Below are 57671 nucleotides of genomic sequence, written 5' to 3' on the forward strand. Positions count from 1 at the left end.
CGAACCAGAACAATCCCATGGAATCCCGAAAGGTCAGCACCGCTTTCCTGGTTCCGTTGATAAAAAAGTTGAGGCATAAGATCATGACAACGGAGCGTTCAAACAGATACTGTCTGCCAAAAGCCAGCTCCACAAACGGATTGAGCAATTCGTACAGGCAGATCGCCGCAAACCCGTAAAGCCACTGCCCGATAAAAAAGGCCGTCTCAAAAATCTCGCGGATTTTGCCCTGGTCCTCCGTTGCTCCCAGATTGCCCACACTCGCTGTAATTCCCGCAAAGACCTGGTCCAACACCTGGCGGACGGAACCGATCAGAAGATAATAATTGGAATATATTCCGACACTGACCACGCCGACAAACGCGGAGATCAGTAAATTATCGGTATTATTTACAACGACCGTCCCAAGCTTGTGCATCATCATGGCGCGGATATTCCGAAACAGTCCCGTCCGCTCCTCTGCTGGAAGACGTTCCTTCTCTTTTTCCTTTAAATACGGGAAAAGCTTTTCCGCCTTTCGCGAGATACACACATTTGACAGAACCGTGCACATCAGATACATCAACAAAAACAGAATAAAGTTTCCCGTAGTAAGCAGCACAACAATCTGCAGCAGATCCTGCAGCACCAAAAAGCCGGTCTGATAGATGAGCACCACATAATTCATCTGATGCGCCTCAATCAGCGTCCTCTTGTACACCAGCAGATACGACAGCACAGAGTTGGCGAGATAGAGAAGGTAAATAAACGTCAGATGCTCCACCTCGGGTCTGTTTTTCATGAGCACGTCCATAAACGGAATCAGCGCCAGTCCCAGCACGCCCACACACACCGCGGTTCCACGGTAAAATGTCTGGTAAAGCTTCATCAGCTGCTGCTGCTTCTTGATGTTGCCCTCCGCGATCGGCCGGTACAAGGCGTAAGTGATTGCCGTGCCTGCGCCAAGCTCGGTCAACGAAAGCACGTTTAAAATATCGGTGAACAGACCGTTGATTCCGACATAGTTTTCACTCAGCGTATGCGTAAAAATCACACGCGTCACAAATCCCATCAGAATCGCCGTCATTCTGGAGATGACCGCCACGGTTGTATTCATTGCCGAATATTCTGTTCTGCTCTTTGTTTCCATGGCGTCTCCTCTCTGTCTTAGTGCTTTTCCCCTGCTCCGTCCGTTTCAAAGGAACTCTTTTTCGGAAAAGCTTTTAAAAATGCTTCGTTTAATTCCCTCTTGACCCTGTCATACGCCTCCACCTTCTGGGAATCATTGATGCAGACAGCCGGGCTTTTTTTCTTCTCAATCACATGAAGCAGCGATGTATTCTGATCCGAGAGATCATAATACCTGCAGAACCGGCAGGCATTGACAGGATAAAAATTACCCTCCAGCTTCTGCCATTCTCTGAGCAGATACTGACTCACATCCTCCCTGCTGCGGAATCTGTGGCTGCACACCTCCGACAAAAGCGCTCCCTCCCGCTGCCAGAGCGCCTCGTAGGTGTTCTTTAGAAGCGGCGACGGACCGTGCACCGTATAAAATCCGGTAAACCGCGGGAACATGCGCTCGAGCAGGTTATACCCGAAATATAAGAGCGGATACCCCGGATGCCAGTAGGCTCCCGGCTGCTGCTTCATGTTTTCCCGCTTGTCAAAATACCTCGCAAGCACCATCGCATTGTTCAGATAGATATACGGCATGACGGCATCCTCCCGGTTTGCCACGACCGGCTGTAAGGCAAGCATGTCAAGCGGCTTTCCGTCCCGGAAAAACTGTCCGGGGCTTACCTGCCGCAACAGAAACATATCGTCGTTAAAATAGACAAACTGTTCCGACAATCCGGGGATGCGGTGAAAATTGAGCTCGATTGTGTGGGAATTAAACGTCGGCAGAAATTCTCCCGGAATATAATCCTCGTGGCGCACAATCTCAAGCTTCGGATGATTCCCATTCAGCCACTTCGGCACATGTCCCCATGTGACAAAATAGATCTTGTGCACCCACGGGGCATTCTGTTCCACACTGCGGAACCAGAACCGCAGGCAGTCCCAATCACGGTAGCGCACATCCCTGGTATCGCAGGCAACGCCGGACTTCTCTCTCTCTCCGGTCTCTTCTACCGCTGTTTTCTCCCCCATCTTCCCATATCGATCCCGCTCTCTCTGCCATGCCGGATCCCCGCCGTCAACCCAGGCAATCACAAAATCAATCTGTGTTTCCTTTTTCTCTTCCATGCAATCCTCCCTGCACCATCCATCTGCCGATCAAGAGCCGGCTTCCCGCGCCTTCATTCGCAAACGGCAGCGGTTTTCCGTCTTTCTTCCGCACCATGGAAAGGTAGAGTTTCTCCTCTTTTCCTTCCCCGTCGTCTTCTCCCGCCGCAATTTCAACCTTTGCCACGTCCGTCTGACCGCCCTTTAATCCGCAGATCTCATAAGGAACCTTCTGCACCTTCTGCTCTTTGCCTTCATCACACTCCCGGATCAGAAGCAGATCCGTTTTCTGGCATACGGCGGAAAATCCTTCATTTTTCAGTGTCACCCAAAGGCTTCCCTTTTTCCACTCTGCACAAAGCACGCAGATCCGGTAACCGAGGCGGCTGCCGATCTCCTCATACAGCGATTTTCCGGACGGGAGACGGCATGCCTTCCACTCTGCCATCCGCGCCGGGTCATAGATGCTGTTTAAATAGGTCACCTGCATCTTTTGAAGTTCCTCTAAGACTGCCTCCGCGGACAGCTTTATTCCCGCCAGCGCCTCCCCTCCGCACAGAATATTTTCATCCTGTCCGCTCAGATAAGCCTGCTCATCTGCCGCACACCACGGTTCTTCCCAGTCTGCCGCCTCCCTCGGCACATCCCCGAACGTCCCCATATGGTCGGCTCCGGCAAACATGGCATCATCGTATAGTCCCAGTCCGCGCACCGGCCTATTTCCCGCCAGCATGCGCAGATGCACCGGCTTTCGCACCGAGAGTGTCAGCGCATGGTGCGTCGCCTCCTGCCAGGTCTGCGCCAGCAGGCAGATCTGATCCGGGCGCAGAAACCGGGAGGTATGCATCTCTCCCCAGCTTCCCACAAACACGCCCTGCACGGTCAGAATGGCATCCGCATACCGTTCCGCAAAACTACCGAGCGCCTGCATGTGTCTCTGCACCACAAAAATGCGCTGCGGCTCGCGCTCCATCCCCTTTCCCTCCGTATCGTAACAGACGCGCAGGATCATCTCTTTTTTCCGCTCTTGAAAGGCACGAAAAATCTGCTCCGCAAAGTCCAGTGCAAGAGTGTCCAGTTCACGCGAGGCGTAATCGCGGATGTCCAGCCGGACCAGAGCAAGTGTCTCCCCGGGATAATCCGGCAGCCAGTCTAAGGATACTTTCTCCGGTCTCCCCAGCCGGAACGTGTAGATGTGATACCACCCACGCCCCGGAGCAATATAGGGCTTCTGCTGTCTTTTTAAATTTTCTGCGTAAAAAGAACGCTTACTCCTTTTTGTCCATGAAAACATCCCGCTCTCCTGCCCCCGCATCAATTCCAAGCACCTTGATCCGAAATACCACGCCGATGATGGAGAAGACCATGCGGAACATATAGACCACCGGTTTGAGTCCGGAGTGCATGCTGGTGCCACAGCTTCTCGCATGCATGACAGCAGGGATCTCATCTATGCGGAATCCGAGCAGCTGCATCTGAATGATCATATTGGCATCCGGATACTTGTCGTCAAAGTGCTTATACTTCGAGTAATATAAAAATGCCCTGCGGTTAAGTCCCTGCAGACCGGTCGTCGGATCGGCAATCTTTCGTCCGGTACTGATCTTTATCATCCAGCGGAAGAATCCGTATGCCAGTTTCTTCGTAGCGGAGACCGAATACTCTGCACTTCCCTCCATAAAACGCGAACAAAGCACGATATCCGGGCAGCGTCCGTCCGCATCCTGCTGTTTTAGTCTCTGATAGATCACCGGTATGTTGCACACATCATGCTGTCCGTCCGCATCCATCTGGATCACATAGGAATATTTGCGGCGGATCGCGTATTTATATCCAAGCTGCAGGGCGCTCCCGTACCCCAGATTAAAGACATGGGATACCAGCGTATGTCCGTGTGCCTTTACGACCCAGTTCGTAGAGTCCGAGGACGCGTCATTCATGACCAGAATATCCGCAATCTCCGCGATCTCCGGGCGTTCCAGCTCCTCCAGCACCCGCTCTATATTTTTCTCCTCATTGTATGCCGGAATGATAATCAGCAGTTCTTTTTGTTTCTTCTCTACCATCGTATCTTCCTTATTCTTTCTCGGAAAGCAGCTGCTCCAACAGCCGTTCCTCGTTCTCGTAATTTACAGGACGCTTTAACGCCGCCTGCGCGTACGCCCTGCGCCGGTCCGGATTCCGGATCAGGAAGCCCACAGCTTCCTTTACCGCCGCAGCGTCAAGCGCGCACAAAATCCCGTCCTCCCCGTCTGTAATCTGCTCTCTGTTACATTCGGAAGCAACGATCGCACAGCCAAGCGTCTGCGCCTCCTGTATCGCAATGCTTTTCCCCTCATATCCGGTCGCATGCACATAGATATCCGTCTGCCGGTAGTACGGATAGGGATTCTCAACCGCTCCAAGCAGCAGGAAATCCTCCTTTAATCCGCACGACGCAATGTGCTGCTCTAATTCCCTGCGGCTGCTTCCCTCGCCCAGCACATACCACCGGACTGGGTATCCCTCCGCCTTTAACTGCCGCATCGCTTCGATCGCAACCGGATATGCCTTCTGCGGGGTGAGTCTTCCCACCGTAAGCAGGCGGATTCCGTCGAAATCATCCGTAAATCCTCCCGGCTGCCCGGACATCTTCCGGATTTTTTCACAGTCGATCCGATTGTGATAGATCCTGGTGCGTGCACTGCACTCCGGATACACGGCGAGAAACGCCCGCTTTACCTGTTCCCCGATCGGAAATACGGCATCATATTGCAGGTAGCAGTCGCGGTCCAGTTCCCTGCTGTATCCCGCCTTCTGATAGTCGATATGAATAAACGCCGCCTTTTTTTTCGTCCTGACGTGGTCTGCCACATAGTATGCAGAACCGCCCTCCAGGAATGCAACTGCAAGATCATATTCCTCCGGGAAGCGTCTAGCGCCATCCGAGATTGCCCGCCACAGCAGCTTGTCCGGCATCAGCCGTCCCTCTTTGCGCATTGCCCGCGCGACCCTCCAGTGATAGCGCCACAGCCGGATCAGGTTGGCTCTGTGAAGCAGACATTTTACAACGGTCATGCCCATATAGATTCTTCCCTTTGGTTCGAGCACCGAGACCGGGGCATACCTTGGATTGACAAGCCGCACCCCCTCTGGTATCTGCTGCACCAGTTCTCCCTGGTTCATCAGGACAAAGAGCGAGAGCTCATATCTGGGCTGCCCGTCCTCCCCCCTCTCGGCAGCAAGCTGCGCAAGCAGTTCCAACAGTGCCGTCTCCGCTCCGGCGCGGCTTAATGTATTAATCACGAACAATATCTTTTTTTTCATCTGTCAAAATCCCCAGCCTGTGCAATATTCTCTCATTTTCCTGATTGAGCAGGGAAACCTGCATGGCAAGCTCCTGATTTTTCATGGAAAGAACCGACACCACCTTGCTTAACTTAAACAGCAGGATCAAAAGCAGCAGGCAGACTGCCAGAAGAAGCACCACCAGGTATTCCTCCTCCCTTGCCCCCGGCACGGAGACCACGCCCGTTAAAATCAGCGCCACCGAGACAAATGCCCACAGAAGTCCAATCGTATCGGTCAGTTTTTGTCTCACATACGCATTGATGTCCCCCAAAAGGAACAACACTCCCGCTGCCGTCAGAAAAATCCGCAGAATTAAAATCACATTCATATACTAACGCTCCTTCTGTTTCTTTGTATATACCATACTCTCCGGCATCCGCTCTCTCTTCACCGTAAACAGCTGTCCGCCGCAGAAGATATGTTCATCCATATGGCGCTCCATGAACCTGAGTCTGAAATAGGCAATGGTAAAGCCGGTAAAGCTGCCCGCCACCAGCCCCATGCCGTACCACAGGTCACTCCCGCCGGCAGAAAGCACGCTTCCCGCCCACGTCACCAGACAAAAGCCGAGGGTTGCCAAAAGCGCCCCTGTCAGATCGTTAAAGTAGTACAGAAAAATAATTTCTGCATACAGAATAAATAATATAAAATATCCGGCGGCAAGACAAGGATAGATCTGCATCACTCTTCCCGAGAACCCGTACTGCGGAAGCACCACCACGCAGAGCAGATACACTGCCGTCGAGATGATAAACTGTATGCGCACCAGATTCATAAGCTCTGCAGAAAGCTGCCGGAACATTCTGTCTTTTGTATTTTTGATATCTTCCCATCTTCCTCCGATGACCGCTTCCGAATACGCCTTGTAACGTGTGTGGAAATGCATCTCTACCCGCGTGATAAAAATGATGGTCGACGACAGATTCGTAAACATCGCCAGACAGGTCGCCAGATCATACGTCGGAGCAAAGACAAACGTATCCGCCACGCGCATCTGTAAATCCGTATTCCAGAACACAAAATTGTGAATATACAGACCGAGGGTATACAAAAAATTGATCACCACCAGCTTCCAGTACCTGCCAAAATACGAAAAAACTCTTCTGTACCGGTTGCTGTTCCTCTTAAAATAGCGCTTCACCGTGGCATATTCCAACACCGCCGTAAGAAAGAATCCGATCGTGAGGGAAAGCAGCATACTGTAGACAATCTCCCTGCCGCATACTTTTACAAAAAAGAGGGCGCAGGCGAGTGCCGCCGCCATCCCGGTCAAAAAGTACAGCGATATCTTCTGATAATCCTTACAGATGGAAAGGTAAAGCATCGAGTAGAACACGAGAACCAGTGCGATATAACCGCAAAATCCGGTAAACACAAAAATCAGATTGACATGTTCCACAAGATGTTCCCATGCGCAAAACGGAATTCCGAGAAGACTTGCCAGCAGAATGTTTAAAAGCAGCCCCACATCGTAACAGGGCAGAATATCCTCATAGCGCTCCTCATAGATGACATCCGACATATAGCGGGACAACACCGCATTAAAAGGCGCCGCCGTCAGAAGCGAAAAGATAAAGATGTAAAGCAGCGTTCCGGAAAACAGTCCTCTCCTCGCATATCCCACATTCTCATATCCCAGGAGCTGACTCATGAGCATGACCGTTCCGATCACGACAAACATCGGTGCGACCGTCACGACCGCACTGTAGCCGAATCCGGTCAGATATGCAAGAATCGTTTTTTTCTCATATATTTTCTGGAGCTTGATTCCTATTCCTGCCACAGTCTCTCTCCCTTCTACCAGTCTATGTTCTCAAACGTTTCATAAATCTTCCGGTACGTCTGCTGCATATCCGAAATCTTGTACTTTGCCATCACACGGCGGTAACCGTTTTCTCCCATCTGTTTTCTGCGGACCGGATGTCTGGCAAGATTCACCATGGCATCCGCGATCTCCTTCACGTTCATGATGTGCGTCAGAATTCCCGCCTCGCCAAAATCATCGTCCTCGCCGTACAACAGTCCGCGGCAGTTTCCGACATCGGTTGCTATCGCAGGAAGCTTCGCCGCATAGCCCTCCAGAACCGTTAACGGCTGCCCCTCGCTGATACTGGTCAGAATGGTAAAATCCAGTCCGCCGAGATATTCCGTCACATTCACCCTTCCGGTAAACACCACATCCGGCAGTTCCATCAGCTCCACCAGATCAAAACATTCTCTCGCGTATTCCTCGTCTTCTTCCGTCGGCCCCATGATCCATAATTTTAAGTTAGGCACATCGCGCTTTGCATACGCAAACGCCCGGATCATGGTCTTGACATCCTTGATCGGCGTCACGCGGAGTACCGCACCGATGTGCACCATATCCGGCTCCATCGCTTCCGGACGCTTCAAGCCGGTAAACCGCGCCGGATCAATCCCATTCGGGGTAATGCTCGTCTTATCCGCAGGACATCCCAGTTCGATCTGAAGCTCTCTCGCGTGCGCGTAAAGGCTTGTCACCAGATCCGCCCTGTCATAGGCAAGCTTCGACATTTTCTTGAACTGCTCAATCCAGATATTTTTATAGATGCCGGACACCCAGTCCGCACGGATCAGTTCTTCCTCGCGCTCCCTGGTGTAGATTCCATGCTCCGAGATCAGAAGCCTGCAGCCAAACCTGCGCTTTGCCATGCTGCCCAGCACGCCCGCATATCCCGTCGCCACACAGTGATACACATCCGCCCTCGGCAGCCGCATGCCAAGTGTCAGAAACAGCGGAAGATACATGGAGCGCATCGTCCAGAGGAAATCAGAAAACACCGCCCCCGCATACCGCACCGTATAACATTCCTGCACCGCCCGGAAAAAATCCTCCCCCATGAGAAGTTCATTCAAAGAGAATTCCTTCTCCCCGAAAAAGGAGAACAGGGTATCCCAGTCTACATTCTGGTTCATCAACAGGCTCCGCAGTGCGGCGTACTCCCGCTCATTTAACTTCAGTCTGGCTGCTCTTTTAAGTTCTTTTGGCCGCCAGTCTGCATCCTCCAGATACAGTTCGTGCACTTCCACCACATTCTCCGGGAGATCGTAGACAAACTTTCCGCGCAGCGAACGGTTCGCCACAATCGCCAGCACGACAAACTGGTACTCCGGAAATATTTTTATCATACTGTGTATCCAGCTCGATACACCCCCGACAACATAGGGATAGCATCCCTCTGCCACAATACATATTCTCATGTGCCGTCACCACGCTTTCCGCCGTCCTGATACTGCCATGTTTCCCCGGTCTGCACTTCCACGGAGACCTCATCTTCCTCTGCAAGAATCAGGTAGACGCCGTCTTCTATCTCTTCAAAGATTCCGCCCGCAACTTCTGTGACTTTCTCTCCGTGCAGGCGCAGCAGAAACCATGCCGCATCCTCCCGGTGCTCTAAGGAAAGCGTAATCACATTGCCCGCGCGCTGCTGCTTATAGTCAAGTGCCAGAAATCTGCGGATGCGCACATCACTCTCTGTCAGGGTGGTTGCGTCAAACGCTTCATACGCTTTCCAGTAGGTGCCCAGGTTTGCTGCGATCTTCTTGGACATTTTCTCCCAGGAATCCTCGTCCCCTTCCGGATAAGTCACGCTATAGAAGTCGAGTGTGATGTTGGAATAGCCGAGCGCCGTCTCCATGCATTTCACTTTAAAATCATCCAGAAACGTATGCCGGATTCCGGAACTCGTCGACGGCTGCAGTGTGACGTTCTCATTGAGATACCCCACCGCCTGCCCGCTGGCGCCGGATCCGAGCGCAACCGTCCGGATTTCCGCTGGAAGGGCACTCTTCTCCCCGATGCTCTTTACTCCGTCCGCGTAGAGGGATAAAAACCGGTAGGACGGCGCATAGGTCTGCCAGAACGTCTGATCCTGCTTTATTTTTTCTGAGAGCGGGATCCCTTCCATGCTGTCTGCGGACAGTCCCGCCTCCGCGTGCTCCTCCTTCAGACGTTTCAGATAGTAGGTGACGTTCTCTCCATCCGGCTCTTCCTCATCCGTATACGTAAACTGCGGCGTCATCATGCAGGTCATCTTTGCCCCCGTCCGGGAGGCAATGGAGGTCAGCGACGGCCACACAATTTCCTGATACACTGCCTGTGCGGACTGACTGTAGCGCTTCTGCATCTCCTCCTCGTTCTCGGAGACGAACGTCGGCAGATCTGCAATCACAAGATTCTGTGCGTTGATTACCGGGTAGATATCGTAATCGTATGTCTCCCCCATCATGGCGTCCAGTATTCCAACAGCGCTTATGTCTGCAAGATAATCCCCGTTCACACAGAAAATCTTTGCCGTATCCACGCTGTTTCTCCAGAGAATGGCAGGCAGAAGGCTGTTTTTTGCCGCCTCTTCCTCCATTCCCGCATACTGTGCCCGTATTTCGTTATCCACCGTCTGTTCGATCGTCTCATCGGACAGCGTGCCGACCATATAGGTCTTGGTTCCCGCGCCGGTCGTATACCAGGGAACAGAAGGGTTCATGTCCTGACGCTCCTCCTCCCCGAGTTCCGTGACCTCATAGATCTCTTCCCCGCCGAGCAGAAAGCCGGAAAACAGATGCATGCCCGCAAGCGGTATCTCATCCGCAATCACCGCGCGGATTCCGAGAAGCTCTCTTAAATCCCGGTACTCCCTTATCACAGAGCTCTGCGGCAGGGTTGCAAAAATCACAGTCACACCCATTTGTGCCTCTCTGCGAAGAACCGCCACCTCTTCTTCCGACGTCACCTTGCTGCCGTCCACCACCAGCACCTGCAGTGCATCATCCTGCAGGCTGTCAAGCAGTGCGAGGGAGCTGCTGCAAAAAAACGTCCGCTTGCGGTAGCTGCACCATGTCTTTACCACGGATTCCTCCGCTCCCCCTGCTTCGCCCACATAGATCACCTCGCAGGCGTCGGCAGATGTCTGTTCCGCCAGAAATGCATCCGACCGTTGAAAGGATGTTGTGGTATCGTCTGCATATTCGTTGCTCTCATATTCACTTAACTGTTCTTTCATGACGCCTGTAAACTGAAACATAAAAAGCAGAATCACAAACATCATTGCAATCGTCAGATAATTTCTGCGTGATACCATGTCATTTCCTTCCTGCCGGACTAACTGAACGTCCGGATCAGCTCTAACGTCTCCCTGTCAATGACGATATTGGACGCTTTCAGCCGATCCAGTTCCCGGAAAAATTCGGTTTTCTTCTCCTGCGTAAAATACATTTTCAAATAGCAGGTGTACGTGGAAAGCGCATCCGGATATAATTCCCGGCTCCGGTTGCACCAGTAGCGCATCCGCCCGAATTCCTTTAAGCGGAGCAGCAGTTCACACAGCCATTCGATGTATTGCGCCGTGAGCTTTCGGTAATCCTTTTCATAAAGAAGTTCACACGCCTCCTCAAACATATCCACGAATGTCCGCTGTTCGGTCTCGTGAAAAACATTCTGTTTTAAGACGACGTACATGTACTCGATCAGAAGGCAGGCATCATCCCCCGCCTCCCTGCCGTCCTTTTGCATCTGCCGGTAAAGCTCCTGGGCATGCTGCCTGAAATCATTGAGCACATCCCGAAGCACCGACGCCGCATAGTGGGAGGTCTCAGTATCCTCACTGTCAAGTGCCAGCGCCAGCGATCCGAGAGAGTCCGTGACGTCTCCCCTGACCACGTTCATGATCAGCGTGCGCAGGCTGTCCCGGTCGGAAATCGCCAGTGCCTCCTCGATCGGCACCACATTCCGCTCCTGCTCCTCGTCCGCCATAAAGTGCGTTCTGACACGCTCCTTGCTGAAAATAACATCTTCCAGATCCGCCGACTGTCCGAATAAAAGATGCCGCGCAAGCTCTCCCGCCACAAAGAAAACAGGACCGATCACAGGCGCAAAAAACATAACCGCCGCGCGGATTCTTCCGCCGGTGCGCTTTCCGGGCTCTTCTCTCCAGTGCCGCTCATTCCACAGGACATACGCCGCCGTGACGCACAGATTCAGTACCACAAGCAGCAGAAAATACGTTTCGATCCTGCTCATAGTTCCATCTCCTCTTTCATCCTGCACGGGAAACCTGCGCTCCTAAAACGCTCCACAACCATTCCCGCATCCTCTGCGCTCGTGTTAGCAAGCAGTGCGTACATCTTTCCGTCGGAGAGTTCTCCAAGGTAATCACTCTGGCGCATCATGCCGGAAAGCACGCCCGCGGCTTCCTCCCTGGAGATCTCCCCCTCCTCAAAGACAACAAGCGCGCACTCCGTCAGTTTCTTCTCTCTCGCGTTAAGATAAGCCTTCACCAGAGAAGCAAACGCATCCGCCTCCAAAATTCTGGTGCCGTGGATATAGCGTTGCTGTTCTAACGCCGAGAGATAACGGTTCGCACGTACAACCGCGTTCTGGATCAGATAGCCGATCACAGTGAGCATATTCGCCTGTCCGAGCGTCATTCTCTCCCATGGGATTCCCCACACCATCAGAATCAGCTGCATCTCATCCTCCGAATAAATGGCATCCGCCATCAGCGGATAGCGCTCATCCATGGTTTTGTTGATGAACACTTTTTTCTCCCGCAGCTTTTCATAGAGTTCTTCCATCTGCACATAGTGAATGGAATTTCCGAGCATGCGTGCCTTCGGCGAAGTTGCCGAGAACAGACGCGCATAGGAGTGGTTTGCCACCGTATAGATTGCGACATCCTGACTGTCCATCAGCTTTGCCAGCACCTCCGCGGCATAGAACAGCACTTCGCTCGGCTCGTACTTGTCCAGGCTGGACGTGATCTCATACAGCTTTCCGAAGCTGTCGTTCTGGTTGACGATCTGATTTGACAGAATCTCCTTGATGCGCACGTTGCTGCCGTTGACATCCGAGATGTCCTCCACCTGTCTGGAGAGGAAATCCACCTCATGGCGCTCCTCCTCCTCCACCGCATGCAGCCGGTCGCGCATATAGCCGATCACAAGTCCCAGAATCAGCAACTGTGCAATCCATATGTACGTGTTGACATCCAGCACCACATCAAAACCGCTCCGCTGATACATCTGCACCGCAAGATACCCCGCCACCGCAAGAATCGAGGAGAATGTCGCCTGCTGCTGCCCGTAGGTAATGGCGAACAGCAGCACATACAGAAGGTAAAAATCAATGTTCTGGAAATACGCGCTCCCCGCCATCCAGTTATTTAACAGGAAAAACGGAAGGAAACAAAGCAGATTCTCCGCGAACGGAATCATCGCTCTTACGGCCTCTCTCGACCGCTCTCCGAACCGGCTCCATCCCTTTTTTCTGCTCTGTGTCCGCACAAAAGAAGATGCGTGCTGCCGGATGTACGCCGCCTCCCTGCCAATCTCGGTCTCCGGCTTATGTACAATGCGTATCCCAAACTCCTCCGCAAATCTCTGGTTGGACAAAACCGGCTCCATCCGCTCTCTTCCGGTGTCCTCTACGACTTTCACACCTTCCAGTTCCGCCGCCACAAACTCCGCTGCGCTTCGAACGGAAATCGTCTCTCCGGAAGAAATCTGATAGACGCCGTACGTCATCTTTTTTGCCGTAATCACCGCATACAAAAATTCGACGGCATCCGAATAGTGTAACAGCGCCACACGGTTGTGGGGATTTACCCGGATCTCACCGGTTTCCAGCCCCTCCACACTCATGCGGGCGCAGATATCACGCGCTTCCGCCCCGGTAAGCGGTTCCCCGTAGAGATGATCCAGCCGCAGCACGATCGTCTCATAGCCCATGTTAAAGTAACTGCGGCAGAGTTCCTCTCCCGCCGCAATCGCCTGCGCGCGTACCGTATAAGCCGCACAGTTTTCCTCGCACGAAATGTCCTGTGTATACTCTCCCCCGAAGACTTCCTCCGACGAGAGATACAAAAAGCGTCCCACATTACCAGCCGTCTCATTCATCAGCAGCTGAAACAGGCCTGAAGTGTACGCCGACGCCGTGCTGCTCCCCTTCCCCCAGAGAAAGCCTGTATCATAGGCGCCCATAAAGACTGTCACATCCGGACGCACTCCCTCAAGCACCTCTCTGATGCACGGATTGTCGTATGCAAAATGATACGTCTCAAATATCTTTTTGGACGTTCTGACCGATTTGTCTTCTGCCGTCAGCAAAAACACACGGTGCCCTTCTTTGTCCAGTTTGTCCGTCAAAAGCTGAAGGAAGCGGCATTTGCTTCCCACCAATAATATATTCATCGTTTACAAGATCCCCTGTAGTTCCATTTGTCTGATAAACTGCATCACATCTGTCCGCATATCGTCTGCGATCCCCCCGTACATAGTGGCAAGCTCCTCCGCGATTTTATCCGCCGTGTTTCCTGCCATATACTGCCTGAAGATATAAGCCCCGCTCTCATTTAACATGAGCGGCGGCCGATACGTTTCTCCATCCTGCTCCATATCTAACAGCCAGTATTTTCCTGCCGCGCACCTGAGCTGATACCTGTTTTTCTGCATCTGCCATCCTCCGAAAAATCATCGTATAATTATAGCACATCTGACGCTCAAAAGGAACCGGTTATCCGAAAATGAGGACATACTCTTCTTCGGCTTTGCGCCTCCTGAAAAATATGTCCTCATCGTTAATGCATCTTATATTCCAGACGTATCCGGTCGGTAATCAGTGCGATAAACTCCGAATTCGTCGGTTTTCCTTTTCCGTTGTGGATGGTATACCCGAACATCTCATCAATGGTATCCATCTTGCCTCTGCTCCACGCCACCTCGATCGCATGCCGGATTGCCCGCTCCACACGGCTGGAGGTTGTCTGGTACTTCTTCGCGATCGTGGGATAAAGAATTTTCGTGATCGAGTTGAGCATATCCATGTCATTGACGGACATGACAATCGCATCCCGCAGATACTGATACCCTTTGATATGCGCCGGAACTCCGATCTCGTGAATAATATCGGTGACATCCGCTTCCAGGTTGCGCTCCTTTGTCTCCTCCGCCTTCTCATAGGCATTGACCTTGCGCACTTCCGCACCGCGTCCCGCCGCAGGTCTTCTCACATTCTTGATGCGGCTTAACACGATATCATTGTCAAACGGCTTCATAATGTAATAATCTGCGCCGCGCGCAAACGCATCTTCCGTGATTTTCTCCTGACCGATCGCGCTGATCATAATAAACGCCGGATGTTTTTTTATGGAGGTGTCCTGACTCACGCGGTCTAAAACCCCCAATCCGTCAAGCTTCGGCATCACAATGTCGAGCAGCACGACATCCGGTTCTTTCGCCTTTATCACATGGTATGCTTCCTCGCCGTCGCGGGCGACTCCTACAACATTCAGTTCGTCATCACTTTCGATAATATCCCCTAATAATCGCAGCATTCTCTCATTATCATCTGCTATTGCAACATTCAGTTTTTCCATTTTAGCCCCTCCTGTGACAAAACTCTTTGCTTACTGATGATACTGATTCCAACGCAAGAAAATTTGTCGAAGCTAGTCGTCAACTGAAGTATATGCATCATTCGCGTATGATATAATATGCGTTTCTGCTGTTTCTCTTCACATAGTAAAGCGCCTTGTCCGCGTGCTCAATCAGACGCGCTCCGCTCTCTGTGCCCTCCGGCACAAAGCAGGCATACCCCTGGGAGATGGTAAGATTCGGCTGCACAACCGAGTGCTCGTTTGCGATTCCCGCCTCCGCAATCTTCTGCAGGATCGCCTCCGCGATCCCCTCGATCCGGTTCTCCATCCCTGCCGGAAACAACATCACGAACTCATCCCCGCCAAACCGGTAGACATGTCCGCAGTCCATCACTGCCTCCTTCAGAATATCCGCCACCACCTTCAGGCAGCGGTCTCCCTGAATATGTCCGTAGGTATCGTTCAGCTGCTTAAAGCAGTCGATGTCCAAAACGCCGACCGTGATCCGCTCACCGCCCGCATCCCTTATGATGTGCACCGCCTCACGCTCAAGAGAATAGCGGTTCCCCAGTCCGGTCAGCGCATCCGTCACAGACATGGTCTCCACGCGCTTACGCTCCGCCTCTTTTTCCCGCAGCTGGACCTTGATGTCGATCGCTGTTGCACGATCCTTCACATCGATTGCTTTCTGGCGCTTATACAGATCCGCATGTGCCACACACAGTTCCACATAGCGCTCTTCGTTCCCCACAGTCTGATAGTAGTCCATCCACAATTCTGTCAGAAAAAGCCGGAAAAAGACGGTATTCTGATCGATCGTATAGGTCTCGACCGCAGATATGGTCTGCTTCCAGTATTCATACTCTTTCATGTCGCGGAACAACTGACACAGATCCTTCATATCGCTCAGATAATCCGATGCATTGCTGTCTTTTTCACCGCTCGCCAGAAGATCCTCCATGTGCTCATACACATAGTCTCCCTTTTCCATCTGCCAGAGCAGCCTACATTTGAAGATCAGTACCGTATAATGATACATCTCCTCCACTTCCTCGTCAAGCTGCCGCTCTGCCTGCTCTAAATATTTGTAGGAAAGCTCGTACAGATTCAGTTCGTAGTAGGAGACCGCCAGATTCAGGTAGGTAATCAGAGTCCAGGAACGGTAGCGCTCCTCCTTTATGCAGGTCGGATTCTGCAGTTCCCGCGCCGACTTTAAGAAATAATCGATCGCCTTCTCATGTTCTCCCAGTTCCTGGTACCTGGAACCGATATTGTTATAAAAGAGTGCCGTGATGTTATTTAGCTGGTAATCTATCGCACACTCAAGTCCCTCAACCAGATAATCCACCGCCATCGTCTCGTTCCCCGTGGCACCGTAGATCACACCGAGCATATTGAGCGCTGTGGCGTATTTTAGCATATCATCACACTTCTTGTAGAGATGAAGCGCATTCTGTACGAGCATCGCCGCTTCCTCCAGCTTGTGGTCAAAGAATCTGGCTCTGCCCTCTTCGTAGTATTCATCTGCCAGTTTTTGTATATGTTCCTGCTGTTCCATTCCGTCTTCCGTCCTTAAAGCCAACAATACTGACTGTAGTATACCATAAGTACCAGACGTTGTAAAAGTTTTTGTCGTGCAATCACAACATTTTCTCAATAAAGATTCCGTAACCCATCGACGCATCCGACACAAACACATGCGTCACCGCCCCGATCATCTTTCCGTTCTGGATAATCGGACTGCCGCTCATCCCCTGTACGATTCCTCCGGTCAGGCCTAAAAGCCGCTCATCCGTGACTTTAAAAAGGATTCCCTTGTTTTCCTCATCCCCACTGTAATCAAGACTCTCTATCTCGATCTCATACTCCGCGCGCTCCCCGGACACCTCCGAGATGATGTAGGCTTTTCCAAGCGCAATGTCCTGCTTATAAGCCACCTCGTAGACTTCTCCTTCCAGTTCTCCCGCCGTATCATTTAACATGCCGCGGATGCCAAGCGGCGAGTTCTCCGTAATGCTTCCCATGCAATGCGATTTCCCGTAGTCAATGATCCCCGCAAGTTCGCCCGGGACGCCGTTCTTCCCCTTCTGGATGCTGACGATTTTCGTCTCGTAAATATATCCTTCCGACAGGCTCATCTGCACGCCGGTGTCGCCGTCGCTCACCGCATGTCCGAGTGCGCCAAAGCTGCCGTCCTGCCTGTAGTAGGTCAGTGTTCCGACCCCGGCAAGATCATCCCGCACCCAGATTCCAAGGCGGTATTTTCCCGTCTCGCCTTTGACCGGATTCATGGATACTTCCACATACTCCCCCTTCCGCATCACTCCGATGATCTCACGTCCGCTGCCGTAGCTGTCAATCTTGTCCATCAGCTCCTCTTTCCCGCACACCGTCTCCCCGTTCACGCTCACAATATAATCCCCGCTCTGCACCAGATTCTGCGCCGGGCTGCACTCATTGCCCCACGCATCCGCAATCTTTGCAGTGCCGAGCACCAGGATTCCGTCCGTCTTCACATAGATACCGATCGCCTCGCCGCCCGCAGTCACCTCCTGTCTGTCGACCATCATCACCTTCACGTCTTTTACCGGGAAAATGCCGAACAGCTTGCAGGTAACGGTATAAAAAGGGGCCTCCGCCATGGCATCCTCCTGCCCGTTTAAGCGGTAGAACACTTCCTCGCTGTCGTCCTTTAACGTCACGCTCACCGGAACGCCAAACCGGTAATCCGCCTTTTCCCCGAACGGAACGTAGATCTCATCCGGCAGTGCCCGCTCAAACGTCTTTACGGCAAACAGCGTCAAAAACAAAAAAACAACCCACGTGATCTGCTGTATCAAAAAATAAAATTTATGTCTCATATCTGCCCCCATACCATTTTCTGTAACCCAAAGGCCGCCACACAACAAAAAAAGAAGATACCATGGTATCTCATACCTGTGGTATCTTCTTTTATTATGTGAATATTTTTACTTTTCAAACCCCGATTTTTTTGCTTTTTGCAAGCGCGCGCATCTCTCTCGCACTCTCTTTTACCGTCTCCGTGATCTCCACGCCTCCAAGCATACGGGAAAGCTCCTGTATGCTCTCCTCCTCCGACAGTCTGCGGATCGTGGAGACTGTCGTCTGATTCTGTACGGATTTCTGGATCAGGTAATGGGAATCCGCCATCGCCGCAATCTGTGGAAGATGTGTGATACAGATAATCTGATGTGACCGTCCCAGCACATTCATCTTCTCGGAAACCATCTGCGCCGTCCGTCCGCTGATTCCGCTGTCAATCTCATCGAAAATCAGCGTCTCCACCGCATCCTCATCCGCTAACACCGTCTTGATGGCAAGCATGATACGCGAAAGTTCTCCTCCCGACGCTACTTTTCCGAGCGGTTTTAACGGCTCGCCCGGGTTCGTGGAAATCAAAAATTCCGCATCGTCGAATCCGTTCGCCGTATACTCTGCCATGCGCTCAAAATTCATCGTAAAACGCACATCAAGGAAATTCAGATCCAGTAGCGCCTGCGTGACCGCCGCGGTAAGCCGCTCTGCCGCCTCCTTACGCATTGCGGACACCTCGCTGCTCTGCTTCTCTAAGACTTTTTTGGTCCGCGCAATCTCTTCCTTAAGACCGGCAAGATACGTGTCATAGTCCTTAAGCTGCATCAGGCGTTCCTGCTTCTCTTCTAATGCCAGAAGCACGTCCGGGATCGTGCTGCCGTATTTGGATTTCAGATGATTTACCTCATCGAGACGCTTCTCCACCTGGTAGAACGTCTCCTCATCGTACTCCATATTCTCGACATAATCGGCAAGTTCCCGGTTGAAATCGCTTAACAGCCCGTCGATCTCAAGCAGCTCACGCTCGAGTTCGGCAAGTTTCTCATCGTATCCGGAGACTGACGAGAGTTCGCGCACCGCCCTTCCGGTCAGTTCCGACGCACAGTCCGATTCGCCGCCGGTATTGCTGTATGCACCGTTTACGGCATTCACAATCTTCTGTCCGTTGGAAAACCGGCGGTACTCATTCTCCAGTTCCTCGTCCTCGCCTTCCCGAAGTCCTGCCTCCTCGATCTCACGGATCTCGTACTCCAGGAACGAAATCTCCCGCTCGCGCTCTGCGCCGTCTATGCCGGCATTTTTCTCTTCCTCCACCAGCTTTTTGTAGCTGCGGTAAGTCTCTGCGAGCGCCTTCTTTTTCTCTGTCAGCGTCTCTCCCACATAGGCATCCAGAATCTCCAAATGTCTGCGCTTTGAGAGAAGCGACTGATGCTCATGCTGACCGTGAATGTCAATTAAAATCGCCGCGATCTCGCGCACCGCGGATGCCGGCATACTCTGACCGTTGACGCGCGCCGTTCCCCTTCCGCCTACGATTCTGCGGCTTAGGATCACCTGGTCATCTTCCGGATAGACCTCGAGCGCCTCCAGCTTTTGCCGTTCCTGCCCGTTCTCCACCGTAAATACCAGTTCTACCAGCGCCGGAGCAAACTCCCCGGTCTGCGGATCTTCTCTCAACATTTCCTTTTGCACTTTTTCACCCAGCGCCAGATTGATCGAACCGATGATGATGGACTTACCCGCACCGGTCTCTCCCGAGAGGATATTGAGTCCCCGGGTAAAATCCACCTCCGCCTCGTCAATCAGCGCCAGATTTTTCACATGCAGACTTTGTAACATAGAATCTCCTTCTACTCTCCCCAAAAGAATCCCGTCTAGTCTTCCACAAGCTTTTTCAAGCGATTCATCACCGCAACGGTATCATCCACACTGCGGATCGCGCACATGATGGTGTCATCCCCCGCAATGCAGCCCACGATCTCGTGCATATGCATGGCATCTAACGCAGCCGCCACCGCCATCGCCATACCCGAGACAGTCTTAATGACCAGAATATTCTGCGCCATATCCATGGATACAAATCCGTCGTGGAACACGCGTACATATTTCTGCGACAGATTTTCGTCCGTCTCCTGCAGCGCAACGTATTTCTGCCTGCCGTTGCTCATTGCAACCTTGGTGAGCTTTAGTTCCCGGATGTCCCTGGAAACCGTCGCCTGTGTTACCTGATAGCCCTCACGCTCCAGATAATCCGACAGTTCTTCCTGTGTTTCAATGTCATTTCTCTTGATCAGTTCCAGCATTTTCGCCTGTCGTTTGGTTTTCATTCTGCCCTCCGTTTCCCGCTTATGTGTATACCTGCATCTTTTTGCTTAGGATCTCGAGAAAGCTCTTGTTGCTCAGCTTTAAGATCCTTGTCGTGTCCGAAGCCTTCCGGATACTGAACTTATCTCCCACCACAAGTCTTGCGGCGGTATCCCCGTCAAAGCTGACCTCCAGCGTCTCATCCTTCTGTGAGCGCCTTCTGCCGATCTCAACAACCACTTCGTCCTCCGCACCGATCACAATACTGCGTGAATTGAGATTATGCGCATTGATCGGCGTAATTAAAATCATCTGTGCCTTCGGATCCACGATCGGTCCGCCTGCCGACATATTGTAGCCGGTAGAACCGGTCGGCGTCGACACAATGATTCCGTCCGCCCGAAACGTATGCAGATACTCCCCGTTCACATAGACGATCAGGCTGACTACCGACAACTCCCCCGTGCGGTGAATCACGATATCATTCAGGGCAACCCCGTATTCTTCCCGCACTCCGCCAAGGATGCCTGCGCCGGTGAGCATCATGCGCTTCTCCACCATACAGTCATCCGCCATCAGACGGTCAACCGCGTCAAACACGTTGCTCTCCTCGAGTTCACACAGATAACCGACCGTACCAAGGTTCACGCCGATCAACGGAATCCTGCTGTCCACTAGCCTGGATGCCGCGCGGATCAGCGTTCCGTCGCCGCCTAACACCATGACGCAGTCCGTCGCTGGATCCATCTTATCCAAAGCAGGCGCCGCCTCGCTTTTGCTCTCCCCGTCACTGTAAAAGCAGTCACATTCTCCGCCCTTTTTGCGGATATACGCCGCAAGTTCTCCGGTGAGTCTGCCGTTCTCGTCCTTATATGTATTTGTGATGATCAAAAAATGTCTCATAAGCTTCCCCACATCCGGCAGACACCCGGTCATTCACAGACGTCCGGTTACTTGTCTAACTCGCCGTGCGCTGCATCCACGACCGCCTTAATGTCGACTGCCGCATCCACGCCGCCCGTCTCATCCTTCCGGATGTACACCAGATACTCGATGTTTCCTTCCGGTCCCTTGATGGGCGAATATTCCAGATTCTTTACAAAAAATCCGTTCTGTGACGCGAATTCAATGATCCGCTCTACCACTTCCTCATGAACAGCCTTGTCACGCACAACACCCTTTTTCCCGACTTTTTCCCGTCCGGCTTCAAACTGGGGCTTGATGAGACAGACCATCTCGCCGCCGTCTCTTAAGAGCTCCCGTGCCGGGATTAAAACCTTGGTAAGGGAAATAAACGACACATCCACCGACGCAAAATCCAGCACGTCATCGATATCCGCCGGGGTCACATAGCGGATATTGGTCTTCTCCATGCAGACCACGCGCGGATCCTGGCGCAGCTTCCATGCGAACTGACCATAGCCGACGTCCACGGAATACACCTTGACGGCTCCGTTTTGCAGCATGCAGTCGGTAAATCCACCGGTGGAAGCTCCAATATCCATGCAGACCTTACCCTCCAGCGTGATTCCGAAATGCGTCATGGCTTTTTCAAGCTTTAATCCGCCGCGGCTCACGTATTTGAGCGTATTCCCCTTTACGGTGATCTCGGCCTCCGTGTCAAATGTAGCCCCCGCCTTATCTTCCCGCTGGTTCTCCACAAAGACATTGCCTTCCATAATCATGGTCTTTGCCTTCTCCCTCGACGGAGCCAGTCCTCTGTTTACAAGCAAAACATCTAATCGTTCTTTCAAAAGTCATTCCTTTCCGCACCGCTTTCCTGTGCGTGCAGTTCTTCATATGCCTCTATGGTGCGCTCCGTGATCGTCTCCGCATCGATTCCGACTTCCCTGCGCAGAATCTCCACATTGCCATGTTCCACGTACTCATCCGGAATCGCGATGGCAAGCACTCTCACAGAGAGATTGTGCTCCTCATAAAAACGCATGACCTGTTCGCCCATGCCGCCGCTGATCACATTCTCCTCCATCGTAACGATAAGGTCGTGATGCCTTGCTGCGGACAGGAGCGCATCCTCATCCAGCGGCTTTGCAAACCGCGCATTGATTAAGCTGCTCTCATAGCCGAGCGCCTTCAGCCGCTCATGCACCGCCTCCGCCGTCTTCACCATCGCACCAAGTGCAAACAGCGCGATCTTCCCCGACCGGTAGATCCACTCACTCTTGCCGCAGGCGATCGGCGCCCGGTACTCTCTTAATCCGTCATACGCCTCTCCTCTCGGATATCTTATCGCAATCGGCGCGGAAAAATCAACTGCATATTTAATCATATCCGACAGTTCCCATTTATTCTTCGGCGCCATAATGGTCATATTCGGTATCGTTGAGAGATAGGAGATGTCAAAAATTCCCTGGTGGGTCTCCCCGTCGCTGCCCACAAGTCCTGCACGGTCGATCGCAAATACCACCGGCAGGTTCTGAATACAGACGTCGTGGAGGATCTGGTCGTAGGCGCGCTGTAAAAAAGATGAATACACGGCAAAGATCGGCTTTAAGCCTCCCGCCGCGAGCCCCGCCGCGAACGTCACCGCATGCTGCTCCGCAATGCCCACATCAAAAAAGCGCTCCGGAAACATATTGTGGAAACGTTTTAATCCCGTTCCGTCGGTCATCGCCGCCGTGATTGCCACCACGCGCTCATCACGGTCACCAAGCTTGCGCATCACCGTGGAAAAAACATCGGTATAGTTTGCTTTTACCCGCGGATGCTTGGGAAGTCCTGTCTCAATATCAAACGGCTCTGTCCCGTGGAACCGCGCCGGATGCCGCTCGGCAGGTGCATAGCCTGTTCCCTTGTGCGTGATGACATGCACCAGCACCGGTCCATCCACACGCGACGCTTCCTGCAGCAGCTTTAAAATACCCTTGATATCGCCTCCGTCCACCGGTCCGAGATAAATAATCCCCAGTTCCTCAAACAGCATCCCCGGAATGAACAGCTGCTTAATTCCGCTCTTCGTGCGCCGGATACGCTCCACCATCTTATCGCCGTAGACCGGAATCTTGTTGAGGGAATTCATGACCCCGAGCTTTAAATCCCGGTAGGCATCCGCCGTGCGGAACCCCGCCAGGTAGGTGGACAATCCGCCGACATTCTCCGAGATGGACATATTATTGTCGTTTAGGACAATGATAAAGTTGGAGTTAAGCTGTGCCGCATTATTAAGCGCCTCAAACGCCATACCTCCGGTCAGCGCACCGTCTCCGATCACCGACACCACCTTGTAATTCTCCCCGGTAATCTCTCTCGCATGCGCGTACCCCAGTCCCGCCGAAATGGACGTGGAACTGTGTCCCGTGTCAAAGCAGTCACATTCGCTTTCCTTGCGCTTCGGGAATCCGCTCATTCCCCCGTACTTGCGCAGCTGGTCAAATCCCTCTTTTCTTCCGGTCAGAAGCTTGTGGGTATAAGACTGATGCCCGACATCCCAGATCAGCTTATCCTTCGGCAGATCCAAAAACAGATGCAGCGCCATGGTCAGCTCGATCACGCCCAGATTAGACGCAAGATGTCCCCCGGTATCCGAGATTTTCTCGATTAAAAATTGACGAATCTCCGATGCAAGAATTTTCAGTTCCTCATCGGAGAGTTCCTTGATATCATTTTCTTTTTGTATACGTTCCAAGATCATACAGAGCACCTCTGCTTTTTATCGTAGTTTACTTCTCCCGGAGGATCAGATATCTGAGCAGTTCCGTCAGATATTCGTTCTTAACCACAAGGGAATCCATCCGCGCAATCGCCTGCTCAGATAGCGACGCAACATCCGCCTTCGCCTTCTCAATGCCCTCATAGGTCACGTACGTAATCTTGTGGTTCTTCTCATCGCTGCCGATGGGCTTTCCCAATACCTCCATGGTGCTCGTGACATCGAGAATGTCATCCTGGATCTGAAATGCAAGTCCGACCTCACCGGCTGTCTGCTCGATAATCTTCTGTTCGCCCTGCGTGGCTCCCGCCAACACCGCTCCTGTGAGCATTGCCCCCTCGATCAGAGCACTCGTCTTCAGACGGTAGATAAAATCGAGCTTTTCCTTGGTCATGCCCGGCTTTCCCTCCGACTCGACGTCCACCGTCTGACCGCCGACCATTCCATAGATTCCCGCCTTTGCGGTCAGAATCTGAAATGCCTGACATACCCCGGGATTGCCCGGTTCCATGGCGAATGCCCGCGCCGCCGTCTCGTATGCATAATTTAGAAGCGCATCTCCCGCGAGGATTCCCATCGCCTCCCCGTACACGGCGTGCGTGGTCTTCTTCCCCCGGCGGTATTCGTCATTGTCCATCGCCGGAAGATCATCATGCACCAGCGAGTAGGTGTGAATCATCTCGATCGCCGCCATGAACGGTTCGATCACCTCGGATCTTCCTCCAAACAGGCGGTATGTCTCCTGCATCAGCATCGGGCGAAGACGCTTTCCTCCCGCCAGCACGCTGTAATTCATCGCCTCCATGATGGTCTTCTGATAGCCTTCTTCTTTTGGCAGGTATTTTTTTATGATCTGTTCAATCTGCGCTGTGCGCTCCGCCATCTCGGTCTTAAAATCCATCATCTGCATCCCCCTACCGTTCTTACATCTCTTCTATTTCCCCATCCTCACCGAGGATCTGCATCTTTTTTTCCACCTCATCCAGAATGGTTCCGCAATTCTTAAGCTGCAGAACCCCCTGCTGATACAGCGCAAAAGCTTCCTCCAGCGAAATCTCCGGCTCCTCCATCTGCGTGAGGATCGTCTCGATCTGGGTAAAAGCCTCCTCAAGCGTCGGCTTTTTTTCGTTCTGATTATCCATCGATTCTTCCTTTCTCCGAACCATCCGCTGCGACATCCTGCCTACAGATCTCTGTCACCGCCGCCTTTAGGCTGCCCCGGTAGAGATGAATGGAAAGCGCTTCTCCGATCTGCACAGTGCCGGCATCCGTCAATGCATGTCCGCCGGCATCCTCCACATAAGAATATCCCTGTGCCATCTTCTTAAGCGGCGACATTCCATCCAGGCTTCCCGAAAGGAGTGCCAGCTTATGGCGCTTCTGTTCGAGTATTGCCTGCATCCGGCGCTCTAAGGCAGCGCCAAGCTCATCCAAACGCTTTTCATTCTCCTTCAGCTTGGTGCGCGGATTCAGATAGCGCAGCTTCTCCTCATCATGCATGAGGCGTGTGCGCATCTGATTCAGCTTTAATTCCAGCTGTCGTCTCATCTGCGTGCCATAGTCCATCAGCCACTTTTCGACGAGCTGCACATCAAACACTGCAAGCTCCGCCGCCGCGGAGGGTGTCGGTGCCCGCAGATCTGCCACATAATCCGAGATCGTCGTATCCGTCTGATGTCCGACCGCCGAAATCACCGGCGTGTTGCATGCAAAAATTGCCCGCGCAACCTCTTCTTCATTGAATGCCCACAGATCCTCAATCGACCCGCCGCCGCGTCCAACAATGATAACGTCCACACCCAGCACATCCAGTGCATGGATGCCGCGCACAATACTTGCTGCGGCGCCGTCCCCCTGCACGAGCGCAGGATATAAGATCAACTGCACATAGGGATTCCTTCTGGCTGCAATGTTGCGGATATCCTGTATGGCAGCTCCCGTGGGTGCTGTCACAATACCGATCCTCGTGGCATACCTTGGTATCGGCTTTTTGTATGCCGCATCGAACATTCCCATCTCCTCGAGTTCGCGCTTTAACGCCTCATACTTCAGATAGAGATTCCCGGCGCCCTCAAGTTCAATCTCTCTGGCATAGAGCTGGTACTTTCCGTCCCGCTCGTACACCTCCACGGAGCCGGTCACAACGACCTTATCGCCCTCCTTCATCTGAAAGGCCAGTCCGCGGCGGTACCTGGAAAACATGACTGCGGCGATCGTCCCCGTCTGATCCTTGAGGGTAAAATAAATATGACCGCTGGAGTGGTATTTGCAGTTCGATACTTCTCCCTTGATACTGATCTGGTGCAGCATAAAATCCTGTGCAAACATGTTCTGGATATATGTATTTACCTGACCGACAGAATAGATATTTTTTCTCATACCAGCTTTGCAAGCACACCGTTGATAAATGCAGGCGACTCATCGGTGCCATACTTTTTGGCAAGCTCCACCGCCTCGTTGATGGCAACGCCGACCGGCACATCCTCATCGTACTTCATCTCATAGACTGCCAGGCGGATCAGCGTGAGATCTACCTTTCCCATACGTCCGGTCTTCCAGCCTTCCGCCACCGCATCGATCGCCTCGTCAATCTCTGCAAGATGTGCCACGATATCCTCGCATTTGCCGGAGATGTATGCGCCGTCCTTTGTATCCCACGGCTCCTCCGTCTCCTCATAGACGGCAATCTGCTCCGGCAGTTCCTGTCTGTCATGGAACTCCACGCCAAACAACAGCTTAAATATCTGTTCTCTCAACTCTCTTCTGGTCATAAACCTTTCCTTTCTCTCATGTCCCCGTCTTCTTCGTCACATTTCCCTGTACAGGAAAAAAGGATGTCGCAGGGACATCCTTTATCTTATTCACCGTGATTCGATGCGTTACTTGTTGCTGCCCATGTCCACACTTGCGATACGGATATTCACGATAGATACTTCCAGACCGGTCATATTCTCAATCGCATTCTTGACTCTGTCCTGCACCTTGGCTGACACTTCAGGGATCGAATAACCATATGAAATGTTCAGTGCCACATCCACGCTTACCTTTCCGTCGAGAACTTCTACACGAATTCCTTTGGAAAGGTTCTTCATACCAAGCTTACTTACCAGTTCATTTGTGATGTTGCCAGCCATGGAACCAACGCCCTCAACCTCGGTAGCGGCAAGTCCTGCGATGATGGCAACCACTTCATCTGCAATCTTCACTTCTCCCAAATTACCGTCCTTTATTTTAAATGTTTTGCGATCCTCACCCATGTCAAATGCCTCCTAAGTGATATTATGCGTTTATTATAACAGACTATTCCCGTTTTGGAAACCAAAAAAAGTATTAAATTATTCGGTCACACCGAGTTCCTGAAAATCACATCCGTCATCACCGCCTGGGGAAACAAAGGCATATGCGCTCGTCGTTCCCTTCCATGTGACAGAAAAGCTTCCCTCCAGATCCAGAAACGAATGTGCTTCAGCAATCCCCGTCACAAGCTCCGCCATATCCTCGATAAAGCTCTCCGCCATCGCCGGGTTGGTGCACTCCTTCTCCTCGATCTCCTCCTCCACGAAAAGGCGCAGCACAAAATCATCCAGATCGCTCTCGTCATCAAGTTCTGCCCTGCTGATATAAGGATTATTACAGCTCTCTAACACACGCTTCATGTAGGAAGCACAGGAAAGGATCCGCGACTGCGACACGTCCTCCGCCTCCAGGAAAATCTTGTATTCCATCTTCATTGTATCTGCCATCTTATGTCCTCTTTTCCGTGCCTTGGCAAACGCCGCATCACTTTCCTATAATCTCCGCCGTATCAATGAACTCATAAGGAGTCTGCTGATAGACGTAGTAATTTAACCAGTTGCTGTAAAGGATATTGCCGTGCGAGCGCCACTGCAGGTTCGGCTTTTTCGTATCGTCATCGTCCGGATAATAGTTGACCGGCGGCTCAATGGGAAGCCCCTTCTCCTTGTCCCGCTTGTATTCTTTATCCAGCGTGTAGCGGTCATACTCCGGATGTCCCATCACAAAGATTCTTCTGCCCTCGTCCGCAATCGCGAGGAATACGCCCGCCTCCTCGGACTCCGCAAGAATGGTCAGTTCCTTGACTTTGCGGATGTCCTCCGTGCGCACCTCGGTATGTCTGGAGTGCGGCGCCATAAAGTAATCGTCAAAACCGCGCACCAGCGGCACTTTCCGGTTCATCACACGGTGTTCGTAGACACCGAATTTTTTCTGCGACAGGAGATACTTTTTCAGACCGTAGTGATAGTACATTCCCGCCTGTGCCCCCCAGCACAGATGCAGGGTGGACGTCACATGGCTCTTCGTCCACTCAAAGATCTGGCAGATCTCCTCCCAGTAATCCACGTCCTCGTATTCCATCTGCTCCACCGGTGCCCCGGTGATGATCAGCCCGTCAAAATAGCGTCTCTTAATATCCGCAAAACTCTCGTAGAACTTATTCAGATGACTCATCGACGTATTCTTGGACTCATGGCTGGACACCGCAACAAATGTCACATCGACCTGAAGCGGCGTGTTCGACAGGGAACGCAGAAGCTGCAGTTCCGTCTCTTCTTTCAGCGGCATCAGATTTAAAATTCCGATCTTGATCGGTCTGATGTCCTGATGCATCGCACGATTCTCATCCATAACAAATATATTTTCCTTCTCCAGTATTTCCTTTGCAGGTAAATCACTCTGTATTCTGATTGGCATAAAAATGTTACCTCTCTATCTGCAGCATGTCGTACAGTTCGTCCTCACTGATCACTCTGATGCCGAGTTCCTGCGCCTTCGTAAGCTTGCTTCCCGCGCTCTCCCCCGCGAGGACATAATCCGTCTTCTTTGACACAGATCCGGATACCTTTCCTCCATACCGCTCGATCAACGTCTGCGCTTCCTTTCTGCCAAGCGTCGGCAGGGTTCCCGTCAACACAAGGGTCTTTCCGCTAATGACAGAGTCCACGGTCTCGCTCTCCTCCGCCGTCATGTTGACGCCGGCCTGTGCGAGTCTCTGCAGCACCACCTGGTTCTTCGCATCCGAAAAATAACTCCGGATGCAGTCCGCACTGACTTTTCCGATGTCCCCGACTGCCGTCAGTTCCTCCTCGGATGCCTCCGAAAGCCGCTCCATGGTCTTAAAATGCTTCATGATCGCCTTCGCTGCCGCCTTTCCGACATTCGGTATCCCAAGACCGGTCAACAGCTTGTACGCATCATTCTGCTTGGCTTTTTCTATCGCCTCCAGAAGCTTGTCCGTGTTCTTCTCCTTGCCGATGATTCCCTGTGCAATCAGTTCCTCTCGGTGCTCCTTCAGCGAAAAAATGTCCGCGACATTTTTAATATAACCCATTCTGACGAGTTCTTCAATATAAACCGTTCCGAACCCCTTGATGTCCATGGCGTCTCTTCCGACAAAATTGATGATGTGGCGCTCCAGCTGCGCCGGGCAGTTCGGCGATGTACACTTGATGTCCGCCGTATCGCGTTCCCGCTCTGTCTTCGCCCCGCACACCGGACAGACATCCGGTATCACAAAGCGCTTCCAGCCCTCCGGGCGCTTTTCTTTCCGCACTTCCTTCACCTTCGGAATGATCTCGCCGGATTTGTAGACGACGATGGTGTCCCCGATTCCGACATCCAGATCATCGATAAAGTCCTGATTGTGAAGCGTCGCCCTCGAAACGCTCGTTCCACAGAGCCGTATCGGCTCAAATACCGCAGTCGGCGTGATCCTGCCTGTCCTTCCGACCGACAGTTCGATGTCCAAAAGCTTTGTCTCTTTTTCCTCCGGCGGATATTTGTAGGCGATCGCCCATCTGGGCACTTTCGAGGTTGCCCCGAGCTTCTCCCTGTCCGAGAAACGGTTGATCTTGACCACCGCTCCGTCGATGTCATAGCCGAGGTTGCCGCGGTTCTCGCCGATGGCGGTAATCGCCTCCCACACTTCATCTGCCGTCTTGCAGACACGGTAATCGTCAATCACATGAATTCCCTGTTTCTTCAGATATTCATATCCCTGTGTGTGCGTGTCAAACTGCATTCCCCGCACCTGCTGGATATTAAATATAAACAGCGACAGCTTACGCTCTTTCGTGATCGCGGAATCCAGCTGGCGGAGCGTGCCCGCCGCACAGTTTCTCGGATTGGCGAACGGCTTTTTCCCGAGCAGCTCCTGTTTTTCATTCACGGCATCAAAATCCGCATTCTTCATGTAGACTTCCCCGCGGATCTCCAGATACTCCGGTGCCTCCCGGAGCTTCTTTTTCACGTCGCCGATCACCTTTGCATTCGCCGTGACATCCTCGCCGAAATTGATGCCGTCGCCGCGCGTCTCCGCGAGCGCCAGCTCCCCGTTCTCATAGCGCAGCGTCATCGAAAGTCCGTCGATCTTATACTCCACGACAAACTCCGGATCATCCAGCTGTTCTTTCATCTGTGCCACAAAATCGTAGATCTCTTCTTTTGAGAACACATCCTGCAGGCTTAGCATCGGGACATTGTGCCTTACCAGCACACCCGCCGTCCGCTTCGCGGTGCCGCCCACCTTCTGGGTCGGTGAATCCGGTGTGACCAGCTCTGGATGTTCCCGCTCCAGCCGCTTTAATTCCAGCATCAGCTGGTCAAACTCGTAATCGGATATCTCCGGATTATCCTGATTGTAATAGCGGTCACTGTGATACGCAATCTGTTCCCGCAGGTTTTTGATCTGTTCTTCCGGTGTCATCTCTTTTTCTCCCCCGTCTTTTTTGCAGGCATCACCGGATCGCTGGACGAATCCGCGGTCAGGCGGAGCAATTCGTGATACTCCTCCTCCGTCACATTCCGGTATGTTCCACTCTTTAAACTGCCCAATTCAATATTCATAATACGCACGCGCACCAGCTTTTCCACACGGTAGCCGAAATATTCACACATCCTCCGGATCTGCCGGTTCAATCCCTGCGTTAAAATGATCCGGAACTCGCGCTTGCCGATGCGTTCCACAAAGCACCGGCGTGTTGTCGCATTCAGTTCCACGAGCGGCACGCCGCCTGCCATTCCGCGCAGAAAAGACTCCGTGAGCGGTTTGTTCACCGTCACCAGATATTCCTTCTCGTGCATGTTTCCCGCCCGCATAATCTTGTTCACAAGATCGCCCTGATTCGTCAAAAGAAGCAGCCCCTCCGAGTCCTTGTCGAGTCTTCCGACCGGGTAGATGCGCTTCGGATAATGAATATAGTCGATCACATTGTTTTTCTCGCGTTTTTCCGCTGTGCAGACAATTCCCGCCGGCTTGTGAAACGCGAGCAGGATGCGTTCTTCCTCCTGGCTTACGCTTCTCCCCTGAAAGCAGACCGTCTGCCCCGGCAGCACTCTTGTCCCGGGTCTGGCGCAGACTCCGTCCACGGTAACCGCCCCCGCCTCGATCTGACGGTCCGCCTCACGTCTTGAACACACCCCTGCCTCACTCAGATATTTGTTGATCCGCACTCCCTGTTCGTCCATAATCTCTCCGTTTCAAATGTTCTCTCTGTGAAAAAACGGAGACTTCCTTTTAAAAAGTCTCCGTTTTCCGGTATCAGCCAGGCCGCACCGCTTACTGTAATAAAGATGTCTTTATGTAACCGGTCTCGCCGTTCCATTTTACCTTGGTCCAGCCCTCCGCATAACTCATCACAACTGTGACCTTCTCTCCCGCATAAGCCGTTCCGACTTTGCTGGAATCCTCGCTCATTCCCGAGCGGATATTCGTGGTATTCTCCAGCATAATCACCGTTCCCTCTGCGATGGAAGCACTGTTTGTGCTGTCGCTGTTATCCGATGAACTGTCCGAATTATTGTCCGCCGTCGTATCCGGCAGATCATAGGTCAAAAACTCATTCTTGACATAACCTGTCGTACCGTTGTAATCAATCACGCTCCAGTCGCCGTCCACCGCTGTACGGGTGACAACGGTTCCCTGATCTAAGGTGCCGAGCTTTTCAGATTCCGTATCCGCTGCGGCACGGACATTCACACGATCCTTCGTCGCAAGCGTCTCTGTCTGCTGTACGGTCTCTTCCTGCTGCTCTGTCTCCTGCGGTTGCTCGGTCTCCGGCTGTTCCGCCGCCTCGGTCGCTTCGGTCTGCTCGGTTGCCGCCTGTGCCGCCACCTGGCTCACCCAGTCCTTGATTGCTGCAGGAATCGTCGTCTGAATCATATTCGCCAGATTCTCATCCGCTGCAAGCGCCTCATCGTATCTCGTCTGCACCTCACTCTGCAGCTCCACCACATCCGACTCGCTCTCAAACTGACCGATCAGGCTCTGTACGCTGGTGTCAAGCGCATTCTCCTGATTGGCAAGGTTGTACTGGCTGTACAGGTTGTCAATATAAAGCGTGCCGTCATCGTTCGTACGGACATAGAAGAAATCCAGTCCCGGCGCTGTGGTATCCACTCCCGTAAACTTGATCTCCATCGACACGGAAACCAGATAAGAGTTCGCATCCAGCCCTGTCTTGGTGTAGCACTTGATATTCTGATATTCATCCACATACTGTGAAAATAATCCGATGTAGCTCTGCTCATTTGCAGAAATCGGTGTTGCAATCGAGGAAAGTGTCGTAACATCTCCCGCCGCATACGCCGTGTAATACTGTGTAATCAGTGCGTTGATATTCTCATTGGCATCCACCTGATAGGCTTCTTCCGTCGCCTGCGTGCTCTCCGTCGCGTTCGCATTCACCACGACATCAGAGTCGGATCCCTTCGGCTTCGCACACATGGCAAGCACGAGGATTAAAACGACCACCAGCGCTCCCGCCGCAAAATACCGGATGTGCTCCCGGATAAATCGGAGAACCTCATTCTCCTTTTTTCTCTGCTTAATCGGCGTTCTCTTCGTCTCCTTCTCCTCTGTCTTATGATTCTCTGTATGATTCAAACTGGAATTCTCCATTGATTCTCCACCGTACCTTTCCCAAACAATTCGTCATCCGCTGCACTACCGCATCATCTGTGTGCATATCTGCAGGCACAGATGTTCCAATCTGACAGTCTCTCGCCTGTCAAAGATTCTCTAATATTCTATGGCAGAGCAATCTGCTCTGCCATATCTGTCAAAAAAATGCACCCGGCGGGAATCGAACCCGCATTGCCGGAGTCGGAGTCCGGTGTTCTATCCATTAGACTACGGTTGCCCATTGCGCATCTCTGAAAAACTCATATCGCAACGAACATATACTAGCACATTGGCATTTTGTTTGTCAACGCTTATCCCAAAAGCTTTTCTGAAAATTGTGTGAACTCACACAGTAACGGTATCTGCGGTGGTGCCATCCAGTGCTTTTTTGTCTGCCGTAATCTGTGCAAACAGTTCCTTCTGGCGCGCTGCATCATCCCCCGGGATCCGCAGTGCGATCAGAAGCGCGGTGTCCGTGATTCCCTGTTCCTTTAAAAAGACGGCATCCTCTTTTTTCTGCAGACCGTTGCGGTAGCGGTACACGATCTGGTCCAGACGGTCAAACATCTGCATCAGCTCTTTGAAACGATTTTCGCGTTCTAAAAGGTTCGTCCCGTAACGTGTCTGCTCCATTCCCGCCGTTGCGATCACCTGCATGCAAAGCCGGAGTTCTCCCGTCACATCCGACGCCTCCATCAAAACGTCCGGGCGCTCCTTTCTGCGCTCAAGGAAATACGCCTTGGCGCCGTCCACATCGCGTCTTGCAAAATAGCCGGCAAGCTGCTCTTTCATCTCTCTCGTCTCCGCCTTCTCACCGATCATCCCCACCTTGCACTCACACACCGAAAGTCCCTGCACCGTCACCCAGACCAGCAGCAGGAATTCGGAGATAAATCCGAACACGCGCTTATGGTAGGCATCCTCCCCCGTCTCCAGACAGATCCGTTTTTCCACCTCGGCAAATATGGAAAAGAGCCAGCTGCAGTACGAATCATAAAGCTCCTTCGACGTGACAAACATATTCCCGAAATACGTCCTTGTGCCGTGCACCAGCCTCTCAAACGCCGGATAATATGCCGGATAACGTTCTTTTATCACCTCTCCCGCCGCATCCAGTGCCTTTTTGTTATGATTGGCGCAAAAACCGTAATAGTAGGAGTTATTGAGTGCAACCTGCTTCGTCGTAATCAGATCGTACTCTGATAAAAGCTTTTCGTAATCGTCCTCCATAAGAATCCTCTCATCCGCCCCGAGCAGATATCTCCGGTAATGACAGGTGCCCACATAATCCACATCGTGACAGTTTTTCCACACCCAGTAGAGCCCGGTCAGCTCACTGTAATAGCAATTTTTGTCGGAAATATTCTCTCCGGTATCATCCCCCGGATAGCCCAGGTCTTCCCCGCACGCGCGTCCCACATGGAGCGGACGAAACAGCGGGCTCTGCGGCATCTCAAACTTTTTATGTGTCATGACATAGATACGGATCTTCATTCTTCCTCCAGGAACATATGTTTGTATTTTCATTTACTTTTGTTCACTTCTCTGCTATAATACACCATCATAAGGAGGATTACCATATGCCGCAGCCGCTCATTTATCACATTGACGTCAATTCCGCATTTTTAAGCTGGGAAGCCGCCGAACTTCTGCGCCAGGATCCGGACGCCCCGGACATCCGCTCTTTTCCTTCCGTCATCGGCGGCAGCGAAAAGACACGGCACGGGATTGTTCTCGCCAAGTCGCCCTCCGCAGCCGCGCTCGGCGTCTGTACCGGCGAGCCGCTCGCCCAGGCAAGGCGCAAGTGCCCTGATTTAAAAATCTATGCCCCGCACTACAGCATCTATGTGGAGCGTTCCCGCCAGTTCATGGCACTTCTCAAAGAATATGCGCCCTCGGTGGACGCCTACAGCATCGACGAGGCCTTCTGCGACATGACAGGCACCTCCTCGCTCTACGGCAATCCGGTGGACTTTGCCCACAGGCTGAAGGACGAGATTCACACCCGGCTCGGCTTTACCGTGAACATCGGCATCTCCTCCAACCGGCTGCTCGCCAAGACTGCCTCCGACTTTGAAAAACCGGACAAAGTACACACGCTTTTCCCATCCGAAATGGAAGAAAAGTTCTGGCCGCTTCCGATCGAGGATCTGTTTTTCGTCGGGAAATCCACCGCCCTAAGGCTCCGCTCCCTCGGCATCACAACCATCGGCCAGCTGGCCAAAAGCGATCACGCCATGATTCTCTCCGTCTTTAAATCCCACGGCGACACCATCTGGAATTATGCCAACGGAATCGAATCCACACCGCTGTCCCACAACGACGCCGCAAGCAAGGGATTCGGCAATTCCCTCACGCTCCAGTACGATGTGACGGATACCGCGGTGGCAAAGCATGTGCTTCTCTCGCTCTGTGAGACGGTCGGTGCCAGAATCCGCGCTGCCGGCGCCTATGTCAGCGTGGTGCAGGTGCAGATTGTGGACAATGATTTCCGCCACACTTCCAGACAGGTAACGCTTGCTTCCTCCACCAACGTCACGGAGAAGCTGTACACCTGTGCCTGTGAGCTCTTCGACGAGCTCTGGGATCACCGTCCAATCCGGCTGCTCGGCGTCTCGACCGGCAAGGCGACGCAGGAACACTACGAGCAGTACGACCTGTTTGACATGCAGAAGAACGAGAAGCTCTCCCGCCTGAATGTGGCGGTCGACGCCATCCGCTCCCGCTACGGGGAAGATTCCATCAAGCGCGCCTGCTTTATCGAAGCGGACGATGCAGCGCCCGCGCTCTCCCACATGACCGGCGGCATGCAGCGCGCCAAGCGCAATGCAGCGCATCCGGCAGACGCGGCGTCCGATCCGGCACGTCCCCGTAATCGCCAGCCGTAACGGAAAAGGATGGGGGATGAGGAATATTCCGAAAAACAGATACCTGAAAGTTCCGGATAGAACGGACGGCAGCAAATTCTTTGAAGCAAAATTCGTGTATTTCTTCCATGCCACGTCCGGCATCCCATTTCGTGTCTTGGCCACGTTTGGACACTCACGGAGTGTGTCCGACAAGCTGCAGACAATGAGCGGACTTTCTGGTGTCCCTAATGGCACCTCTTCACAGACAATATAAAACCGCGCGAACCGAAACTCGCCGGCATCTGCTATTGAAAATAAGGCAGATGCCGACTCAAACATCGGCTTCGCGCGGTTATGTTCTATTCAGAGGTGTCATAAGGGACACACACAAAAGTCCTAAAATTGTCTGCCGGCTTGCGAACTCATTCCGTGGAGTGTTCCAAACTTGGAAAGACACAGATCATCGAAGATGCCAGGCGCGGCGTGGTTAAAAATACCGGATTTTGCGGTCAGAATTGCCGCCGTCCGTTCTATTCCGGAGCTTTCTGTTCCCGGGTGTTCCTGTAATATTCCTTATCCCTCCTTGCCGTACGGCAGTCCGCTTTCGGAGCATGCCGTCTCTTATGCCACGGTCTCCTCGAACTGCGAGTTATACAGGTTCGCATAAAAGCCCTGCTTTTTGAGCAGTTCTTCGTGTCTGCCCTGCTCTACGATGTCGCCGTCCTTCATGACGAGGATCATATCCGCATCGCGTATGGTCGACAGGCGGTGTGCGATGACAAAGCTGGTACGCCCCTTCATCAGGTGATCCATCGCTTTCTGGATTGCCACCTCCGTGCGTGTGTCAACCGACGACGTCGCCTCGTCAAGAATCAGGATCTTGTTGTCTGCAAGAATTGCTCTGGCGATGGTGAGAAGCTGCTTCTGCCCCTGTGAGACGTTGCTTGCATCCTCGTTTAACTCCATCTGATAGCCACCCGGCAGTGTGCGGATAAAGTGGTCGGCGTGCGCCGCCTTCGCTGCGGCAATGACTTCCTCATCCGTCGCATCCAGCCTGCCGTAACGGATATTTTCCATGATCGTTCCCTGAAACAGCCAGGTATCCTGAAGCACCATACCGAATGCCTCACGCAGATCCCGCCGGTTAAAGCTTCTCACGTCATGACCGTCAAGGCAGATTGCGCCGCTGTTTACATCATAAAAACGCATCAGAAGTTTGACCATAGTGGTCTTTCCGGCGCCTGTCGGTCCGACAATGGCAATCTTTTGTCCCGGAGCCACATTTACGCTGAAGTCGTGAATGATCGTCTGATCCGGCTGGTAGCCGAAATGAACATGCTCAAACGATACCGCGCCTGTCACCTTGGAAATATCACAAGGATTCTCCACGGACTGGTCTTCTTCCTCCTCATTCAGGAATTCAAACACACGCTCCGAAGCCGCCGCCATCGACTGCACCTGGTTGATGACCTGTGCGATCTGCTGGATCGGCTGTGTGAAACTTTTCACGTACTGGATAAACGCCTGAATATCTCCGATTGTGATCGTTCCCCGGATAGCAAGCAGACCTCCGCTAAGCGCAACGGCTGCATATCCGAGATTTCCGACAAACATCATGATCGGCTGCATCATACCGGAGAGAAACTGTGACTTCCATGCCGATTCATACAGCTTCTGGTTCGTCGCATCAAACTCCTCGATCGTATCCTGCTCTCTGTTAAATGCCTTAATGACCAGATGTCCTCCGTAAATCTCCTCCACCTGTCCGTTGATATGTCCCAGATATTCCTGCTGATTCTTAAAGTATTTCTGCGACTTCTTCACAACGAAGGAAATCAGCCCCGCGGAGACCGGCAGGATCACAAGCGCGATCAGCGTCATGAGCGGCGAGATGCTGAGCATCATGATAAATACACCGATCAGTGTCGCAACCGAGGTAATGATCGTGGTAATGCTCTGGTTGAGTCCCTGTCCTAAGGTATCCACATCGTTGGTGATTCTGGAAAGCACCTCACCGTAGGTACGGCTCTCAAAATACTTCATCGGCATTCGGTTGATCTTCTCCGAGATTTCCTTCCGGAGCTGGTAACAGATCTTCTGGGTCACCCCGGTCATAATCCAGCCCTGCACAAACGAAAACAGTGCACTGAGAAGATACAGCCCCAATACAAACAGCAGGATCTTTCCTATATAAGTAAAATCTATTCCGCCTGTTCCGCGGATCTTCGCCATCAGTCCTTCCGAGAGCGCTGTCGTCGCTTTTCCCAGAATCTTTGGTCCGATTACGCTGAACACCGTGGAGCACGCCGCAAATACTGCAACAATAACGATTGCAAACTTAAAATGCCGGATATAGGATGCCAGTTTTCCGATGGCTCCCTTTAAATCCTTCGGCTTCTCTCCCGGCGTCATACCGCGTCCGCCCATCGGTCCACGGCGTCTGCCCATTCCTTTTGCCGTCTCATTTCCGTTACTCATTCACAGACACCTCCTGTTCCTCCATTCCAAGCTCTTTTGCCGACATCTGGGATCTCGCGATCTCACGATAAGTTTCACAGCCGCGAAGCAGTTCCTCGTGTGTTCCCTTTCCGACAATGCGTCCATCGTTTAATACCAGAATCTGATCTGCATGCAGGATCGTGCTGATCCGCTGCGCGACGATGATCACCGTCTTGTCGACAACCTTTTTGGCAAGTGCCCGGCGCAGTGCGGCATCCGTCTTCAGATCCAGTGCGGAAAAGCTGTCGTCAAAAATAAAAACCTGCGGCTGCTTTGCGATCGCTCTGGCGATGGCAAGGCGCTGTTTCTGGCCTCCCGACACATTGCTTCCACCCTGTGCAATGGCACTGTCATATCCTTCTTTTTTCTCCGCGATAAAATCCGATGCCTGCGCAATCTCTGCCGCCTCCCGGATCTGTTCATCGGTGGCATCATCCTTGCCGAATCTTAAATTCGATGCGATGGTACCGGAAAACAGTACTCCTTTCTGTGGTACAAAACCAATCTCCTCCCGAAGTTCTGCCATGGCAAGCTTCCGGATATCAATGCCGTCCATGGTAATGCTTCCGCCCGTCACATCATAAAGACGCGGAATCAGGTTCACCAGTGTTGACTTTCCGCAGCCGGTACTGCCGATGATTGCCGTCGTCTTTCCCGGCTCCGCAACAAAGTCAATGTCCGAGAGCACATCCTCCTGCGCGTTCGGGTAGCGGAAGTTCACATGGGAAAAACAGATCACGCCGCGGTGTTCTTTAATTTTCTCCGGCTGCATTGGTTCCGCGATCGAAGACTGCGTGCGGATGACCTCATCAATACGCTCCGCAGCCACTGCCGCACGCGGAAGCATAATCGACATTGCCGCGAGCATTAAGAATGCCATGACAATCATCATCGCATACGTGATAAACGCCGTCATGGAGCCGACCTGCATAGTTCCCTGATCGATCTTATGTGCGCCGAACCACACAATTCCAACCGTAAGCACATTCATGATCATCATCATTCCCGGCATCATAAATGTCATGACGCGGTTTGTAAAAAGCATGGTTTTCGTCAGATCGCGGTTCGCATCGTCAAAACGCTGCTCCTCTTTTTTCTCCCTGCCGAACGCCCGGATGACCGAAAGTCCTGTCAGGATTTCACGCGCCACGAGGTTGATGCGGTCCACCAGTTTCTGCATCAGCTTAAAACGCGGCATCGCAACCGCCATCAGAACCATCACATATCCCAGAATTACAAGCACTGCAAGCACAATGATCCAGCCCATACCGGCACCGGTCTGCAGTACCTTTAAGATTCCGCCGATTCCAAGGATCGGTGCATAAGCTACCATACGGATCAGAATCGCGCATGTCATCTGAATCTGCTGGATATCGTTCGTACTCCGGGTAATTAACGAAGCTGTTGAAAAACGATCCATCTCGGCATTGGAAAAGCTTACCACCCTTTTAAATATTTTTCCGCGGAGATCACGTCCGATTCCTGCACCGATGCGGGCGCCGATAAAGCCGACTAAGACCGTGGCAATCCCCATAATCAGAGCCATTCCCACCATTTTCAAACCGGCTTTCCACAGATAAGACTTCTGAATTGCTTCCACATCCACGCCTGCCGCCGCATCGCAGCCTGCCGCGTACGCCACGCCCATCGATTTGACAAGCGAACTGCCCATGGCATCGAGCATCGAGTTGAGTTCCCCGCGCATTGATAAAAGCTGGTCTTTTTCCAGCATGCCGCCGGATACCATCGCCTGCAGCAGATCTCTCATATCCACACAGGTGACTGTCGTCGTATTTCCGTCCTCGTTCTGCGTCTCTTTTTCAAATGTTTTTAATTCCACGCCCATGGACGCGCCGATCTGCTCGATCGTCATTCCGTCCAGCGCAGACTCATCTGTATGCATCTGCTCTGCCATCAGTTTCTTAAATGTACTTTCCTCCATAGCAGACATCTGATAATTCATAAGAAGCGGTACGAGAAACGTATCATCCAGTTCCTCCAGCCGTTCTTCCCCGGTCACATTCCGCTCGTACACACTGCCATTTAACGCATAGCTTTCCTCCCAGGATGCCGTCTCTTCATCCGTCATCAAAAGTTCTGCCTTCTCATACTCCTCCGGTGTCAATGCCTCCGGCAGGATGTGTTTTATTCCCTGATTCTGAATTCCGACATCAATAATGTCCGATGTGTATGCCGGCAGTGACAGATCGCACCACGCCTGCACAAACAACAGCAATAACACCAGGATCAGCGGTTTCCAGTATGGAATCATATTTTTAAAAATCTTTCCCATGTTGTCCTTCCTTTCTGTTTCGCATACTTCTCTTCTCGATTTCTTCTGCTGCAATGTCATATAATTCATCCAGGCATACTATGAGCTTTTTGAGATCCTGTTCATCCATCTGCGAAATGACTGCCCTGCCAAATTCCTGCATGGTGCATGTCATATTTTGCTGCATGTCCTCCCCACTCTCCGTCAGAGCGACACAGGTATTGCGCCGGTCTTTCGGATCTGTCATTCTGCAGATCCAGCCGTGATCCTCCAGATTCTTCAAAGTCCTTGACACAGCAGAATTCTGGGTATGAAGCTTCTCTGCCAGTTCAGACACTGTAGCTCTCCCATTATTCTTTTCCTGGTTCAACTGTGAAATTGCCCAGAGCATCATGCCGTCGCTTTTTGTCATATCGGAAAACAGTTCTCCGATCCGCAGTTTTCCGAAACGGTTCATCGCCCGAAATAAACCCGCATACAATTCTTCCATATTTCACCACCTTGTTAATTATTAACACTGTTACATAATTTGGGACATTATAATAGCACAGGGAGATTGCTGCGTCAAGCAATCTCCCTGTGTTTATCTTTTTTTAATAATTCTATTGTATCTGGCTGCTGGCATGAATCGTATCCAGCATCTGTCTGAGTTCTTTCATGGCGAACTGTCCCGGCGCACTCGGCTTTTCGTGCGCGCCGAATGTGACGCAGGAGCCGAACGTCTCCCCACTGATCCTGCTGATGCCGCCGAGTGATCCCATGGACATCGTAATCACCGGCGTATCCGGATTCTCCTCTCTAAACTGTGCCGTCACATCCAGCAGATTGAGCACGTCTTTATAATTCTGCGGCATCACCGCAAGCTTTACAATATCCGCTCCGCCGGCGCACATTTTCTCCAGCAGCATCTTCATGACTTCCGGAGACGGCGTCTGCTCAAAATCGTGATGTGAGGCAATGACCGACACTCCCATCTCCCGCAGCCTTTTTATCTTATGGAGCGGTCGGTCTTCCTCAAAGAATTCCAGATCCACCAGATCGACACAGCCGGATTCCGCCGCAAGATCGTGCAGATCGTCGAGCTGTTCCGCTTTCACCTGCGCCATGCCTCCCTGATGCGCGGTACGGAATGTATACAGGAAAAGCTTCTCCCCCAGCAGAGGCGCCACAGCCTCAAATACGCTCCGGATTGAATTGTAATCTGTAAAATCGCGGAATGCATCCACTCTCCACTCGATCATATCCGCGGTGCTCTGACTCAGATACGTGATCTCCCGGATCACCGACTGTGCATCCTGCTCTACCACGGGAACGCAGATCAACGGTTCCCCTCTCCCAATCACACGGTGTTTTATCTCCAATGGCTTCATGTTCCTGCTCCCTTTCCATACCTGCATTTTTTCATCCGGACCACTTCCATGTACGGCTTTTTTTACAGTTTACTCCATTCTGAATAAATATGCAAATATTTGACATCTATTGTAATATCAGCTAAGATAATTACGATTCAAACAGAAAGGAGTGTGCGGTGTCTTTTTCCTTATCCACACAATGTCATATGAGTTTTACATTTTTAAACGAACTGCCGTCACCGGCCGAAATCAAACAGAACTATCCGCTTTCCGACAAGCTGAAAGCGTTAAAAAAAGAGCGTGATGCTGCGATCAGCGCCGTCATTACCGGAGCAGATTCCCGTTTTCTCGTCATCATCGGACCTTGCTCCGCGGACAACGAAGATTCCGTCTGTGATTATGTCAGCCGCCTCACTTCCATTCAGGAGGATGTTGCGGACAAGCTGATTCTGATTCCGCGTGTCTACACCAACAAACCACGCACCACAGGCGAAGGTTATAAGGGTATTGCCTCACAGCCGGATCCGGAAAAAGCGCCGGACATGATTGAGGGACTGATCGCCATGCGCAAAATGCACATTCGCGCGATCGAGGAAAGCGGTCTTACCTGCGCCGACGAGATGCTCTACCCGGAGAACTGGGGCTATGTGGAAGACCTGTTGTCCTATGTCGCCATCGGCGCGCGTTCCGTCGAGGATCAGCAGCACCGTCTCACCGTGAGCGGTTTTGATGTGGCTTCCGGCATGAAGAACCCGACCAGCGGCGACTTTTCCGTCATGCTCAATTCCGTCTACGCCGCACAGCACCCACACCACTTCGTATACCGCGGCTATGAAGTCGAGACAACCGGCAACCCGCTCACACACGTTGTGCTTCGCGGCGCGGTCAGCAAGCACGGCAACACCACACAGAATTACCACTACGAAGATCTGATCCGCCTCTGCGAGATGTACCAGGAAATGGATCTCGTCAATCCGGCTGCTGTGGTCGATGTCAACCACTCCAATTCCGGCAAGAAATTCAAGGAGCAGATCCGCATCGTAAAGGAAGTCATGCACAACAGACAGGTTTCCTCCGATATCGAACACATGGTAAAAGGTGTTATGATCGAGAGCTATATCGAGGAAGGCAACCAGAAAATCGGCGATCACATCTATGGCAAATCCATCACCGACCCGTGCCTTGGCTGGGAGGATTCCAGAGATCTGATCTATACCATTGCAGATATGTGCCGCTAACGCACGTTCTGAAAAAGAATCTCGCTTGCGGGATTCTCCGCGCGCGAGCGGTTCGCAAAGCGATATGTTCCTTACCGCGAGCTGCGCATCCTCGCGGAGCGTTTTTTATTTCATAGGAAGGTTCTACTTTCACACATGAATGTATCACGGTATTTCCTATGAAACAAAAGAGGTGCAACCACACAAACCATGTGGCTGCACCTCTTTTTATGTTCTTTTCTATCTTCTTTTTTATATTCTTTTTCTATTATATATTCTCTTTTATATCCCGTCTTCTTATCCGCGCGGATGCGCCTTCAGATAAACCTCCCGCATCTGCAGATCTTTCGCCTGCGCATATATCTGCGTTGTGGAAATATCCGAATGTCCCAGCATCTCCTGCACCGATTTTAAGTCCGCCCCGTTGCCGACCATATGCGCCGCAAAGGAATGTCTCAACATATGCGGCGTAATCTCCGCTTCTATTCCCGCCTTTTTGCCGTAGCCCTTCATCAGCTTCCAGAATCCCTGGCGGCTCATCGGCTGCCCGGAACAGTTCGTAAACAGGCGGTCTTCCTTCTCATCTGATATAAGCTTCGGCCTGCCCTCTGCAAGATAAGCTTCCAGCGCCTTGCGCGCAATCATTCCAAACGGAATGATCCGTTCCTTATGTCCATCCGAGCAGGTCAGATACTCCATCCGCAGATTCACATCCGACACCCTCAGTGAAATCAGCTCGGACACACGGATGCCTGTCGCATACAATAACTCCAGCATGGCTTTATCCCGCAGTTCCTTCGGCGATGTACCTCCCGGCTGTTCCAAAAGGCGCGTCACCTCTTCCGTCGTCAATACTGTCGGCATTTTCTTCTCAATCCGCGGCGCCTTTAAACGCTCGGACGGATCTACTGCCAGTCTCCGCTCCTTCTCCATATAATGATAGAACGCCTTCATGGACGCAATGCTTCGCGAGATCGTCGCAGGCTTTCTTCCTTCCTTTTCCAGATAGATGACGTAGGATGTCAGACTTGTAGCCGTCACCTCATTCACATCGCAGATTCCCTGTGCCAGAAGATACTGATTCATTTTCTTCAAATCACGCGCATAAGAAACCTCCGTGTTCTCTGAGGTATTCTTCTCCTGATGTAAATATTGAATGAAATTCTGTATGTCCTGCGTCATAACGTTTACCTGCCCCGCCACTCATTTGTTCACTGCATTGCTCCGCTGTATGCGGCTTTCTTCTCTGTCGAAAAATGTACCGCAAACGCGGTACATCATTCATTATAATCAGAACCAAACCGAAAAGCAATCGCATTTTTCCCTTATAATTCGGGCATTTAGAGCGAAACTACAACATCTCGTTTCCCTTATTTTCTCCGTACCATATATTGTAATCATTTTAAAAATTTTAGCAAAAAATTTTTAAAACCCAGGCGAATACTGCCGGATTGACAAAGCTCTCCACAAACGTTCCCAATAACACACAGCCTGTCACAAGCCCCGCTTCCGCCAGCTGCCGCGTCCGATCCTGCCAGCTGTTCCATCCCACGATTCTGCTCTGTCTTTTCTTACTGTTCGCATAGAAAAGCAGCGCCGCCGTATAAAAAATCCACTGCGGCAGCAATCCGGCAAGAATGATCAGGCAGCCATATCCTCCGTATTCCATAATTCCGACAACAAGCAAGAATCCGAATCCTGCTGAGAGCATGCTCTTTGCCAGCACGGAAAACACCTTTCCGTCAACCGCTCTTCCAAGCAAAAAGATGAGAACCAGCATCTGCATGCGCACCATAACCACATGACCAAACAGCTGATTCCCATCCACTTTTTGATAAGCATACTGTTGCAGAAATGTCTGATTCAGCAGTTGTCCATGTATCTGCCGATTTGCGCCAAGCAGATTGGTCAGAACAATTCCGCCCAGAAATGCCAGCATCACAATACATCCTTCCCGCTTCAAACATTGCACTCCGCTCATATCTTTTCTGTATTATATTTATGCGGATCTCCTAGTCCTGATTCAGCAGATTCTTATATGCTAAAATTCCGGCAACCGTTTTGGCATCCTGGATGGTTCCCGCATAGATCATATCGCACAATTCATCCACCCCGTAGGCGGCAACATCAATAAATTCCCCCTCATCGAGATGCTGATGTCCGGGCTTTAAATTTTTTGCCAGATAGACATCAATAAACTCGTCACAGAATGCGACTGTCGTCTTAAGAGATAAGATTCTGGTCAGATCGTCGCTGCAATAGCCGGTCTCCTCCTCCAGTTCCCTTGCTGCACATACCCTGGTATCCTCCGTCACGCTGTCGCGCGAACCTGCCGGAATCTCCAGAGTCATGCGGTCGATCGCATTCCGGTACTGCTTTACCATCAGGATCTTTCCATCCCCGCGCACCGGCACAACGGCCGCCGCTCCCTTGCGGTGTGAGATAAAGTCCCATGTCTCCTGCTTTCCATCCGGAAGTTCCATGGTATCCTCATACATATCCAGAATTGCACCATGTTTTATTAGTTCTCTCTTGACTCTCTTTACCTGCTGATCCATATTACCCATCCTTTCTATTCTGCATCTGATATAACATCCCCGCCTTCGCCGCAATGCGGCCTCCGCGAAGCATTTTGCCCTACAGGAAACATCTTCCACGCTTTAACATCACACGGTATTTCCTATGAAAAAGAATCTCGCTTGCGAGATTCTCCGCGCGCGAGCGGTTTGCAAAGCGATATTTTCCTTACCGCGAGCTGCGCATCCTCGCGGAGCGTTTTTTATTTCATAGGAAGGTTCTGCATTCACACATGAAGGCGGCACGGTATTTCCTATGAAATGAAAAAAGCTGCCGCTTCACGATTTCTCGGTTATGCGACAACTTTTCTCTGCTCTCTTTGTTATTTCGCGTAGTCGGTTACTCTCGATTCACGAATTACATTTACTTTAATCTGTCCTGGGTATTCCATTTCCGCTTCAATCTTCTTGGAAATATCACGTGCCATCAATACCATATCTGCATCGCTGACCTGTTCTGGAACAACCATAACTCGAATCTCCCTGCCTGCCTGAATAGCAAATGACTTCTCTACGCCCTTAAATCCGTTTGAAATATCCTCTAACTGTTTTAATCTGTTTGAGTAGGTCTCTAATGTCTCTCTTCTCGCTCCAGGTCTTGCCGCACTGATCGTATCAGCCGCCTGTACAATACATGCAATCAGAGACTCCGGCTCCACGTCACCATGATGTGCTTCCACAGCATTGATGATAATCGGTGATTCCTTGTACTTTCTACACAAATCCACACCAATCTGAATATGGGAACCTTCCATATCATGATCTACTGATTTTCCGATATCATGCAGTAAACCTGCACGTTTTGCAGTTCTGACATCCACACCGATCTCAGCAGCCAGCAATCCGGATAACTGGGCTACTTCGATGGAATGCTTCAATGCATTCTGTCCATAACTCGTCCGGAACTTCATTCTGCCGAGCAATCGGACAAGTTCCGGATGAATTCCGTGAACTCCAACCTCTAAGGTTGCAGCCTCACCTTCTTCACGGATCATTGTCTCGACTTCCTTCTGTGCCTTTTCGACCATCTCCTCAATTCTGGCCGGATGAATACGTCCGTCCACAATCAGCTTCTCCAAAGCAATGCGGGCAACTTCCCTTCTGATCGGATCAAATCCAGATAAGATTACTGCCTCCGGTGTATCATCGATAATCAGATCCACACCGGTGAGTGTCTCGAGCGTGCGGATATTACGTCCCTCACGTCCGATAATTCTACCCTTCATCTCGTCATTCGGAAGCTGGACAACCGAAATGGTTGTCTCAGCGACGTGGTCAGCCGCACATTTCTGAATCGCTGTTACCACATATTCCTTTGCCTTCTTGTCCGCCTCTTCCTTGGCTCTGTGTTCCATTTCTTTGATCAATTTTGCAGTATCAAGTTTTACATCTTCTTCAACGGTTTTTAAGAGATATTCCTTTGCCTGTTCGGAGGTTAATCCGGAGATTCTTTCCAGTTCCTGTAACCGCTCTTCATTGAGCTTTGCGACCTGCGCTTTCTGTTTGTTGATCTCTTCTTCCTTTGCAGCAAAACCCGCTTCGCGTCTCTCGATTGACTCAAGCTTCTTGTCCAGATTCTCTTCCTTCTGTACAACACGACGCTCGCTGCGCTGAATCTCTGCCCGGCGTTCTTTTACTTCCTTATCCAGATCGTTCTTCACACGAATGGATTCTTCCTTCGCCTCAAGCATTGCCTCGCGCTTCTTGGTCTCCGCTGTCTTCACCGCCTCATCAATAATCTCTCTTGCCTTCTCTTCTGCGTTTCCAATCTTGGCTTCCGTCACCTTCTTATGGTAAGCAGATGTAACAAAATAGACCACGATGGCAGTCACTGCGATAGCAACAACAACAGCAATCACTGTCTCCACAGGAGCACCTCCTTTATTAAGTTTTCATTGTACATATAACACATATAACATAAAAATATAATCGTTATCTGTCATAAATTACAACACATAAATTTTATTCTATTTCATGAATTATGTCAAGTGAATAACTGTACAATATGCATAATATTGCATTTCATTTTTACAAAAATACAAGATATTGTACTGAAATTTATTTTAAAATTCGTCGAAAAAATGCTCTTCGCGCATCACTGCAAGAATATCACTGCTCTTAAAACCGCGCCTCATGAGGAACTGATACATCCGCTGCTGTTCCCTGCGGTCTGCCTGCGCCGCATCGTAGTGCCGCTTCTCTAAAAGCTCCGCAATCTGTGCCCGCTCATCCGACACAAACTCCTCCGCGAGTGCCTGCTCAATCTGCTCCCGCCCTACCCCCTTTTTCATGAGGTCCATCTTTAAGCGCTGGCTGCTCTTCTTCTGCTGGTGATAGCGGATATACTGCTTCGCATAACGCAGGTCATCGATATAGTGATACTGCTTTACATACTCCACCGCCGCCGCAACACACTCCTCGGGATAACCGTTCTGGCGGAGCTTTTCACAGAGCTGCGACTCCGTGCGGTCCATGCGCTCCAGCAGAAACAGTGCACGCTTTTTGGCTCTCTTTCCGACAATCTCCGTCAGAATCTTCTCATATAGTGATACCGGCAGATACGCATCCTCCGTCATCAAAAGCATGCTCTCCGCCTGCGGCAGTCCCCGGATCTCGCTCCGGTAGAGTGTAAATTCGGTTCCGTTGTCAAACCGGAAAAACACCCGTCCCTTCTCACGTCTGGCTACTTCCTTTACCTGGACTTCCTGCATGATCTGTCTGTTGCACTCCTATCCTTATTCTGCCGGCAGTTCTTCCGGAGTACGTCCTGTTGTCTTTCCCGCACTCTTCTCATCCGGCTGTTCTGCAGCCTCATCTTCCTCAGGGCTGTACTTTGCACGTACCTTCGCTTCCACTTCCTCACAGATCAGCGGATTCTCCTTCAGGTAGTTCTTGGCATTCTCACGTCCCTGGCCGATCTTCTCGCCGTTGTAGGCATACCATGCACCGGATTTGTTGATGATGCCGGCATCCGCCGCCAGATCGAGAATATCTCCTTCCTTGGAAATACCCTGTCCGAACATAATATCGAACTCCGCCTCCTTGAAAGGCGGTGCCACCTTGTTCTTCACAATCTTCACACGCGTATGGTTGCCGACAACCTCACCGCCCTGCTTTAACGCCTCCACTCTCCGCACATCCAGACGCACCGAAGAATAGAACTTCAGTGCACGACCGCCGGTCGTCGTCTCCGGATTACCGAACATAACGCCGATCTTCTCACGCAGCTGGTTGATAAAAATGACGATACAGTTCGACTTGCTGACAATCGATGTCAGCTTACGGAGCGCCTGGCTCATCAGGCGCGCCTGCAGTCCCACATGGGAATCTCCCATATCGCCGTCGATCTCCGCCTTCGGTACCAGCGCAGCCACAGAGTCCACAATCACAATATCGACTGCTCCGGAACGCACCATCGTCTCTGCGATCTCAAGCGCCTGCTCCCCGCAGTCCGGCTGTGATATGTAGAGGTTGTCGATGTCGACACCGATATTCTTCGCATAGACCGGATCAAGCGCATGCTCCGCATCAATAAATCCGGCGATGCCGCCTCTCTTCTGTACCTCTGCCACCGCATGCAGTGCAACCGTCGTCTTACCACTGGATTCCGGTCCGTAGATCTCTATGATACGTCCCTTCGGCAGACCACCGATTCCAAGCGCCAGATCAAGACTCAATGATCCGGTCGGAACCGCCTCCACATTCATGTGTGCAGAATTATCGCCCAGCTTCATGACCGATCCCTTGCCGTACTGCTTCTCAATATGTGAAATCGCCGCGTCAAGCGCTTTTAACTTCTCTTCCTTTGTCGTAGGTCTCTCATCCCTTGTCAGTTTATCGTCCTTAGCCATTCTCTTTCCTCCATGCGAACCGTCCGCGCACGAATTGCGAACTTATGTTCGTTTTTCTGTTCTAATAGTAGTATACTTCCGGGAAAATGTCAACCACAAACCCGAAAAATAAGTAACACCTCAATGAATTCCGTGGCGGATACCGCCTGATGACCGCTCCAGCAGCCCTGATTGCACAGCAGGACTTCCCTGCCTGCATGATTTGATAAAAAGACGCCCCTCCAAAAAACGGGTATGCCTTATACTACCATATCCGCCCCATATCCGCAATCACAAATTACCGGAAAACCGGACATTTTCTCACATTGCTTTTCGTTGTATTCCTGCAAATCTGTGTTATAATGACCTCTGACAAAACTACGATCTGATTTCTGGAGGTATCTATGGAAAAACTGTTGTTCTTCGGACTTACCGACGCTGAATTTCAAAAGATAAAACCGGTTGCATCCCGGCTGAAACTGCACTGCGAGCAGATTCCCGTTTCGATGTACCACAATACGCTCGGCGCAATCGCATCCGGCCGGGCGGTTCCTGCCGGCATCCCCGCCGCTCCCGGCACACCTGTCCCCGCCAGCCTCACGGCTGCTTTAGGCGCAGATGCCCCTGCCGGTGCCTCCGCCGTTTCCGCTGCCTGCGGCATACCCGAAGCCGGCAGCACTCCGGCAGCCGTCTCCCGCGACCGTCTGCTCGTCATGTGCCAGCTGCCCGAGCGCCGGATGGACAAGCTGCTGTTTGAACTGCGCCGCATCGACGCCCCCATCGACTACAAGGCTGTACTCACGCCCACAAACGCCGGATGGACGATTCCACGTCTTCTCATGGAAATGCACTCAGAAAAAGCCGCTTACACCGTAAAAAACCGTTAAAGGGACTGTCGCAATAAGCATAGCTCGCTTTGCATCGATAAGTAATATTATAAGAAACGCACTTGGGGATTTCATGTGGAAATGCAAATGGAATATTCGTTTGAGAAAAATGTGAGCATTTCTTCCGGCTGAATGTTTGCATCGGATTCCGTGTCTCTTCCACGTTTGGACAATCCGACGGGGGCATGTCCGACACACCGGAGACAATGGGCGGACTTTCTGGTGTCCCTAATGGCACCTCTTCACAGACGATATAAAACCGCGCGAACCGAAACTCGTTGCCATCTGCTATTGAAAATAGGGCAGATGGCAACTCAGACATCGGTTTCGCGCGGTTATGTTTTATTCGACATAAAGGTGGCATTTATGCCACCTGTTGTCTGGTGCCAATAAGGGACACACACAAAAGTCCTACAAATTGTCTTCCGGGATGCGGACATGACCCGCGGAGTGCTCCAAACTTGGAAAGACACGGATCATCGAAGATGCAAACATTCGGCTGGTTAGAAATTCCACATTTTTTGAACCGAATTTCCATCTGCATTTTCATCTGAAATCCCACGGTGTGATCTTCTGATAATATTACTTATCGCCCAAAAGCTCTATGCTTATTGCGGCAATTCCCTTCTCTAACGCTTTGTTATCTATTCTGCTTCGCAGCATGCAAGCAGATCTAAGATTTCCTCTCTCGTCTGCAGTCCGATCGCTTTTTTCTTAAAAATGCCGTACTGCATCACAACGAGCATCGGAATGCTCATCACCTGATACTTTAACGCAAGCGCCGCCTGCTCGTCCACATTGACGCTTCCGAACTTCACCTTTCCGGCAAGCTCCTCGGACAGCGCCTCAAATACCGGCGACTGCATTTTACACGGTCCGCACCACTCTGCCCAGAAATCCAGAATGACCGGCACCTTTGCCGCCAGCACCTCGTCCTCAAAATTTTCATTTGTAATTGTAACAACTGCCATATTCTGCTTCCTTTCTGTGCATTCCGCCGGCACTGTTTTCTGCCGGCAGCTGCTCTGACACACGCTCTATTCCCTGCCGAACTCCGAGAGTACCAGACCTTCGTTCCGGTCTAATACCATGCCGACACTCCATGCATTGACAAACAGTAACAGCGGTCTGCCCTTCAGATCCTGAATCTTCTTCATATCCGAGGTTCCGACCAGCTTATCCATATCGATGTCCTCATTCTCAATCCACCGGATATGCTCATACGGAAGCGTATCCATGCGGATTTCCACATTGTACTCATTCTCGAGGCGGTATTTCAACACATCGAACTGCAGTACACCGACCACGCCGACGATGACCTCCTCCATTCCCATATTGTACTCCTGGAAAATCTGGATCGCACCTTCCTGCGCAATCTGCTGCATGCCCTTCATGAACTGCTTGCGCTTCATCGTATCCACCTGCCGCACTCTCGCAAAATGCTCCGGTGCGAACGTCGGGATTCCCTCGAACTTAAACGGCTTCGCCGTGGTGAGTGTATCTCCGATGGAAAAAATACCCGGATCAAACACACCGATGATGTCTCCCGCATACGCCTCGTCCACGATATGACGCTCCTGCGCCATCATCTGCTGCGGCTGCGAAAGCTTGATCTTTTTATTGCCGCCCTGCACGTGTGTCACTTCCATGCCGGCGGTAAACTTGCCCGAGCAGATGCGCATAAACGCAATTCGGTCACGGTGTGCCTTGTTCATGTTTGCCTGAATCTTGAATACAAACGCAGAGAAATTCTCACCAAACGGATCAACTTCTCCGATATCCGCCTTGCGCGGCAGCGGCGAGTAAGTCATCTTTAAGAAATGCTGCAAAAAGGTCTCCACACCGAAATTCGTCAATGCCGAACCAAAAAATACCGGGGAAAGTTCTCCCTTCGTCACGAGTTCCTGATCAAACTCCGCGCTCGCTCCGTCCAGAAGCTCGATCTCCTCCATCAGCTTATCATACGCATCCTGTCCAATCTCTGCAATCAGCGCCGGATCGTCCACGGAAATATGCTTCTCCGTACCTTCCTTGGTTCCCTTTAATGTATCGGAAAACATCATAATCTCTCTTGTGTTGCGGTCATAGACCCCCTTAAAATTCTTACCGGAACCGATCGGCCAGTTGATCGGGCAGGTCGCAATGCCAAGCTCCTTCTCGATCTCATCAAGAAGATCAAACGTGTCGTTCGCATCGCGGTCCATCTTGTTGATGAATGTAAAAATCGGAATATGGCGCATCACACAGACCTTGAACAGCTTTCTGGTCTGCGCCTCGACACCCTTGGAACCGTCGATTACCATGACGGCAGAATCCGCCGCCATCAAGGTACGGTAAGTATCCTCCGAGAAGTCCTGATGTCCCGGTGTATCAAGGATGTTGATGCAGTAACCTCCGTAATTGAACTGCAGTACCGATGACGTGACGGAAATACCTCTCTCCTTCTCAATCTCCATCCAGTCGGACACTGCATGACGCGCCGTCGCTTTTCCCTTGACGGAACCCGCCAGATTGATTGCTCCTCCATAGAGCAGGAACTTCTCCGTCAGCGTCGTCTTACCGGCATCCGGGTGGGAAATAATTGCAAACGTACGTCTCTTTTCAATCTCTTTTCTTAAATCAGCCAAACTATCTATCCTCCAAAAAACAAATCACTTCAAAAATGCCAACGCAGCAAAGCCGAAACTTTGCATACGTTGGCACTATAACATAATTTCATGAAAAATGCAAAAACTTCTCTTCCAAAGATCTGTACTATTTCTTGAATACTGGAATTGCCTCGCCCGCGCACTCCGGGGTCAGATCAAAGTAGGACAGAATCGTCGCTGCAATGTCGGAAAAGCTCTTTCTTGTTCCGAAATTCTCCCCTGCCCGCACCGGTGCTCCGTACATCACAAGCGGCGTGTACTCTCTGGAATGATCCGTGGACGGTGTACTCGGATCGCAGCCGTGATCTGCCGTGATCATCAGCACGTCCTCCTCGCCCATCGCTGCTAAAAGTTCCGGCAGGCGCTCATCGAAGTACGTCAGTGCTTTTGCGTAGCCCTCGACATCATTGCGGTGTCCGTAGAGCATGTCGTAATCCACCAGATTCGTAAAGCACAGTCCGTTAAAATCCTTCTTCATATAATCAAGCGTCTTGTTGATGCCGTCCTCATTTCCGGTCGTGCGGACATACTCCGTGATGCCCTTCTCCGCGAAAATATCGATGATCTTACCGACAGAAAGCACGTCAAAACCGGCTCCCGAGAGCTGGTCTAACATCGTCACTTTCGGCGGCTGTAAGGAAAAATCATGTCTGCGGGTCGTGCGGGTAAAGTTCCCCGGCGTTCCGGTGAACGGTCTCGCGATCACACGGCCGACGCCGTGCTCTCCGCGCAGCATATCTCGCGCGATCTGGCAGTATTCATACAGCTTCTCCACCGGAACAATATCCTCATGTGCAGCCACCTGAAACACAGAATCCGCTGATGTATACACGATCAGATCGCCGGTCTTAAGATGCTCCTCCCCATAGTCGCGGATAACATCCGTACCGGAATACGGCTTGTTGCAGAGCACGCCCCTTCCTGTCTTTTTGGAAAATTCCTCAATAATCTCCTGCGGGAAACCGTTCGGGTAGGTCGGCAGCGGCTTTGGTGAGATGACGCCTGCAATCTCCCAGTGGCCGATCGTCGTATCTTTTCCCTTTGACACTTCCGTCATGCGGGCAACCGCTCCGGCAGGAGCTGCCTCCTTTTCCCCGATCTCCACGCCGTCGATATTAAAAAAGCCAAGCTTTCTCATGTTCGGCATGGAAAAATAAGGGCTCATGGAAGCGGCTTTGATGGTGTTGCTTCCCGCATCCCCGTAATCTGCAGCATCCGGCATCTCGCCAATCCCCACGCTGTCCAATACAATCAAAAATACTCTCTTCATCCTATCTATCTCCCTTCCTCAAAAACTGCATGATCACATCATAGTTCTCCGCCTGATGTGGAAACGTGCACTTCATGCAGGACTTGATCTGTACTTCGCTTCCATCCTCCCGTCTGCTCTTAATATACTCTGGCTTTCCCGGACAATGACGTCTCTCATAGAGCGGACAATAGCAGAACAGGCAGTTCATCTCCTCAATGCCCTCATGGCACGGATAATACTGACATTCCCGGTTGGAAAAAAAGCGATATGAATTCTCTGTCATTATACCACCTCTCCCTCATCTTTGACAATAAGCGTCGTAAGATAGCTTCCGTTCTCCTCGAGCGCCTCCGCTCCCAGGCGGATCCGCTCATCCGCCATCCCACAGTTCTCCACGCAGTAGACGGACAGTTTCTTCTCCTTCTGCTGTTCTTCCAACAGCGCTTTCAGCCGCGCGAGGCTTTTTCCGGATTTCATGTACACCCGGGTGCCGGAAAGCGCCATCGTCTCCTCCACCTCGTACGATCCCGGAATCACATGGATCTCATCCCGGTTATCCCCGAGCGATATTCCAAGACTCGCCGCAGCCGCGCAAAAGGACGGCACGCCGCTTATCATTTTAACATTCCCGCCCCACGCCGCGACCCTGCGGTGGATATAACCGTATGTGGAATAGACGGACGGATCTCCGATCGTTAAAAATGCCACAATCTTTCCTTCGGTAAGATAAGAAACAATCCGCGCAAAAATCTCCTCGTGTGCCCTGCGCAGCTTTTCTTTCTCCTTTGTCATCGGAAACGGCAGGCAGACAAGTTCCTTTTTCTCAATCCCGGGGTATGCCTGCCTTGCGATCTGATACGCATGGCATCCCACAGGATCCTCCGCCGGAAGCACGATAAGATCACTCTTCTCCATACAGCGGAGCGCCTTTACGGTCACCAGCTCCGGATCGCCGGGACCCACGCCGATCCCGTAGAGGGTTCCCATGCAGTGCCGCAGATGTCTGAAATAGCACTCTCTCACCGGCTCATACTCTCCAATCCCCTTTAACAGGCAAACCGGTTCATATCCCGCCTCGCGGAGTGCGGCAGCAAAGGAATCCTCCTCTCCTGCCATATCATGATTGGCATGATCTCCCGCAACCAGCATAAACGGCGCCACAAGCACACGTCCGCTCTTATGCCTTGAGGCCCTCATCCTCCCGATCACATCGTCAATCGTAACGCTTCCCTCCACGGTCGCCACATAGACGTCGTTCTCTGTCACCTGTGCAAGCACACATTCCAGACGCTCGTAGCTCTCATCCGCCGCATGCTCACTTCCATGACCCATAAAAATCACCGGCGAAGATCCCGCCTCCGCCGCCACCGATTCCCAGAGAGCCTCCGCCGTTCTCTGATAATCCTCCGGTGTCTTAAGCAGCGCATCCGCAATCCGAACATCCTCAAACCACGGTGCACAATCTGTTACCTCCTGCTTCATCCGGTGGTTCTCAATCCCGTCAATGATGTGGGTCGGAAATACGATCACACGCCGCACCCCGGCATCGCGCATCCGGCAAAGCGCCTGCCTCACATCATCTTTCGCGATGCCGTCCCGCTCTCTTAACACCTTCCTCACAGTGCTGCTGGAATACGCCTCCTCCACCAGATCATGCGGATACTGCTCTCTGACAAGCGCCACCATCTGATCGATATTCTTTTCTCTTGTCTCCTGATAAGTCGTTCCAAAGCTCACGACCAATATGCCACGCTCCATCGCGCACCTCTCTTTCTCTGCCGCCGGTGCACATGCCCTCCCCGATGCATTCACCGTTCCGGCACACCTGCTGTCTCCAAATTCACACGCCGTCTCCTGCAGTCAACCGCCATTTCAAGTTCCTTCCAAATGATGCAGCACCTCTGCAGGAATCAGCTTTCCGAGTGTTTTTGCATACTCGCGCAGCGCGCGGTTCGCTTCGTTGTAAGGTCCAAAGGTTTCCGCACAACAGACACACGTCTCGCACGTCTCAATCCACGATCTCGCCTCCGCGATCTCCTCCTCTGTGACCGGGAAAAACGGCTTCACAGAAACCACCCGGCTTGCCGCGGCACACGAATCCTGATATTCCACATCATTTTCCATCAGAATTCCCGCCGCAAACGGCACATTTTTCCGCTGTAAGGCATGATAGACCGGTATGCCGCTGCCAGCCCCACCGATCACAAAGATCTTTGGTCGGCTTTTATTTCCACGCAGATACACGGCGCCTGTCCGCGGATCAAAACACTCTGCATCCACCCCGTATAATTTTTGAATATAATCGCCCGAAAATACTTCCTCAGGCGTCCCGGTTTTTCCGATGTGGTCTCCCTCCACACAGGCGATCACATCCGATACCTTTAACGCCAGATCCAGTTCGTGGAGCGACATGACAACCGCCATATTTCTTTCTGCCGCGAGTCTTCGGATACTGGATAAAATGTCGATCTTGTAGCGCATGTCCAGGTAGGAAGTCGGTTCGTCCAGAATCAGAATCCGCGGCTCCTGGCAGATGGCGCGCGCTAACATCACCCGCTGTCTCTGTCCGTCGCTGATCTGTGAAAAATTCCGGTCCGCGGTGTCCCTGGCATGCACCAGCTGCATGGCATCATCCACAAGCTTCCAGTCTTCTGCGGAGAGAATCCCGAGCCTTCCGGTATACGGATACCTGCCGGTCGCAACCACCTCGCGGCAGGTCATAAACTCCGGATGAAGCCGTTCCGTCATCACCATCGCAAGCGTCCGCGCGACTTCCTCTTCCCGCATCCGGCTCATGGCTGTCCCCTCCAGAAAGATCGTTCCTCCAAGCTCTGCAAGCTGTCTGGTCACGGTTTTTAATATCGTGGATTTGCCTGCACCGTTCGGTCCGATCAGCGTCAGGACGTTTCCGGGACTTACATGCAGCGAAATATGGTTAAGCAGAGCTTTTCTGCCGTACCCTGCCGCCACATCCTCAAGCCTGATTCCAGACTCTTTTTTCCTCTGTTCCATCACACGTTCCTCCGTTACCTGTCCTCATTCCTGCGCAGCATCATCACAATCACTACCGGCACCAGAAATACGGCTGTCACCGAACTGATCGAAAGCTCCGTCGGAGCAAACACCGTCCTCGCAAAGCCGTCGCAAAACAGCGTGATAATTGCCCCGCCCAGAAAACAGCCCGGTATCAGCAAAAGCGGTTTCGCCGTCTTCATCGCCGTCTTCACCAGATGCGGAACCGCAATTCCCACAAAGGAGATCGGTCCGGCAAAGGCCGTCACGCAGGCAGACAGCAGACTCGACAGCAGAATCAGCAATACGCGAAGCAGACGGATCTTAACGCCCATGTTTCTCGCATACGCCTCGCCCATCTGATACGCACCGATCGGTTTTGCCAGAAAAAAGGTCACTCCCATCGTGACTGCCACCACCGCTGTCATCATCCGCACATTCGACCAGGTCATTCCGGAGAGACTGCCCATCGACCAGTTGTGAAGGTTCACAATGTTGGAGTCATCCGCAAACGTCACGCAGAAATCCGTGATTGCCGAACAGATATAGCCGATCATAATGCCGCATACCACAAGCATGGACATTTTTTTTACCCGGCAGGAAATTAAGAGCACGAACCCC

Annotated in this window: 51 protein-coding genes and 1 tRNA gene (2 of these 52 running past the window's edge); 3 read left to right on the plus strand and 49 right to left on the minus strand. The window is 51.8% G+C overall.

The window, feature by feature from the left end; translation table 11 throughout:
• From RHOM_RS08535 to RHOM_RS08690, 32 genes are all read right to left on the minus strand, one after another.
• Positions 1-1129: the 5' portion of a lipopolysaccharide biosynthesis protein gene (locus RHOM_RS08535; RefSeq protein WP_014079896.1), read on the minus strand. Its footprint begins 416 nt before the window's first position; the window shows 1129 of its 1545 coding nt (coding positions 1-1129); it begins with the start codon at positions 1127-1129; its stop codon lies beyond the left edge, outside the window.
• Between the two features lie 17 nt (positions 1130-1146).
• On the minus strand, positions 1147-2229 hold the full coding sequence (locus RHOM_RS08540; protein WP_014079897.1) for a stealth family protein: 1083 nt from the start codon (positions 2227-2229) through the stop codon (positions 1147-1149).
• A complete protein-coding gene (locus tag RHOM_RS08545; protein WP_014079898.1) occupies positions 2201-3502 on the minus strand; it encodes a DUF4874 domain-containing protein in 1302 nt (433 codons plus the stop codon). Before RHOM_RS08545 ends, RHOM_RS08540 begins: the two co-directional genes overlap by 29 nt.
• Positions 3477-4274: a glycosyltransferase family 2 protein gene (locus RHOM_RS08550; RefSeq protein ID WP_014079899.1), complete on the minus strand. Its 798-nt coding sequence runs from the start codon at positions 4272-4274 to the stop codon at positions 3477-3479. Before RHOM_RS08550 ends, RHOM_RS08545 begins: the two co-directional genes overlap by 26 nt.
• Positions 4275-4284: 10 nt before the next feature.
• On the minus strand, positions 4285-5514 hold the full coding sequence (locus RHOM_RS08555; RefSeq protein ID WP_014079900.1) for a glycosyltransferase: 1230 nt from the start codon (positions 5512-5514) through the stop codon (positions 4285-4287).
• Positions 5486-5866 carry a hypothetical protein gene (locus RHOM_RS08560; RefSeq protein ID WP_014079901.1) on the minus strand — a complete coding sequence of 127 codons (381 nt, stop codon included), beginning with the start codon at positions 5864-5866 and terminating at the stop codon, positions 5486-5488. The genes RHOM_RS08555 and RHOM_RS08560 overlap by 29 nt, the downstream gene beginning before the upstream one ends.
• Before the next feature lie 3 nt (positions 5867-5869).
• Positions 5870-7321 (minus strand): exopolysaccharide Pel transporter PelG, encoded by a 1452-nt coding sequence (pelG, locus tag RHOM_RS08565; RefSeq protein WP_014079902.1) that lies wholly within the window; start codon positions 7319-7321, stop codon positions 5870-5872.
• Between the two features lie 14 nt (positions 7322-7335).
• Positions 7336-8760 (minus strand): GT4 family glycosyltransferase PelF, encoded by a 1425-nt coding sequence (pelF, locus tag RHOM_RS08570; RefSeq protein WP_014079903.1) that lies wholly within the window; start codon positions 8758-8760, stop codon positions 7336-7338.
• Positions 8757-10637 carry a DUF2194 domain-containing protein gene (locus RHOM_RS08575; RefSeq protein ID WP_014079904.1) on the minus strand — a complete coding sequence of 627 codons (1881 nt, stop codon included), beginning with the start codon at positions 10635-10637 and terminating at the stop codon, positions 8757-8759. The genes pelF and RHOM_RS08575 overlap by 4 nt, the downstream gene beginning before the upstream one ends.
• A gap of 20 nt (positions 10638-10657) precedes the next feature.
• Positions 10658-11575: a hypothetical protein gene (locus tag RHOM_RS08580; protein WP_014079905.1), complete on the minus strand. Its 918-nt coding sequence runs from the start codon at positions 11573-11575 to the stop codon at positions 10658-10660.
• Positions 11572-13743 carry an NAD-dependent epimerase/dehydratase family protein gene (locus tag RHOM_RS08585; protein ID WP_014079906.1) on the minus strand — a complete coding sequence of 724 codons (2172 nt, stop codon included), beginning with the start codon at positions 13741-13743 and terminating at the stop codon, positions 11572-11574. The genes RHOM_RS08580 and RHOM_RS08585 overlap by 4 nt, the downstream gene beginning before the upstream one ends.
• A 3-nt stretch (positions 13744-13746) precedes the next feature.
• Positions 13747-14004, minus strand: a complete 258-nt coding sequence (locus tag RHOM_RS08590) for a PqqD family protein (RefSeq protein WP_014079907.1) — start codon at positions 14002-14004, stop codon at positions 13747-13749.
• A gap of 125 nt (positions 14005-14129) precedes the next feature.
• Complete coding sequence (gene spo0A, locus RHOM_RS08595; protein ID WP_014079908.1) at positions 14130-14927, minus strand: sporulation transcription factor Spo0A; 798 nt, start codon at positions 14925-14927, stop codon at positions 14130-14132.
• Between the two features lie 97 nt (positions 14928-15024).
• Positions 15025-16485 (minus strand): GGDEF domain-containing protein, encoded by a 1461-nt coding sequence (locus RHOM_RS08600; protein WP_014079909.1) that lies wholly within the window; start codon positions 16483-16485, stop codon positions 15025-15027.
• Positions 16486-16567: 82 nt separating this feature from the next.
• Entirely contained in the window at positions 16568-17788 is a 1221-nt protein-coding gene (spoIVB, locus tag RHOM_RS08605; protein WP_044024939.1) for a SpoIVB peptidase, read from the minus strand.
• 115 nt (positions 17789-17903) lie between these two features.
• A complete protein-coding gene (recN, locus tag RHOM_RS08610) occupies positions 17904-19601 on the minus strand; it encodes a DNA repair protein RecN (protein ID WP_014079911.1) in 1698 nt (565 codons plus the stop codon).
• A gap of 35 nt (positions 19602-19636) precedes the next feature.
• Positions 19637-20089, minus strand: a complete 453-nt coding sequence (argR, locus tag RHOM_RS08615) for an arginine repressor (protein ID WP_014079912.1) — start codon at positions 20087-20089, stop codon at positions 19637-19639.
• Positions 20090-20108: 19 nt separating this feature from the next.
• Positions 20109-20969 (minus strand): NAD(+)/NADH kinase, encoded by an 861-nt coding sequence (locus RHOM_RS08620; protein WP_044024940.1) that lies wholly within the window; start codon positions 20967-20969, stop codon positions 20109-20111.
• 47 nt (positions 20970-21016) lie between these two features.
• The gene (locus RHOM_RS08625) at positions 21017-21820 is read right to left on the minus strand and encodes a TlyA family RNA methyltransferase (protein WP_044024656.1); all 804 of its coding nucleotides are present in this window, start codon (positions 21818-21820) and stop codon (positions 21017-21019) included.
• Positions 21817-23718, minus strand: a complete 1902-nt coding sequence (gene dxs, locus RHOM_RS08630) for a 1-deoxy-D-xylulose-5-phosphate synthase (protein ID WP_014079915.1) — start codon at positions 23716-23718, stop codon at positions 21817-21819. Before dxs ends, RHOM_RS08625 begins: the two co-directional genes overlap by 4 nt.
• 28 nt (positions 23719-23746) lie before the next feature.
• Positions 23747-24637 carry a polyprenyl synthetase family protein gene (locus tag RHOM_RS08635; RefSeq protein WP_044024941.1) on the minus strand — a complete coding sequence of 297 codons (891 nt, stop codon included), beginning with the start codon at positions 24635-24637 and terminating at the stop codon, positions 23747-23749.
• A 22-nt stretch (positions 24638-24659) separates the two neighbouring features.
• Complete coding sequence (xseB, locus tag RHOM_RS08640) at positions 24660-24878, minus strand: exodeoxyribonuclease VII small subunit (RefSeq protein ID WP_014079917.1); 219 nt, start codon at positions 24876-24878, stop codon at positions 24660-24662.
• Positions 24871-26115 carry an exodeoxyribonuclease VII large subunit gene (gene xseA / locus RHOM_RS08645; protein ID WP_014079918.1) on the minus strand — a complete coding sequence of 415 codons (1245 nt, stop codon included), beginning with the start codon at positions 26113-26115 and terminating at the stop codon, positions 24871-24873. Before xseA ends, xseB begins: the two co-directional genes overlap by 8 nt.
• Entirely contained in the window at positions 26112-26507 is a 396-nt protein-coding gene (nusB, locus tag RHOM_RS08650) for a transcription antitermination factor NusB (protein ID WP_014079919.1), read from the minus strand. The genes xseA and nusB overlap by 4 nt, the downstream gene beginning before the upstream one ends.
• 108 nt (positions 26508-26615) lie before the next feature.
• Positions 26616-26993, minus strand: a complete 378-nt coding sequence (locus tag RHOM_RS08655) for an Asp23/Gls24 family envelope stress response protein (protein WP_014079920.1) — start codon at positions 26991-26993, stop codon at positions 26616-26618.
• A 78-nt stretch (positions 26994-27071) separates the two neighbouring features.
• Positions 27072-27479, minus strand: coding sequence for a hypothetical protein (locus RHOM_RS08660; RefSeq protein ID WP_014079921.1), 408 nt, complete (start codon positions 27477-27479; stop codon positions 27072-27074).
• A gap of 37 nt (positions 27480-27516) precedes the next feature.
• A complete protein-coding gene (gene metA, locus RHOM_RS08665; RefSeq protein WP_014079922.1) occupies positions 27517-28449 on the minus strand; it encodes a homoserine O-acetyltransferase MetA in 933 nt (310 codons plus the stop codon).
• Positions 28450-28456: 7 nt separating this feature from the next.
• The gene (gene ligA, locus RHOM_RS08670) at positions 28457-30460 is read right to left on the minus strand and encodes an NAD-dependent DNA ligase LigA (protein ID WP_014079923.1); all 2004 of its coding nucleotides are present in this window, start codon (positions 30458-30460) and stop codon (positions 28457-28459) included.
• The gene (gene rluF, locus RHOM_RS08675) at positions 30457-31221 is read right to left on the minus strand and encodes a 23S rRNA pseudouridine(2604) synthase RluF (RefSeq protein WP_014079924.1); all 765 of its coding nucleotides are present in this window, start codon (positions 31219-31221) and stop codon (positions 30457-30459) included. Before rluF ends, ligA begins: the two co-directional genes overlap by 4 nt.
• A gap of 91 nt (positions 31222-31312) precedes the next feature.
• Positions 31313-32638 (minus strand): SH3 domain-containing protein, encoded by a 1326-nt coding sequence (locus tag RHOM_RS08680; protein WP_242823126.1) that lies wholly within the window; start codon positions 32636-32638, stop codon positions 31313-31315.
• 184 nt (positions 32639-32822) lie between these two features.
• Positions 32823-32894, minus strand: a tRNA-Arg gene (locus RHOM_RS08685).
• A 107-nt stretch (positions 32895-33001) separates the two neighbouring features.
• The gene (locus tag RHOM_RS08690; RefSeq protein WP_014079926.1) at positions 33002-34150 is read right to left on the minus strand and encodes a DUF4422 domain-containing protein; all 1149 of its coding nucleotides are present in this window, start codon (positions 34148-34150) and stop codon (positions 33002-33004) included.
• An 86-nt stretch (positions 34151-34236) separates the two neighbouring features.
• On the opposite strand from RHOM_RS08690, the gene RHOM_RS08695 reads away from it, so the two are divergent.
• Positions 34237-35544: a DNA polymerase Y family protein gene (locus RHOM_RS08695; RefSeq protein ID WP_014079927.1), complete on the plus strand. Its 1308-nt coding sequence runs from the start codon at positions 34237-34239 to the stop codon at positions 35542-35544.
• Positions 35545-36126: 582 nt separating this feature from the next.
• Here RHOM_RS08695 and RHOM_RS08700 read toward each other — a convergent pair.
• The 4 genes from RHOM_RS08700 to aroD form a co-directional block, all read right to left on the minus strand.
• Positions 36127-37983 (minus strand): ABC transporter ATP-binding protein, encoded by a 1857-nt coding sequence (locus RHOM_RS08700; RefSeq protein ID WP_014079928.1) that lies wholly within the window; start codon positions 37981-37983, stop codon positions 36127-36129.
• Positions 37976-40297, minus strand: a complete 2322-nt coding sequence (locus RHOM_RS08705; protein ID WP_014079929.1) for an ABC transporter ATP-binding protein — start codon at positions 40295-40297, stop codon at positions 37976-37978. The genes RHOM_RS08700 and RHOM_RS08705 overlap by 8 nt, the downstream gene beginning before the upstream one ends.
• Positions 40281-40766, minus strand: coding sequence for a MarR family winged helix-turn-helix transcriptional regulator (locus RHOM_RS08710; RefSeq protein ID WP_014079930.1), 486 nt, complete (start codon positions 40764-40766; stop codon positions 40281-40283). Before RHOM_RS08710 ends, RHOM_RS08705 begins: the two co-directional genes overlap by 17 nt.
• A 112-nt stretch (positions 40767-40878) precedes the next feature.
• The gene (gene aroD / locus RHOM_RS08715; RefSeq protein ID WP_014079931.1) at positions 40879-41646 is read right to left on the minus strand and encodes a type I 3-dehydroquinate dehydratase; all 768 of its coding nucleotides are present in this window, start codon (positions 41644-41646) and stop codon (positions 40879-40881) included.
• A 188-nt stretch (positions 41647-41834) separates the two neighbouring features.
• On the opposite strand from aroD, the gene RHOM_RS08720 reads away from it, so the two are divergent.
• A complete protein-coding gene (locus RHOM_RS08720) occupies positions 41835-42866 on the plus strand; it encodes a 3-deoxy-7-phosphoheptulonate synthase (protein ID WP_014079932.1) in 1032 nt (343 codons plus the stop codon).
• A gap of 276 nt (positions 42867-43142) precedes the next feature.
• Here the strand turns inward: RHOM_RS08720 and xerD are convergent, their stop codons facing one another.
• From xerD to recA, 6 genes are all read right to left on the minus strand, one after another.
• A complete protein-coding gene (gene xerD, locus RHOM_RS08725) occupies positions 43143-44027 on the minus strand; it encodes a site-specific tyrosine recombinase XerD (protein ID WP_014079933.1) in 885 nt (294 codons plus the stop codon).
• Between the two features lie 229 nt (positions 44028-44256).
• Positions 44257-44808: a hypothetical protein gene (locus tag RHOM_RS08730; RefSeq protein ID WP_143761692.1), complete on the minus strand. Its 552-nt coding sequence runs from the start codon at positions 44806-44808 to the stop codon at positions 44257-44259.
• A gap of 49 nt (positions 44809-44857) precedes the next feature.
• A complete protein-coding gene (locus RHOM_RS08735; RefSeq protein WP_014079935.1) occupies positions 44858-45403 on the minus strand; it encodes an NUDIX hydrolase in 546 nt (181 codons plus the stop codon).
• 341 nt (positions 45404-45744) lie between these two features.
• Positions 45745-47289, minus strand: a complete 1545-nt coding sequence (gene rny / locus RHOM_RS08740; RefSeq protein ID WP_014079936.1) for a ribonuclease Y — start codon at positions 47287-47289, stop codon at positions 45745-45747.
• Positions 47290-47484: 195 nt separating this feature from the next.
• Positions 47485-48132 carry a regulatory protein RecX gene (locus RHOM_RS08745; protein WP_014079937.1) on the minus strand — a complete coding sequence of 216 codons (648 nt, stop codon included), beginning with the start codon at positions 48130-48132 and terminating at the stop codon, positions 47485-47487.
• 24 nt (positions 48133-48156) lie between these two features.
• Positions 48157-49272, minus strand: a complete 1116-nt coding sequence (gene recA, locus RHOM_RS08750; RefSeq protein ID WP_014079938.1) for a recombinase RecA — start codon at positions 49270-49272, stop codon at positions 48157-48159.
• A gap of 383 nt (positions 49273-49655) precedes the next feature.
• Between recA and RHOM_RS16945 the strand changes: the two genes are divergently transcribed.
• Positions 49656-50138 carry a DUF3783 domain-containing protein gene (locus RHOM_RS16945; RefSeq protein WP_081467975.1) on the plus strand — a complete coding sequence of 161 codons (483 nt, stop codon included), beginning with the start codon at positions 49656-49658 and terminating at the stop codon, positions 50136-50138.
• Positions 50139-50782: 644 nt separating this feature from the next.
• Here RHOM_RS16945 and trxA read toward each other — a convergent pair.
• The 7 genes from trxA to RHOM_RS08790 form a co-directional block, all read right to left on the minus strand.
• On the minus strand, positions 50783-51109 hold the full coding sequence (gene trxA, locus RHOM_RS08760) for a thioredoxin (RefSeq protein WP_044024942.1): 327 nt from the start codon (positions 51107-51109) through the stop codon (positions 50783-50785).
• Between the two features lie 66 nt (positions 51110-51175).
• Positions 51176-52765, minus strand: coding sequence for a peptide chain release factor 3 (locus RHOM_RS08765; RefSeq protein WP_014079941.1), 1590 nt, complete (start codon positions 52763-52765; stop codon positions 51176-51178).
• A gap of 127 nt (positions 52766-52892) precedes the next feature.
• Complete coding sequence (locus tag RHOM_RS08770; protein WP_014079942.1) at positions 52893-54056, minus strand: phosphopentomutase; 1164 nt, start codon at positions 54054-54056, stop codon at positions 52893-52895.
• 1 nt (position 54057) lies between these two features.
• The gene (locus RHOM_RS08775) at positions 54058-54321 is read right to left on the minus strand and encodes a cysteine-rich small domain-containing protein (RefSeq protein WP_014079943.1); all 264 of its coding nucleotides are present in this window, start codon (positions 54319-54321) and stop codon (positions 54058-54060) included.
• Entirely contained in the window at positions 54321-55796 is a 1476-nt protein-coding gene (cobI, locus tag RHOM_RS16525) for a precorrin-2 C(20)-methyltransferase (protein WP_143761694.1), read from the minus strand. Before cobI ends, RHOM_RS08775 begins: the two co-directional genes overlap by 1 nt.
• Before the next feature lie 114 nt (positions 55797-55910).
• Entirely contained in the window at positions 55911-57050 is a 1140-nt protein-coding gene (locus RHOM_RS08785; protein WP_014079945.1) for an ABC transporter ATP-binding protein, read from the minus strand.
• A gap of 14 nt (positions 57051-57064) precedes the next feature.
• A protein-coding gene (locus RHOM_RS08790) for a FecCD family ABC transporter permease (protein WP_014079946.1) crosses the window boundary here: on the minus strand, positions 57065-57671 show its 3' portion. Its footprint extends 404 nt past the window's final position; only the last 607 of its 1011 coding nucleotides appear in the window; its start codon lies beyond the right edge, outside the window; its stop codon occupies positions 57065-57067.

Source organism: Roseburia hominis A2-183, assembly GCF_000225345.1.
Lineage (GTDB): Bacteria > Bacillota > Clostridia > Lachnospirales > Lachnospiraceae > Roseburia > Roseburia hominis.

Bases quoted from the DNA above. Each gene is read 5' to 3' on its own strand.
- RHOM_RS08540 (WP_014079897.1), bottom strand. From the start codon at position 2,229: ATGGAAGAGAAAAAGGAAACACAGATTGATTTTGTGATTGCCTGGGTT.
- RHOM_RS08545 (WP_014079898.1), bottom strand. From the start codon at position 3,502: ATGTTTTCATGGACAAAAAGGAGTAAGCGTTCTTTTTACGCAGAAAAT.
- RHOM_RS08550 (WP_014079899.1), bottom strand. From the start codon at position 4,274: ATGGTAGAGAAGAAACAAAAAGAACTGCTGATTATCATTCCGGCATAC.
- RHOM_RS08555 (WP_014079900.1), bottom strand. From the start codon at position 5,514: ATGAAAAAAAAGATATTGTTCGTGATTAATACATTAAGCCGCGCCGGA.
- RHOM_RS08560 (WP_014079901.1), bottom strand. From the start codon at position 5,866: ATGAATGTGATTTTAATTCTGCGGATTTTTCTGACGGCAGCGGGAGTG.
- pelF (WP_014079903.1), bottom strand. From the start codon at position 8,760: ATGAGAATATGTATTGTGGCAGAGGGATGCTATCCCTATGTTGTCGGG.
- RHOM_RS08575 (WP_014079904.1), bottom strand. From the start codon at position 10,637: ATGGTATCACGCAGAAATTATCTGACGATTGCAATGATGTTTGTGATT.
- RHOM_RS08580 (WP_014079905.1), bottom strand. From the start codon at position 11,575: ATGAGCAGGATCGAAACGTATTTTCTGCTGCTTGTGGTACTGAATCTG.
- RHOM_RS08585 (WP_014079906.1), bottom strand. From the start codon at position 13,743: ATGAATATATTATTGGTGGGAAGCAAATGCCGCTTCCTTCAGCTTTTG.
- RHOM_RS08590 (WP_014079907.1), bottom strand. From the start codon at position 14,004: ATGCAGAAAAACAGGTATCAGCTCAGGTGCGCGGCAGGAAAATACTGG.
- spo0A (WP_014079908.1), bottom strand. From the start codon at position 14,927: ATGGAAAAACTGAATGTTGCAATAGCAGATGATAATGAGAGAATGCTG.
- RHOM_RS08600 (WP_014079909.1), bottom strand. From the start codon at position 16,485: ATGGAACAGCAGGAACATATACAAAAACTGGCAGATGAATACTACGAA.
- spoIVB (WP_044024939.1), bottom strand. From the start codon at position 17,788: ATGAGACATAAATTTTATTTTTTGATACAGCAGATCACGTGGGTTGTT.
- recN (WP_014079911.1), bottom strand. From the start codon at position 19,601: ATGTTACAAAGTCTGCATGTGAAAAATCTGGCGCTGATTGACGAGGCG.
- argR (WP_014079912.1), bottom strand. From the start codon at position 20,089: ATGAAAACCAAACGACAGGCGAAAATGCTGGAACTGATCAAGAGAAAT.
- RHOM_RS08620 (WP_044024940.1), bottom strand. From the start codon at position 20,969: ATGAGACATTTTTTGATCATCACAAATACATATAAGGACGAGAACGGC.
- dxs (WP_014079915.1), bottom strand. From the start codon at position 23,718: ATGATCTTGGAACGTATACAAAAAGAAAATGATATCAAGGAACTCTCC.
- RHOM_RS08635 (WP_044024941.1), bottom strand. From the start codon at position 24,637: ATGGATTTTAAGACCGAGATGGCGGAGCGCACAGCGCAGATTGAACAG.
- xseB (WP_014079917.1), bottom strand. From the start codon at position 24,878: ATGGATAATCAGAACGAAAAAAAGCCGACGCTTGAGGAGGCTTTTACC.
- xseA (WP_014079918.1), bottom strand. From the start codon at position 26,115: ATGAGAAAAAATATCTATTCTGTCGGTCAGGTAAATACATATATCCAG.
- nusB (WP_014079919.1), bottom strand. From the start codon at position 26,507: ATGACCAGAAGAGAGTTGAGAGAACAGATATTTAAGCTGTTGTTTGGC.
- RHOM_RS08655 (WP_014079920.1), bottom strand. From the start codon at position 26,993: ATGGGTGAGGATCGCAAAACATTTAAAATAAAGGACGGTAATTTGGGA.
- RHOM_RS08660 (WP_014079921.1), bottom strand. From the start codon at position 27,479: ATGGCAGATACAATGAAGATGGAATACAAGATTTTCCTGGAGGCGGAG.
- metA (WP_014079922.1), bottom strand. From the start codon at position 28,449: ATGCCAATCAGAATACAGAGTGATTTACCTGCAAAGGAAATACTGGAG.
- ligA (WP_014079923.1), bottom strand. From the start codon at position 30,460: ATGACACCGGAAGAACAGATCAAAAACCTGCGGGAACAGATTGCGTAT.
- rluF (WP_014079924.1), bottom strand. From the start codon at position 31,221: ATGGACGAACAGGGAGTGCGGATCAACAAATATCTGAGTGAGGCAGGG.
- RHOM_RS08690 (WP_014079926.1), bottom strand. From the start codon at position 34,150: ATGAAGATCCGTATCTATGTCATGACACATAAAAAGTTTGAGATGCCG.
- RHOM_RS08695 (WP_014079927.1), top strand. From the start codon at position 34,237: ATGCCGCAGCCGCTCATTTATCACATTGACGTCAATTCCGCATTTTTA.
- RHOM_RS08700 (WP_014079928.1), bottom strand. From the start codon at position 37,983: ATGAGTAACGGAAATGAGACGGCAAAAGGAATGGGCAGACGCCGTGGA.
- RHOM_RS08705 (WP_014079929.1), bottom strand. From the start codon at position 40,297: ATGGGAAAGATTTTTAAAAATATGATTCCATACTGGAAACCGCTGATC.
- RHOM_RS08710 (WP_014079930.1), bottom strand. From the start codon at position 40,766: ATGGAAGAATTGTATGCGGGTTTATTTCGGGCGATGAACCGTTTCGGA.
- aroD (WP_014079931.1), bottom strand. From the start codon at position 41,646: ATGAAGCCATTGGAGATAAAACACCGTGTGATTGGGAGAGGGGAACCG.
- RHOM_RS08720 (WP_014079932.1), top strand. From the start codon at position 41,835: ATGAGTTTTACATTTTTAAACGAACTGCCGTCACCGGCCGAAATCAAA.
- xerD (WP_014079933.1), bottom strand. From the start codon at position 44,027: ATGACGCAGGACATACAGAATTTCATTCAATATTTACATCAGGAGAAG.
- RHOM_RS08735 (WP_014079935.1), bottom strand. From the start codon at position 45,403: ATGGATCAGCAGGTAAAGAGAGTCAAGAGAGAACTAATAAAACATGGT.
- RHOM_RS08745 (WP_014079937.1), bottom strand. From the start codon at position 48,132: ATGCAGGAAGTCCAGGTAAAGGAAGTAGCCAGACGTGAGAAGGGACGG.
- recA (WP_014079938.1), bottom strand. From the start codon at position 49,272: ATGGCTAAGGACGATAAACTGACAAGGGATGAGAGACCTACGACAAAG.
- RHOM_RS16945 (WP_081467975.1), top strand. From the start codon at position 49,656: ATGGAAAAACTGTTGTTCTTCGGACTTACCGACGCTGAATTTCAAAAG.
- trxA (WP_044024942.1), bottom strand. From the start codon at position 51,109: ATGGCAGTTGTTACAATTACAAATGAAAATTTTGAGGACGAGGTGCTG.
- RHOM_RS08770 (WP_014079942.1), bottom strand. From the start codon at position 54,056: ATGAAGAGAGTATTTTTGATTGTATTGGACAGCGTGGGGATTGGCGAG.
- RHOM_RS08775 (WP_014079943.1), bottom strand. From the start codon at position 54,321: ATGACAGAGAATTCATATCGCTTTTTTTCCAACCGGGAATGTCAGTAT.
- cobI (WP_143761694.1), bottom strand. From the start codon at position 55,796: ATGGAGCGTGGCATATTGGTCGTGAGCTTTGGAACGACTTATCAGGAG.
- RHOM_RS08785 (WP_014079945.1), bottom strand. From the start codon at position 57,050: ATGGAACAGAGGAAAAAAGAGTCTGGAATCAGGCTTGAGGATGTGGCG.